Source organism: Pseudomonas sp. B2M1-30, from assembly GCF_025447575.1.
Lineage (GTDB): Bacteria > Pseudomonadota > Gammaproteobacteria > Pseudomonadales > Pseudomonadaceae > Aquipseudomonas > Aquipseudomonas botevensis.
This window is the reverse complement of the sequence record NZ_JAOEJT010000024.1, coordinates 1-46,863: the sequence shown is the minus strand read 5'-3', so window position 1 is coordinate 46,863 and position 46,863 is coordinate 1. Positions and strand designations below refer to the sequence as shown.

The 46,863-nt window shown below is 60.3% G+C and carries 40 protein-coding genes; 26 read left to right on the top strand and 14 right to left on the bottom strand.

Translation table 11 applies throughout. The features are described 5' to 3' along the window. Nucleotides 1-50 precede the first annotated feature (50 nt). The 6 genes from N8H74_RS28525 (at nt 51) to N8H74_RS28500 (ending at nt 7,858) form a co-directional block, all read left to right on the top strand. Nucleotides 51-794 carry a DUF4123 domain-containing protein gene (locus tag N8H74_RS28525; protein WP_262152023.1) on the top strand — a complete coding sequence of 248 codons (744 nt, stop codon included), beginning with the start codon at nt 51-53 and terminating at the stop codon, nt 792-794. Then, nucleotides 791-5,587: an RHS repeat protein gene (locus N8H74_RS28520; protein ID WP_262152021.1), complete on the top strand. Its 4,797-nt coding sequence runs from the start codon at nt 791-793 to the stop codon at nt 5,585-5,587. Before N8H74_RS28525 ends, N8H74_RS28520 begins: the two co-directional genes overlap by 4 nt. Further along, nucleotides 5,588-5,980, top strand: coding sequence for a hypothetical protein (locus N8H74_RS28515; protein WP_262152019.1), 393 nt, complete (start codon nt 5,588-5,590; stop codon nt 5,978-5,980). A 351-nt stretch (nt 5,981-6,331) separates the two neighbouring features. Next, a complete protein-coding gene (locus N8H74_RS28510) occupies nt 6,332-6,853 on the top strand; it encodes a DUF2247 family protein (protein ID WP_262152017.1) in 522 nt (173 codons plus the stop codon). A gap of 148 nt (nt 6,854-7,001) precedes the next feature. Next, nucleotides 7,002-7,370: a hypothetical protein gene (locus tag N8H74_RS28505; protein WP_262152015.1), complete on the top strand. Its 369-nt coding sequence runs from the start codon at nt 7,002-7,004 to the stop codon at nt 7,368-7,370. Between the two features lie 62 nt (nt 7,371-7,432). Further along, on the top strand, nt 7,433-7,858 hold the full coding sequence (locus N8H74_RS28500) for a HEAT repeat domain-containing protein (RefSeq protein ID WP_262152014.1): 426 nt from the start codon (nt 7,433-7,435) through the stop codon (nt 7,856-7,858). Between the two features lie 465 nt (nt 7,859-8,323). Here the strand turns inward: N8H74_RS28500 and N8H74_RS28495 are convergent, their stop codons facing one another. From N8H74_RS28495 to N8H74_RS28460, 8 genes are all read right to left on the bottom strand, one after another. After that, a complete protein-coding gene (locus tag N8H74_RS28495; RefSeq protein ID WP_262152012.1) occupies nt 8,324-9,148 on the bottom strand; it encodes a VanW family protein in 825 nt (274 codons plus the stop codon). A gap of 354 nt (nt 9,149-9,502) precedes the next feature. Continuing rightward, nucleotides 9,503-10,081 (bottom strand): hypothetical protein, encoded by a 579-nt coding sequence (locus N8H74_RS28490; protein ID WP_262152010.1) that lies wholly within the window; start codon nt 10,079-10,081, stop codon nt 9,503-9,505. Between the two features lie 81 nt (nt 10,082-10,162). Beyond that, entirely contained in the window at nt 10,163-10,336 is a 174-nt protein-coding gene (locus N8H74_RS28485) for a hypothetical protein (RefSeq protein ID WP_262152008.1), read from the bottom strand. A gap of 11 nt (nt 10,337-10,347) precedes the next feature. Continuing rightward, the gene (locus tag N8H74_RS28480; RefSeq protein ID WP_262152007.1) at nt 10,348-10,590 is read right to left on the bottom strand and encodes a hypothetical protein; all 243 of its coding nucleotides are present in this window, start codon (nt 10,588-10,590) and stop codon (nt 10,348-10,350) included. A gap of 64 nt (nt 10,591-10,654) precedes the next feature. Beyond that, nucleotides 10,655-11,725: a lipocalin-like domain-containing protein gene (locus N8H74_RS28475; protein ID WP_262152005.1), complete on the bottom strand. Its 1,071-nt coding sequence runs from the start codon at nt 11,723-11,725 to the stop codon at nt 10,655-10,657. After that, nucleotides 11,715-14,186 (bottom strand): FtsX-like permease family protein, encoded by a 2,472-nt coding sequence (locus N8H74_RS28470; RefSeq protein ID WP_262152003.1) that lies wholly within the window; start codon nt 14,184-14,186, stop codon nt 11,715-11,717. Before N8H74_RS28470 ends, N8H74_RS28475 begins: the two co-directional genes overlap by 11 nt. Further along, nucleotides 14,183-14,836: an ABC transporter ATP-binding protein gene (locus N8H74_RS28465; protein WP_217834470.1), complete on the bottom strand. Its 654-nt coding sequence runs from the start codon at nt 14,834-14,836 to the stop codon at nt 14,183-14,185. Before N8H74_RS28465 ends, N8H74_RS28470 begins: the two co-directional genes overlap by 4 nt. Before the next feature lie 133 nt (nt 14,837-14,969). Further along, nucleotides 14,970-16,682, bottom strand: a complete 1,713-nt coding sequence (locus N8H74_RS28460; RefSeq protein ID WP_262152001.1) for a sulfatase-like hydrolase/transferase — start codon at nt 16,680-16,682, stop codon at nt 14,970-14,972. A gap of 391 nt (nt 16,683-17,073) precedes the next feature. Between N8H74_RS28460 and N8H74_RS28455 the strand changes: the two genes are divergently transcribed. The 19 genes from N8H74_RS28455 to N8H74_RS28365 all read left to right on the top strand — a co-directional run bounded on the left by N8H74_RS28455 (nt 17,074) and on the right by N8H74_RS28365 (nt 36,602). Then, nucleotides 17,074-18,426: a UDP-glucose/GDP-mannose dehydrogenase family protein gene (locus N8H74_RS28455; RefSeq protein WP_262151999.1), complete on the top strand. Its 1,353-nt coding sequence runs from the start codon at nt 17,074-17,076 to the stop codon at nt 18,424-18,426. Next, nucleotides 18,423-19,460, top strand: a complete 1,038-nt coding sequence (locus tag N8H74_RS28450; protein WP_217834473.1) for an NAD-dependent epimerase — start codon at nt 18,423-18,425, stop codon at nt 19,458-19,460. Before N8H74_RS28455 ends, N8H74_RS28450 begins: the two co-directional genes overlap by 4 nt. 17 nt (nt 19,461-19,477) lie before the next feature. After that, entirely contained in the window at nt 19,478-20,224 is a 747-nt protein-coding gene (locus tag N8H74_RS28445; protein ID WP_217834474.1) for a sugar transferase, read from the top strand. Beyond that, nucleotides 20,224-20,871: a CpsD/CapB family tyrosine-protein kinase gene (locus tag N8H74_RS28440; RefSeq protein ID WP_262151997.1), complete on the top strand. Its 648-nt coding sequence runs from the start codon at nt 20,224-20,226 to the stop codon at nt 20,869-20,871. Before N8H74_RS28445 ends, N8H74_RS28440 begins: the two co-directional genes overlap by 1 nt. A gap of 21 nt (nt 20,872-20,892) precedes the next feature. Beyond that, entirely contained in the window at nt 20,893-21,918 is a 1,026-nt protein-coding gene (locus N8H74_RS28435) for a polysaccharide biosynthesis/export family protein (RefSeq protein WP_262151995.1), read from the top strand. A gap of 17 nt (nt 21,919-21,935) precedes the next feature. Next, on the top strand, nt 21,936-23,528 hold the full coding sequence (locus N8H74_RS28430; protein WP_262151993.1) for a Wzz/FepE/Etk N-terminal domain-containing protein: 1,593 nt from the start codon (nt 21,936-21,938) through the stop codon (nt 23,526-23,528). Then, entirely contained in the window at nt 23,525-24,616 is a 1,092-nt protein-coding gene (locus N8H74_RS28425) for a glycosyltransferase family 4 protein (protein WP_262151991.1), read from the top strand. The genes N8H74_RS28430 and N8H74_RS28425 overlap by 4 nt, the downstream gene beginning before the upstream one ends. Further along, entirely contained in the window at nt 24,613-25,983 is a 1,371-nt protein-coding gene (locus tag N8H74_RS28420) for an O-antigen ligase family protein (protein ID WP_262151989.1), read from the top strand. Before N8H74_RS28425 ends, N8H74_RS28420 begins: the two co-directional genes overlap by 4 nt. Next, nucleotides 25,980-26,948: a glycosyltransferase gene (locus tag N8H74_RS28415; protein ID WP_262151987.1), complete on the top strand. Its 969-nt coding sequence runs from the start codon at nt 25,980-25,982 to the stop codon at nt 26,946-26,948. The genes N8H74_RS28420 and N8H74_RS28415 overlap by 4 nt, the downstream gene beginning before the upstream one ends. Beyond that, nucleotides 26,941-28,077: a glycosyltransferase gene (locus N8H74_RS28410; protein ID WP_217834481.1), complete on the top strand. Its 1,137-nt coding sequence runs from the start codon at nt 26,941-26,943 to the stop codon at nt 28,075-28,077. Before N8H74_RS28415 ends, N8H74_RS28410 begins: the two co-directional genes overlap by 8 nt. A gap of 15 nt (nt 28,078-28,092) precedes the next feature. Next, on the top strand, nt 28,093-29,094 hold the full coding sequence (locus tag N8H74_RS28405) for a polysaccharide deacetylase family protein (RefSeq protein ID WP_262151985.1): 1,002 nt from the start codon (nt 28,093-28,095) through the stop codon (nt 29,092-29,094). After that, nucleotides 29,091-30,398: an oligosaccharide flippase family protein gene (locus N8H74_RS28400; protein ID WP_262151983.1), complete on the top strand. Its 1,308-nt coding sequence runs from the start codon at nt 29,091-29,093 to the stop codon at nt 30,396-30,398. Before N8H74_RS28405 ends, N8H74_RS28400 begins: the two co-directional genes overlap by 4 nt. Then, nucleotides 30,395-32,314 (top strand): hypothetical protein, encoded by a 1,920-nt coding sequence (locus N8H74_RS28395; protein WP_262151981.1) that lies wholly within the window; start codon nt 30,395-30,397, stop codon nt 32,312-32,314. The genes N8H74_RS28400 and N8H74_RS28395 overlap by 4 nt, the downstream gene beginning before the upstream one ends. Before the next feature lie 86 nt (nt 32,315-32,400). Then, the gene (locus N8H74_RS28390) at nt 32,401-33,090 is read left to right on the top strand and encodes an N-acetyltransferase (RefSeq protein WP_217834485.1); all 690 of its coding nucleotides are present in this window, start codon (nt 32,401-32,403) and stop codon (nt 33,088-33,090) included. Between the two features lie 4 nt (nt 33,091-33,094). Beyond that, nucleotides 33,095-34,285: a GNAT family N-acetyltransferase gene (locus N8H74_RS28385; protein ID WP_262151978.1), complete on the top strand. Its 1,191-nt coding sequence runs from the start codon at nt 33,095-33,097 to the stop codon at nt 34,283-34,285. Next, a complete protein-coding gene (locus N8H74_RS28380) occupies nt 34,257-35,048 on the top strand; it encodes a ChbG/HpnK family deacetylase (protein ID WP_217834487.1) in 792 nt (263 codons plus the stop codon). The genes N8H74_RS28385 and N8H74_RS28380 overlap by 29 nt, the downstream gene beginning before the upstream one ends. A gap of 113 nt (nt 35,049-35,161) precedes the next feature. After that, nucleotides 35,162-35,854, top strand: coding sequence for an N-acetyltransferase (locus N8H74_RS28375; protein WP_262151975.1), 693 nt, complete (start codon nt 35,162-35,164; stop codon nt 35,852-35,854). Between the two features lie 143 nt (nt 35,855-35,997). Then, the gene (locus N8H74_RS28370) at nt 35,998-36,291 is read left to right on the top strand and encodes a type II toxin-antitoxin system RelE/ParE family toxin (protein WP_217834489.1); all 294 of its coding nucleotides are present in this window, start codon (nt 35,998-36,000) and stop codon (nt 36,289-36,291) included. 2 nt (nt 36,292-36,293) lie between these two features. Further along, a complete protein-coding gene (locus tag N8H74_RS28365; protein ID WP_217834490.1) occupies nt 36,294-36,602 on the top strand; it encodes an addiction module antidote protein in 309 nt (102 codons plus the stop codon). Here the strand turns inward: N8H74_RS28365 and N8H74_RS28360 are convergent. Continuing rightward, nucleotides 36,583-37,404 (bottom strand): class I SAM-dependent methyltransferase, encoded by an 822-nt coding sequence (locus tag N8H74_RS28360; protein WP_262151973.1) that lies wholly within the window; start codon nt 37,402-37,404, stop codon nt 36,583-36,585. The genes N8H74_RS28365 and N8H74_RS28360 overlap by 20 nt on opposite strands. Nucleotides 37,405-37,567: 163 nt before the next feature. Between N8H74_RS28360 and N8H74_RS28355 the strand changes: the two genes are divergently transcribed. Beyond that, nucleotides 37,568-37,924: a hypothetical protein gene (locus N8H74_RS28355; protein ID WP_262151971.1), complete on the top strand. Its 357-nt coding sequence runs from the start codon at nt 37,568-37,570 to the stop codon at nt 37,922-37,924. A 13-nt stretch (nt 37,925-37,937) separates the two neighbouring features. Here N8H74_RS28355 and N8H74_RS28350 read toward each other — a convergent pair whose 3' ends face one another. The 5 genes from N8H74_RS28350 to N8H74_RS28330 all read right to left on the bottom strand — a co-directional run bounded on the left by N8H74_RS28350 (nt 37,938) and on the right by N8H74_RS28330 (nt 46,465). Then, nucleotides 37,938-39,365, bottom strand: coding sequence for a sigma-54 dependent transcriptional regulator (locus N8H74_RS28350; RefSeq protein WP_217834493.1), 1,428 nt, complete (start codon nt 39,363-39,365; stop codon nt 37,938-37,940). Next, on the bottom strand, nt 39,334-40,827 hold the full coding sequence (locus N8H74_RS28345) for an ATP-binding protein (protein ID WP_262151969.1): 1,494 nt from the start codon (nt 40,825-40,827) through the stop codon (nt 39,334-39,336). The genes N8H74_RS28350 and N8H74_RS28345 overlap by 32 nt, the downstream gene beginning before the upstream one ends. 105 nt (nt 40,828-40,932) lie before the next feature. After that, nucleotides 40,933-42,024 carry an SCO family protein gene (locus tag N8H74_RS28340; protein WP_225930209.1) on the bottom strand — a complete coding sequence of 364 codons (1,092 nt, stop codon included), beginning with the start codon at nt 42,022-42,024 and terminating at the stop codon, nt 40,933-40,935. Nucleotides 42,025-42,041: 17 nt separating this feature from the next. Further along, a complete protein-coding gene (locus N8H74_RS28335; RefSeq protein WP_262151966.1) occupies nt 42,042-44,849 on the bottom strand; it encodes a multicopper oxidase domain-containing protein in 2,808 nt (935 codons plus the stop codon). A gap of 167 nt (nt 44,850-45,016) precedes the next feature. Next, nucleotides 45,017-46,465: an ATP-binding protein gene (locus N8H74_RS28330; protein ID WP_262151964.1), complete on the bottom strand. Its 1,449-nt coding sequence runs from the start codon at nt 46,463-46,465 to the stop codon at nt 45,017-45,019. Nucleotides 46,466-46,863: the final 398 nt, after the last annotated feature.

Here is a 46,863-nt window from a genome sequence, read left to right as displayed (position 1 = left end):
ACGCAACGCGCCGTTCTGCGAAGAATGCGAGAAATGCAAGGCAGGTGCCTGTGCCATCTGATCGACTGACACCCCAGCAATGGTTGGCACAACAGCCGCTTCAAAGCGGCGAGCGGTTGTATCTGGTCATCAGTGCGGCGAGTGATGCCGACGCCCTGAAAACCCTGTACATGACCGAACCCACCACCCAGCTCATCCCGATCTGGGGCGATACGCCCTACGCCACCTGGCAACCGGTGATGCCCTACGTCACCGAACTCACGCCAAACTCGGCCTTCCTGCCCTGGATCGCCGAAACCGACGCCCTCGACTGGGGCTGGCTCGCCGTCTCGCGCTCAGAGCCAAACGAGGTGTTCGAACACTTGCGCAGCCTGACTCAGGTGAAAATGCCGGACGGCACGGAGGTGTTCTTCCGCTTCTGGGATGGGCGGCATATTCATCCGATTCTTGCAGGCCTTGGGGAAAAGGCCGGAGAACTGTTGCCGGTGTTTGATCGGTATCTGATCAATGGCCGCCGTCTGGACATCGGGCCGAGGGTTGTACCGAAAGTGAAGGACTGGCCGTGGTGGGAGGTGCCGAAGGCCTTGCTGGATGGCCTGATGGCGGAAAACCCGTCCACGGTGATCGGCAACATGATGCAGTGGCTGCTGGATGAGCATGCTGATCTGTACTTCGCGTTTCCCGAATCCAACCTGCAACAAAAAGTGGCGCGTTTTGTAAAGCGCACGCCACTCACGGAAGAAAATTTTACCGGGCTGTTGAAGGCCCATCTGGAGAATGAGGTGGCGGTATGAGCATTTTGATGGGTGAGATTGTTGGCAACCTCACGGCAAAACAGCCTGATGCTCAGGCCATCATCAACGACTTCAAAAAGTGCCTGAAGGATTACCGTGAACATGCCGAAGCCTGGTATGGCGGCATATTGGATGCCGAACAGCAGTTCAAGGTCGGCGACGAAGTCGGTACGCAGGACAAGGACAGCAAGAAGGAAAACACCCTTTATGCCAACTGCCCGGCCAATGGCAAGCTCACGCTGATACACAGCTTCGAGTCCGCGCGCTTTGTTCCGATCGGCAATACGCCCGTGCGCCTGGTGCCCGTGGTGGATGGCCGGTTCATTGGCAAGAATGAAGTCGGTCCGGAAATCAACAAGACCATCGACTCGACCGGGATTCTGGAGGTCTCCGGGCTCAAGCCTAATCAGCAATACAAGATCACGTTCTTCCCTAACCCTACCCCTGCGCAGATCGACAGCCTGTTCAACTCCTATCAGGGTGTCATCGGCGAGCTGGGCGGCTGGCTGCAAACCGAGTGGAGCACCAGTTTTCTGCCGCTCTGGCAGGCACATACTGACGCTTCGCTGGGCGGTCGCGCGCTGCAGGAACTGGAGGCGGCGTGGGAAGGTTTTCTGAAAGCGATCATGGGGCTGTGGGGCGATATCAAGAGCCTCTACAACCTGGTTGCCCACCCTCGTGAAAACTACGAGAAGCTGAAAAACTTCTTCACCGAAGAGCAGATCAAGAAAATTTACGACGCCTCCGCCGAGGCCATTCACACCGCATTATTGATCGCCAGCGATGAACCACTGATGTGGATCTACGTGGCCGCGATCATGGCCTGGGTGAAGATGCTGCCACCGCAGACCTGCACCGAAGTCCTGGCCCAAATGACCACCGAGTTCCTGCTGAACATTCTGGTGGGTATCGTCCTGACCGGCGGCCTCGGTCTGGCCGTGCGTATTGGCACGAAGGTCATCAAAGGTGTGCAAAGCAGCGGCAAAGTCGTGAAATTGATTGAAGACTTTACCGCTATGTTGATGAAGGTCAGCAAGACCAAGGCCACTCCACATACCGAGGCGGCAAGACCTTTGCTGCTCAATGGCAATTCGGGGTTCAATCCTGCCCGAAAAGCCAACGTCGAGATCGCCCCGCCGAAACCCGCCGAAACCGCTAGCGCACCGAAGACGAAACCCTCCACTTCCGGCGGAAAACTGGAAACTGACGCACAGGTTCAGGCGCGTGGAAAAACGGAAGCCGCTTCGCGGGTCGAACAGGTTGAACCGGTTGACAAGGCTCCCAAGCAATCGAAGAACCCGGCCGACGAACCCAGCGAATGCGCAGCCAACACCTGCAAGAACGGCGACCCGGTGTCCATGGTCACCGGCGAGGAACTGCTGACACTGACTGATGGCGAGCTGGCTGGACTGCTGCCTTTCGAGTGGACACGCCTGTACCGCAGCAGTGCGGTAGAAATCGATGGTCGGCTCGGACACGGGTGGAGTCACTCCCTGTCCCATCACTTGCAACTCGACGATGAGGGCGTGCTGTGGACGGATAACGAAAACCGCCAGACCCGCTTCCCGATGCCGACCGAGCAACGTCCGGCCATCACCAACAGTCTGGCGCAAGCCGCGATTTTCCTGGGTGATGCACCCGGCGAGCTGATTCTCACCCAGGCTGGATCAAAGGCACGTTTCTATCATTTCCGTGCCGGACGCTTGATCACCATCAGCGACGCCTACGACAACCGGTTGCACATCAGCTACGACCTGGTTGATCGCATCCAGCGCATCGACAACGGTGCCGGTCGCTCCCTTCTGCTGCGTTATGACAACCGGCACATCGTCGCGGTGGATTATCAGCAGCAACGCTCCGAGTACAACGACCGTGGCGAACGCCAGGATCCCTGGCTGACCATTCAGACACTCGTCACCTATTGCTACAACGCACAAAACCAACTCGTCTCATCGACCAACGCAGTCGGCGAAACCGAGCATTACCGCTACAACCAACAGCACGTCATTCTGGAGCGGCAACTGGCCGGTGGCGCCAGCTTTTTCTGGGAATGGGAGCGTGAAGGCAAACACTCCCGCTGCGTACGCCATTGGGCGAGTTACTCAGAACTGGAGACACGCTACGAGTGGGACGATAAAGGCTCGGTCACGGTCTTCAACCCCGATGGCAGCGAGCAGATCTATGTGCATGACGAAAATGCACGTCTGGTCAGCGAAACCGCGCCTGACGGTGGGGAAACGCAGAAAGCCTATGACGATGAGGGTCGACTGGTCGCAGTCAAGGATCCGATGGGCGCCATCACTGAGTACCAATACAGTGCAGCCGGCCGCTTGATGGCGGTGATTCCTCCCGAAGATGCGCCGACTCGTTACAACTATTTCAATGGCCAACTCATCGATGTCCAGCGGGGCAAGGCGCGCTGGCAGTACGACCGCAACCGTCAGGGCGATATCACCCGGCAAACCGATCCTCAAGGCCACGAAACCCACTACAGCTACGACCAACAGGGCCGCCTGCTGGAAATCCAGCACCCTGATGGCAGTCGCCACCAACTGGGCTGGAACAACCTCGGCCAGTTGCTGGAAGAACGTCTGCCCGACGGCGGCCAGCGCAAATATCGTTACGACGCACTCGGCCGACAGATCACCCGTCAGGACGAAACCGGGGCGATCACTCAGTACCAATGGGATGCAGTCGACCGCCTGATCCAGATCACCTTGCCCGGTGGTGCCACCCGCGCGTTCACCTACAACCCGTATGGCCGCGTGACCGCTGAACGCGACGAACTCGGCCGTGTCACCCGCTACGAATACGCCGACAACCTGCACCTCGTCAGCCGCCGCATCAATCCCGACGGCAGCCAGTTGCGCTACCGCTATGACAACGCCGGGTTGCTACTCACCGGCATCGAAAACGAACGCGGCGAACACTACAAACTCGACTACTACGCCAACGGCCTGATCCAGCAGGAAACCGGCTTCGACGGTCGCCGTACCGCTTACGAGTACGACCTCAACGGCCAATTGCTGAAGAAGACCGAATTCGGCGACGACGGCAGCGAGCTGGTGACCGAATACCAGCGCGATGCCTCCGGCCGTCTGCTGGTGAAGACCCTGGCTGACGGTGAGGAAATCCATTACAGCTATGACGCGCTGGGGCGACTGGTCAACGTCGACGACGGGCACTGGCCGCTGGCCTACGAATACGACGTACAGAACCGCCTGATCACCGAGCACCAAGGCTGGGGCACCACCCGTTATGAATACGACAACGTCGGCCAACTGAGCCACTGCCGCCTCCCCGACGGCAGCAAACTCGACTACCGCCACCAGTCCGGCGGTCGCTTGAACAGCATCGATCTCAACGGCTCGCGCCTGACCACTCACCAGTTCAGCGCCGGTCGCGAGCACAAGCGCCAGCAGGGCCTGCTGCTCAGTCAATACGAGTACGACGAACAAGGACGTCTGCAAGCGCACAACGTGGATCAGCGCGACAAGAACCTGTTCCAGCGTCGCTACGCCTACGATGCCAACGGCAACCTCGCCGGCATCGATGACAGCCGCAAGGGCAACCGCAGCTTCCACTACGACCCGTTGGACCGTCTGATCAGCGTCCGTGGTGCCACCCCGGAAAGTTTCGCCCACGACCCGGCCGGCAACCTGCTCGGCCAGAACGACCTGCCCGTCGCCAACCTCGCGAACGTCAAAGGCAACCGCCTGCTGATGCAAGGCGACCGCCACTACGACTACGACGCCTACGGCAACCTGACCTGCGAACGTCGTGGCGCCGGGCAGAAACTCGTCACCGAATACCGCTACGACTGCCAGCACCGCCTGATCGGCGTCAGCCTGCCGGGCGGCAGCACCGCCACCTACAAATACGACGCCTTCGGCCGCCGCATCGAAAAAACCGTCGACGGCCACACCACCGAATTTCTGTGGCAAGGCGAACGCCTGATCGCCGAAAGCGCCGACAACCGCTATCGCAGCTACATCTACGAACCCGGAAGCTTCCGCCCGTTGGCGATGCTAGACGGCGAAGGCCCACGCAAGGCCACCCCGTTCTACTACCAACTCGACCACCTCGGCACCCCGCAGGAACTCACCGACTACAGCGGCGAAATCATGTGGTCGGCCAACTACCGAGCCTATGGCAACCTCGCAGCACTCGACGTCAACGAAATCGACAACCCGCTGCGATTCCAGGGTCAGTATTTCGATACGGAGACAGGGTTACATTACAACCGGCACCGCTACTACAATCCGGGGACTGGACGGTTCCTGACGCCGGACCCGATCAAGCTGGCGGGTGGATTGAATAGCTACCAGTATGTGCCTAACCCTACGGGGTGGGTGGATCCGCTAGGCCTTAGCAGTAATTGCCCTGATTCTGAAAATCATGCACCGCGAGGCAATAAACCAGACGCGACATCAGGCAGTGAGGTTAAGGGGGCAGGACCATCTGCTCCACCAACTCCACAGCCACCTCCTGGACAGGGCTATCACAATGAGGTTTATGGAAGCAAGCCAGTCAAACCACAAGACGCAACGAAGAGATGGGAAGATTTCTTAGGCGAGGGGCCCTACACAAATACTCATCCAAGAACAGGCCTTCCAGATAACGATAGAATCGTATCGGCAGATGGAAAGCGCAGTATTCGTTACGGCGCCCATGAAATGAACAGCAAACCGAACAAACATCATTATCATGAGGAAACGTGGACGCTTGACTTAATAAACAATGTCATGAACGTAGACAACACAGTAATACGAGTCCCTTTAGGAACCAAATAAATGAACATCACGATAATTAGATTAATTAAAAACCTTTCTAACAGAGCGCATGTCGAATTTTCGACACCATATGGAAATGGTTTCTCAAATTTTATTGGGTCGCAACCCAAAGAAAATCAATCTTACGATATAGAAATCGATATTAATGATGATTTTTATTGGAATAAAAATATTTTTGTTTCAGATAAAAAAACGCCTTCAATAGAATTCAAGGGCGATGCACTCTACATCACAGCGGAACTCATAAACATTGCCGAAGATGGCTGTGCCGCGCTAAAACTTGGAAATTCTCTTTTGCTAATTTCAATAAGCGACGAACATAGAGATAAAAAATTGCCGTTCTTCGTTGATATAACAGCTAAAGACACCGCCATTTACACAACAAATATATAATTCCATGGCCAGTTAAAAATTCCAGCAACCACCCACCACCCATAGTTACTATAAATATAAATACAAAACTCAGTTCATCATTATGCAAAAGTGCCTTTCTTAATTAACCATCTAACCAAGCAAAACTCAGACATTAATTATACATGCAGCCATAAAGGTGTATTCATCCACTACATAGTGGTATTTTCACTTCGAGGTGAGAACCCAAATACGGACTCAACGAATGGAAGATTCGGAACACTCAAATGGTTTTTAACTAAAAAATGGAGTTAACATATAAAAATCTTATCAAATTAAACAATTACTACCCTCCCAAAAAAACAGACTCCTTATAAATCTCCGAAATAAAAAATGCCTCTATTACCACTTGACGGAAACTACGCTTTCTCCAAAGCCCCATGGTTAACGTGGAAAGAGCTTCTATTCGGACTTAACAGGGGATACATCGACGAAGAGGGTGTATCAAAATACGTTTGCAACACATTAACAGAGTCTTCATCAGAAAAAGCATATGAACTAGCATCCCTAGAACCAGAGGAGCTATCATCAGCATATGATCTCCTTGACTTTTTAGCCGATAAAAATGAAGCTGAAGAAACTGAAATTACCAAACCTTGGATATTTCTTCTGCTTTCCCATTATTTAGACAACAAACATCTGTTAAAAGACCCGCTCGAAACAATTGAAGATCTATATGCGGAATTTGACTACCCAGAAGAAATCTCTTCAATAGTAAGATATATGCCGCCTCCCGAAGGAGTGGACGGATCTGAAGTTCGAATATATGAAAACTGGAAAAACATAATTTCCAATCATAATGCTATCTTAGCAATCAACGAGATCACAGAAAAGATTAAATTAGACAGGCATTAAATCATTCAATAATAGACATATACATTACCCAACCAACCCCCCAATAGATCAACTAAATAACTCCATAAAAATCGGTTAAAACAGATGCAATTGGGCCGAACCCGCATCTTGACTGGAAATATACACCCCCTTAAAAAAGGAGTGAAACATGCTAGTCAAAAATATCACTTGGACATCACCGAACGATGAGGAAGCGGAAGTAGATATAACTGACGGTTATTTCACTTGCAAAGCATTTTCTTATCCCTGTAACGCCAAGATCGGTGATTCCCTATCAGAACCGCTACACATATTCTCTTTAAAGCACGCAAAACCATGTAATAAAAATTCAAATGAAGGGATAAGGGATACTAAAAGCAATGGACTATCAAAAAAAATAATTGCAAAAGTAGTAGACATTACAACCCAGACCATAAACATTGGTAGAATTTCGTTCATAGTTGATGACCATTTACCAGAAGGCATAACAAACGGAGACATCATAGAACTCGAATGCGCAAGAGTTGACCTATGGTAAAGCCAGCCATTATTGAGGACTAATGACGTTATTACCTCTTCTTATCCTACAGGGGGAACCCCATGAAAGATTCTGAAAAAGACGAAATTTATGAAACCCTCTGCTCTCTAATTGGTGATTCCGAAAGTTCAAACTGGACGGAGTACACTACAGAAATTGTTGCAAAAACCGTTCTTGCAGATTTCAAGGACGATCAATGGCATCGACTTGAGAAAGAAATACTCTCAAAACCTGAATTTTGGCAGCAACGTTGCGCAGCTGCGATGGGAGAGGATCGAACAGAACATTCAATAAGAATACTAAAACTTTTACTTTCCAACTCAATTTATATTGACGTGAAGATCATATCAATACACGAGCTAGACTGGGCGGAGGTTAATATAGAAAAAAAATACGCTCCCCTTATAAGAGAAGTCATGAAAAAAATACCTTCTGACGAAATCGAACCAGAACTAACAAGATTGCTTGCCAAGGCAGAGTCCGCTTAAAAATGTACTTATTCACTACCATCAAAACATATGAACATATAAACATAATCGAAAGCCAGACCAAAAAAAACACAAACTCAATAAAAACATTCACCTACAAAAAACCAACCAACCCTAATACCAAATCTATAAAATGAATACGAAAATATAAAAAAACCCAGGTGGAAATATAGTCTTTGACGACATTTTTCATTTAGATCGCACCCTCTCCACCTCACTAATAGCAAATCAATTAAAGGAAGATCCACTCCAGGCAAGTCCCCCCAACAACCGAATTCTAGATATCGGCTGGCACCCGGAATTCGACGAAAAAATGCTGTTTTAGAGTTTCACTAATCTCAAACTTCGATCGGGAGCAACCTCTATTCTCCGAAACAGCAAAAAACTGGATCGAACTCGACAACGTCCTGCAAAACGCTATGACGATACCTCAGAGCTCAGCCCCGTGATTGCAAGTCACACGAATCAGCAATGACGCTCCTGAACCACGCCCTCCATAACCTCATACTTAACCACCACCCGATTCCGATAAAGCATCCCCCGCTCCACCACTTCACCCACCTGCCCCTTGTTCCGCACCTCCCGCCAAATCTCGTTCTCCCGATACACCCGCTCCCCTTCCCGCACAAACCGGTGCTCCAACTGAAACACGTGATAACGAAACTCCCGCTCCCGATCACACAGCAACTCTCCTTCCAACTGCTGTTCCCCGACCTTCAACTTCAACTGGAAACTCCGATCCGTCGGGTTGTGCAGTACCAGATCGACATAGTTGTAAAAGATCGCCGCGCCGGAGCCGAATGGCAGTACGCGGCCGTCATCTGGAAAGGGATCGAAGCTATGGTTCGAGCGTTCGACCACAACCAGGGGTGAGTGAATGGCCATCCAGTGAATCAGGTTGCTGAGTTGGCAGACTCCTCCGCCAATGCCTCGTCTGGCTTCGCCAAAGGACAGTTCCATGCCTTCGACGTAGCCGCGTTTGCGGCTGGGGCGGCCGACGAGGCGGCAGAAGGAGAAGTATTCGCCGGGGGCGATGGTGACGCCGTCGATGGCGGCGACGGCGAGTTTTAAGTTGATGACTTTGTTGTGCTGCAGCGTGAGGTCAGAATCGCCGAGTTTGCGGATGAGTTTCGAGGTGTGTTTGAGGTAGCGGAACGGCAGGCGTTCAGCCATGGCAACGGGTTGTGCGTAGCGCTTGCGAGTGCAGTGCCAGGCGAGTTGGCGGAACAGTCTTTTTTGCCACACGCGCATCCAGTAAAGGATCGGGTGATAGAGGGAAAGTGGTTTCATCCGTGATGAAACGGCGATGGCCGTTATCGTCCTTGCGTTGAAAAAGGGCGGCGCATCCTAACGTGTTACTGAGGGGAAGTGCTTGATGCACTCCGGAGATGGTGTCCGCCCAGTGTAATGGCCTGGCAATCCATGCACCGGTAAAGAGCCCTGACACTGGGCGAACGGGGTGGATTTTAATGGAAGTTGGCGGATATGTCCTCATTCACATGGATGAAAATTTATGTACGAAAAAGTTAACGGATATTCATCGACAAACTTTGTTAAAACTCACCGCCTCGGACATTTAATATGATTGTTCTCATACAACAAGCTGTACAAGAACAATCCCTTTGTAGAGTTAAAACTCCAGTCTTAATGTGTGGTAGTCACTTTTAACGTATCGGTATAAGTGACGACGACGTTTTGCCCGACTTTCAGATTTTTCAGTTTCGCTTGAATTTCAGGCGTTTCGACGTCGAGTACTTTCGATTGACCGGAGGGGTTCTTCAAGGTGACCTGATTCTTCGCCAAATCAATTTTGGTGATCTCCAGTTGTACCTGAATCTGCCGGTAGGCTTCGCCGCCCGGATTGCTGCTGCCCGGCGCGTTGCGTAATTCCCCGGTTCGCTCGACGGTGCCGGGCAAACCTTTACCCACTTCGGTATCCAGAACAGAGACGAATGAGCGGGTGACTTCGATGTTTACCTGATCCCCGACCTTGAGGTTGGCCAGGTTTTTTGCCTTGTCCGTGAGCTGAACGTGGACTTGCTGGCCTTGCTGCCCCTCCAGAACCACTTGATGACTGGCCGGATCGACCGCCAGCACCTTGGCGCTGACCCGATTGGCCTCCAGAACACCCGACAGCGGAATTTCAGCAGCCAGCGCCGTGACGCTGGTGGCAGACAGCAGGGTTGCGAGGGTAATGGCGTGCGTCAGTGCTTTGAGCTTCATAAGCGTTACTCTCCCTGAGATGGAATGACACCCGGCACTTGACCGCTTCGGTGCCGGGGTGCCAAGGAGCATAGACGCAGATCAGCCCTGCTTCGCGGTTTCCTGCGCGGTGGACTCACCGCTGGGCGTGCCTTTGCCGCTGTCTTTGCGCCGGCTCGGGTCGGTGGGTCGCAGGGCGTCATTGTCGCGTTCGGTCTCGCCCGGCGGACGGGGTTCGTCGGGGTGCTGCGTCGTATCGGCGGGATCATGGTTCATGGTGGTTGTCCTCAGGCTTCGGGGTCGTCGAGTTCCCGGGCGACGTTCGCGCCGGGTGCGTCCTTGTGCAGGTCGTCAGCCTTGGCCCGGAGGATCTGCCACTGCTCCAGATCAATGGCGCCCTGCCCCAGCATGTCATCAGCGATGCGTTGCAGGTCGAAGTAGTGAGCGTCGGGCGACTGCTGCCAGTAGGTTTCGTCATCGAACAGACGTTGCCAGGTGGTGAGGTCGGGAGGCTGGAGATCGTCGCTCATGATGGAATCCTCGACTGGGTTCTCCCGGTAGAGGTTCACAGAGCCGACAGAGTTCAGAAGGGATTCAGTACCCGGTCATTTCGAGGTAACCCTGCCCGCCCTGGCTGCCGCTGATGCGCACCGGGCCTTCCCAGTAAGGAATGCGCAGGTTCATCCAGGCCTGCGGGTTCAGCGCATCGATGCGGATGTCGAGGTGTTTTTCCGGGATGGCGATCGACCAACGCACCGGCATCGAGCGACCGGCGACGCTGGCGGTGTCTTGTGGGACGAGCTGGATTTGCCCGGCGTGCAGGGTCTGGGTCTGGCCGTCGGCGGCGATCCAGGTGCCGGTGAGGTACGGCGCGCCGTCCTTCTGGCGCATGCGGTAGAGCATGACGTGCTCGCCGCTGTCCAGGTGCAGGGAGAACCAGTCCCAACCGGTCTGGTTGGCGGTCAGCGGTTGGCTGCTCCATTCGCGGTCTAGCCAGGCCGGGCCGCTGACGGTGTAGGTCTGGCCGTCGATCTGCAGGGTGCCGTTGGCCTGGAAAAACGGCTGGCTGTAGTAGTACGACGCCTGGCCCTGTTCGGATTTCTGGCTGAAGCCCTTGTCGCCTTGCAACACCAGCGGGCGGCTGGAGGTCAGGCGCAGTTGGTAGCTGAAGTTCTTGTCACGGGCGCTGAGTTGCAGATCGCTCAGCGGATCGCTGGCCTGACTGACGAAACGCCAATCGTCGATCCACGCGTCGAAGGGCGTGAGTTGCACGCCGGCCTGACCCACACCACCGCGAGCATAGCGTTCGGCGGCGTGGTGGACGCTGGCCGAAGTCACTGCCGCATGGCCGAGCCAGACCGTCTGGTTGGCCCAGCCGGGTTGCTGTGGATTGGCGTTCAGGGCGCTGCGAAACAGCGTCCATTGCACGCCGAAGTCGTTGCCGTTCTGATCCTTGAGATTGGCCGTGACGTACCACCACTCGATGCGAAAACCGTCATGGGCGCCGTGATCCGCCGGGAAACTGAACACCCGCCCCGGCACCACCGGGGTAAAGGCCTGCGCCTGATTGCCCATGCCGGCGAACCCCTTCTGCTCCGGTGCCGGTGGTTGGTCGCAGCCCGCCAGCAGCAACGCGAACAGCAGCGCAATCGCGTTAATCCTCATGGGCAAACGTCCTCAAAAGATCCGCCGGTTGCGTGCGGTACAACGAATACAGCGGCCACGCCGACGCCAGCAAGGTCGCCAGCAACGCCAGTCCCAGCAATTGCAGCAACTGCCACGGGAACACCCGCAACGGCAGGCGCCAACCGAACGCCTGAACGTTGATCACTGCATCCAGGCACCACGCCAGGGCAATCCCCAACGGCAGCGCCAACATCAGAGTCAGTACCGCCAGCAACCAGGTCTGGCCGAGGTTGAGCAGCATCAATTGGCGGCGGGTCACACCTAGCGCCCACAGCGGCGCGAGTTGGCCGAGACGGCTCTGGCTCTGGGTCAGCAGGCTGATGAACAGCGCCACGCCGGCGACCGCCAGGGTCAGGCTGTTGAGCGCAGCCGTCGCGGCAAAGGTGCGCTCGAAGACCTGAACCGACCAGCCCTTGAGTTGCGCCTGCTCGACAATGCGACTGTCATCGAGCTGAAAGCGCGCCTGCAAGGCACTGAGCAACGGCGGGATGTTCGCCGGATCGATACGCAGATTGAAACGGTTCGGCGTCAGTTGCGGCCAGACCCGCAACAGATGAGTGCTGTTGACCAGCACATGACCCCGGGGGTTGCCGTAATCGGCGTAGACCCCGACGATGCGCGGCGACCACGGCCCGCTCGGGGTCGGAATCGTCAAGTGATCGCCCGGCCCCACCTTCAGGCGGCGGGCCAGTTGTTCGCTGAGCATCACCGCATCATCCGCAGCCAGCGACGCCCACGGGTTTTCACCCCGCGCGTCGAGCAACGGCCAGTGCTGGCGATAGTGCGGGTGATCGATCACTCCGAATACATCCGCCGGCCAGCCTTGCAGGGTCACCGACACCTGCCAGTTGGGCAGCACCGCCACCACGTTCGGCTGCTGTTTGAGCCAGCTGTACATCTCGCGGGACTGCGCCGGGTTGCTCGGGTTGAGGTACAGCTCGGCCGTCAGGCGTTGTTCGAGCCAGTCGTTGAATGTCTGGCGGAAACCGGAGGTCATGCTGCCGGCGCCGATGTTCGCCGCCATCGCCAGGAGCAGCGCCATCAGCGCCAGACTCAATGCCGGCAACTGTTGTCGGCAATCGGCGAGAAACCATTGCCCGAGCACCGAGCGGCTGCGCCCGAGCAACCCGTTCAGGCCGACGCTGAGCAACACCGGCAACGCCAGCGCGGCGCCGAGCAACAGCCCGGCCATCAGCACAAAGCCACTGCCCAGGCTGTCGCCCCAGAGCAACGCCACCAGGGCGATCGCGACGAACACGCCGGCCACCCAACCCTGACGCCGCAACCAGCGTGCATGTTGCTGATGCCAGGCCTGGGGATCGGCCACCGCCAGCAACGGCAGACGCGCCGCCCGCACCAGGCTGTTGGCGCCTGCAAGCAACGCACCGAGCAAGCTCAAACCGATGCCGCTGAACCACCACCAGGGACTCAGGCGCAATTGCCCCGCCACTTCCGCGCCGTACAGACCACGCAGGCTGGCGGCGACGTCCGGCAATAACACGCTCGCCAGCCAATAGCCGCTGATGACGCCAAGCATTCCTCCGAGCAACGCCAGCACGCCAAGTTCGAGGATCAGGCAAGCGATCAGCATCCGCGCGCTGACGCCGCAGGCTCTCAGGGTGCGCAGCAACCCTCGACGTTGTTCCAGCGCCAGGCCGATCGCCGCGTGGACGATGAACAGGCCGACGATGAATGAGAGAAATCCCAGGGCATCGAGGTTGAGGTGAAAACTTTCGGTCAGCCGCGCCAGGTTGTTTTCTTCACCACTGCTCTTGAGCTGCAGCAAGCCTTTGAACGCCGCCGGCAACTCATCGTGAAAGTCCTTGGGCAGCAACAGCCGCGACAGTTGCCCGGGCTGATCGAGTACGCGCTGGGCAACGCCGATGTCCACCAGCAACACACCGGGGGCCATGTCCTGTTGTGCCAGCAAGGGCGGTAACGGTTGGCCGCTTTCAGTCTGTGGCGTGGCACCTTCGGAGAGATTCAGCGCGTGCAGGGTTTCCGGGGAAATCCAGGTGCTGCCCGACCCACTGAAGAACTCGACGACGCGCTCGATCGGCATCGCCTGCCCGGCCACCGCGCTGTCGCCGGGCAACGACACAGGTTCAATGCCCATCAGTTGCAGACGCTGGTTGTCATGACCCTTGAGAATCAGCCGACCTTGCAGCACCGGCGACACCGGCCAGCCCTGGCGGCGCAGGTCGATAAACCATTGCTGGGTGAAGGTTGCGCCATTCGGCGTGCTCAGGCTCGCCTGGGGCTGGCCGCCGATCAACTGGCTGGCCCGGGCATAGCTGTCCCGCGCCTGACTGTTCAGTGCTTCGACCCCGGTCAGCAGACTGGTGGCCAGCCACAGCCCGGTCAGCACACTGAAGAACTGCACCGGATGCCGACGCCAATGGCTGAGCAGCGCGATCAGGGTCTGACGCAGGACGTTCACGTCAAGCGTCCGCTGGACAGCACCGCGCGTTCTGCCAGCCGCGCCGCCACCCGTTGACTGTGGGTCACCATCAGCAGAGTGGTCGGGGTGTCGTCGAGCAGTTCCAGCAACAGGCGCAGCACCTCATCACTGGTGGCCTCGTCGAGGCTGCCGGTGGGTTCGTCGGCCAGCAGCAGTTTCGGCTGCGACGCCAGCGCCCGGCCGAGCGCCACCCGTTGCTGCTGGCCCCCGGACAGTTGCTCGGGATAGCGTTTGAGCAACTCGCCCAGACCGAGGCGCTGCACCAGATGATTCTGCCAGCGCGGATCGTGACGTCCGGCCAGACGCGCCTGAAACGCCAGATTGTCCTCGACACGCAGACTGCCGATCAGGTTGAACTGCTGGAACACCAGGCCGATTTCCGTGCGGCGCCAGTTCGCCAGTTGGGTTTCGTTCATGGCATCGAGGCGATGTTCAGCGCTGTGAATGCTGCCGCTGTCAACCTTGTCGAGCCCGGCGATCAGGTGCAACAACGTGCTTTTGCCACTGCCGGACTCGCCCATCAGCGCCAGGCTGCTGCCGGGTTTGAGCGTCAGGTCGACCCCTTGCAGCACGGGCAACGGGCCTTGGGGGGTGAGGTAACTCTTGAAGACGTTTTCAACGCGAAGCATGCCGCCACCTGATCGGTCAGTGTCGGGCAAGGATAGCGGATGAGTGGGGTGAAATGCGCTTTGTAATCGGGTCTGGATGGTGTCTGGCTGGGGATCTTACCCCCTCATCCCGGCCCTCGCCCTCCGGACAGGGCTAGGGTGAGGGTTGAGCCTGTCCAATCGCTACATTGGTCGCGGACTCACCCGGCGTCACAACACTCCCCAAATCAATATGCTTCCACTCAGGCTTGGCCCCCAGCCGCGCATTGAACCGATAGTTGAAGGTGAAGTCATCCGCCGTCGGCACTGTCAGCGGCTTGCCATACACCGCCTCGATCCCCGCCAGGTCGTAGCCCATCAACTGCAGCAGCGTCGGGAAAATGTTGTAGTGGCTGGAGCGATCCTTGTTGCCGGCCAGTTGCGCCGACCAGTCGAGCGTGTGCAGTTGATCGCCCTGAATCACCACCAGCGGCACCAGCCCTTCCTCCTCCACCGGGTCCCCGCCGCAATGGGTGTTGAGCCCCGGATTGCCGCGCTCATGCAAATCCTGCCCGTGATCGGAGGTGTAGATCAGCAGCGCATTGTTCAGATTGGCCTGGGCAAACACCCGGGCGAAAAACTCGCCGACGTTCCACAGCACGGTGTTCTTGTAGGCGTTGCGGTACAGCACCCAGTCATCCGGTTGCCCATTGAAGCCGTCGCGCTTGCCGGTGTCGGCCACTTCGGTGAACTGCCCGCGTGGCAGGGTCGGACGGTAGGCCATGAAGGCGTCCGGGTATTTGTCGTGGACCGGGAAATGCGCGCCGACCTTGTTGATCAGCACCAGCTCCGGCTTGTCGTCGTTGAGCAGTTCGATCAGCTTGGCGGCCGCTGCCATGTCGCGATCGCGCACGCTGGTCTGGTCGAATTGCACGAACTCGTCGATGTCCTTTTTCTCGGCGTCGGTCATCAGGTTCTGCAGGTTGCCGCCGGTGCGCTGGGCGTCGATGTACACCGTGCGCATGCCGGCCTTTTTCGCGTACTGCCAGATCGACGGCAAGGTGCTGTTGATGCGCATGTAGTCGGCGCGGGTGCCGCCGTAGCGCAGGGTGACGTTGGTGTCGGCGCTGCAATTGGCGATGGAGGCGGCGTAGCCGTAATTGAAGATGTCGACGCCTTCGTGCGGCTGCTTGAGGTTGCTGCGTACACCGAACGGCGCGTTGATGTCCAGGTAGTTGCCGGAAATGCTCTCGTCGATGATCAGCACGATGTCATGGCTGATCGCCTGACCGTTGCGCGCCAGGGTCACCGACTCGCGCGGCCCGACAGTGTTGTGCAACGCTTCGTAGCCGAACAGATTGAGATAGGCCAGCGGCGTGTACATGACCGGCAAGCCCCGCGCGCCCTCCCCGGCGCGCACGAACAGCACCGCACTGAGCAGCAGCACCGCGCAAACCGGTGCCGCCACCCGTAACGCATTCGGCAACGGCATCCCGTGCCGGGGCTTGAGAGCGATGCCAAACAGAAGCAGCAGCCCGTTGAGCACGGCGTGAAGGATCGCCTCGCGGTACTGATACGCCGCCTCCTGGATGAACCCGCCGGAGTACACCAGCGAGACGAAGCTGCTGTAGGTCAGGTAATCAGCGGTGACTCTCGTATAAACATCGAAGAACACCGCCGATAAAAACATCGCCAATGCGAACAAGTGGCGAATGAAACTCTGCCTTATATAGGCGGTTAGTAGTAATGCGAAAGTCAGCGCCAAAAACATCGCGCCAAAAAGCAGTACTGAAAAACCGCCCCCGATAGTATTTAACCGATCAAGGTAATAATCGGAATAAAGCAGCAGATAGATAATTAAAAGCAGTTCTTTCAAATATCGAAACATGGCGATTCCGGGCGTGACCGACGGCAGCTGGTCAATGATTTGTCGGTCAAAACCTGACACTAGCACCGAGCCATCAAAGCGCAAGAAGTGTCGGACTATTCGAAAAAGCGTCAAAAAAAAGTTGACTCAAATCTGACACACCTGACTCGCTACAAGCCCCGTATTTCGAGGCCTACGACCGTTTATCGATTTCTTTTAAATGTGAAAAACATGTCAAGAACGGGACAAACCCAGCTACAGCAAGCACTTGATGGCCAATCGCCCCCAAAATTGGGGCTGTTATACACCTGCAACATGTCATTTTGCTGACACGCTTTTCAAACCCTGCGCTATACCCCTTTTGACAGTTCCAATTCGATCATCTTTCCAGAACCTTACGAGGCACGCCGATATGGACGTGAGCGTATTTGGTACGGGCTATGTTGGCCTTATACAAGCTGCAGCACTTGCCGATGTCGGACATCGAGTTATGTGCGTTGATATTGATCCGAACAAGATCAAGCAATTACAACAAGCAGTTCCGCCAATTAGTGAGCCTGGTTTATCGGCAACTTTGGAAGAGAACATCAAGGCCGGCCGTCTGCTGTTCAGCACCCAGGCCAGCGATGCCGTTGAACATGCCGAAATGATCTTCATCGCCGTCGGTACGCCGGCCGATGAGGACGGTTCCGCCGACCTCAGCCACGTACTCAACGTCGCTCGCCAGATCGCCAGTTTCATGGAAGCCGACCGCACGCTGATCATCAAGTCCACGGTGCCGGTGGGCACGGCGGACCAGGTGTTGAGCACCGCCCGCGACGAGTTGCAGCGGCGCGGCAAAAGCGAGTTCACCGTGCGGGTGGTCTCCAATCCTGAGTTTCTCAAGGAAGGCAGCGCCCTCGCCGACTGCATGCGTCCGGACCGGATCATCGTCGGCACCCGCGATGACGAAGCCCGCGAGCAGATGAGCCAGCTCTACGCACCGTTCTGCCGCAACCACGAAAAACTGATGTTCATGGACAACCGCAGCGCCGAGCTGACCAAGTACGCGGCCAATGCGATGCTCGCCACCCGCATCAGCTTCATGAACGAGCTGGCCAACCTCACCGAACTGCTCGGCGCCGACATCGAAGCGGTGCGCAAGGGCATCGGTTCCGACCCGCGCATCGGCTACCACTTCATCTACCCCGGTTGCGGCTTCGGCGGTTCGTGCTTCCCCAAGGATCTGCGCGCCCTGCTGCACACCGCCGAACACAACGGCATGCCGTTGAAACTGCTGCGCAGCGTCACCGACGTCAATGACAGTCAGCGGCACATCCTGTTCAACAAGCTCAAGGCGCAGTTTCCCCAGGGACTGGCCGGCAAATCCATCGCGATCTGGGGCCTGGCGTTCAAACCGAACACCGATGACATGCGTGAAGCCCCCAGCCGTTACCTGATGGACGCGTTGTGGGCCGAAGGGGCCAGCGTCCAGGCCTACGATCCGGAAGCCATGTCCGAATGCCGGCGCCTCTACGGCTACCGCGACGACCTGCACCTGTGCGCCACCCGCGATGACACCCTGGAAGACGCCGACGCGCTGGTGATCTGCACCGAATGGAAAAACTTTCGCGTGGTGGATTTCGAGTTGCTGGCCGACAAGCTGCGCTCGAAGGTGATCGTCGACGGCCGCAACCTCTACAGCCCGGAACAAGTGGCCGCCGCCGGCCTGCACTACAGCGGCATCGGCCTGCGCCACATCAGTCCCGAAGGGCTGCGGCCATGAAAGTCCTCGTCACCGGCGCCGCCGGGTTCATTGGCGCTCATTGTGTGTTGCGACTGTTGCGCGACGGCCATCAAGTGCTGGGCCTGGACAATTTCAACGGCTACTACGACCCGCAGCTCAAGCATGATCGGGTGCGCTGGGTACGCGGACAGGCCGGGGATTTCCAGCTCGACACGGTGGACCTGGCCGACGCACCGGCGATCAAGGCGCTGTTCGTCCGCGAACGCCCGCAAGTGGTGGTCCACCTCGCGGCGCAGGCCGGGGTGCGTTATTCGCTGGAAAATCCCCGGGCCTATCTGGACAGCAACCTCAACGGTTTCCTCAACATCCTCGAAGGCTGCCGCCATCACCCGGTCGAGCATTTGATCTACGCCTCGTCGAGTTCGGTATACGGCGCCAACCAGCACACGCCGTACTCGGTGAAGGATGGGGTCAACCACCCGCTGTCGCTGTACGCCGCGACCAAAAAAGCCAATGAGCTGATGGCCCACAGCTACAGCCACCTGTTCGGCATTCCCAGCACCGGTCTGCGTTTTTTCACGGTGTACGGGCCTTGGGGCCGGCCGGACATGTCGCCGATCCAGTTCGCCCGGGCGATCAGTGAGGGGCAGCCGCTGAAGTTGTTCAACTACGGCGAGCACCAGCGTGATTTCACTTACATCGACGACATCGTCGAAAGCATCGCGCGGTTGGTGCAACTGCCGCCGCTGGCCCACCCGGAATGGGACCGCGAACAGCCCGACCCAGCCAGCAGCATGGCGCCGTGGCGGCTGTTCAACATCGGCGGGCAACACCCCGTCGCACTGAAAACCTACCTGGCCCTGATGGAAAAACACCTCGGCCAGAAAGCCATTGTCGAGCTGCTGCCCCTGCAACCGGGCGACGTGCTCAACACCTGCGCCGAAGCGGCCGATCTGGCCCAGGCCACCGGGTTCCAGCCCCGGGTAGAGCTGGATGAAGGGCTGGGGCGTTTCATCGCCTGGTTCCGCGATTACTACCCCACTGCCTGTCGCCCACGAGCCGTTCACGGCTGATTTCAGCAGAGGACTTTATGACTGGACATGAAAAAGGTGTGCCGCTCCAGCAGTTGCAGCGTGACAAGCGTATGGATCCCGAGCAACGAATGCGCCTCGATGCCGCGATCCACCGTCAGGGTCGCGGCTGGGTTACCGGGCGCGATGGCGGCCGGCCCTGGACGCTGTCGCGTACCAACCGGGTCATGGCGTGTCTCGGCGCACTGATGATTCTGCTGCTGATTTCCCCGCTGCTGCTGGGCCTGGCGCTGGCCATCAAGTTCACCAGTTCGGGGCCGGTGATGTTCGTGCAGAAACGCACCGGTTATCGCGGGCGCAAGTTCGGCATGTTCAAGTTTCGCACCATGGTCGCCAATGCCGAAGAGTTGAAAGAGTCGCTGCGCCACCTGAACAAGCACGGTGTCGACGCCATCGACTTCAAGATCGACAAGGACCCGCGAATCACCGGCATCGGCAGTTTTCTGCGGCGCACCAGCCTCGACGAACTGCCCAACCTGATCAACGTGGTGACCGGTGACATGCGCCTGGTCGGCCCTCGCCCGACCTCGTTCAATGCCTACCGCTACAAGGACAGTCACCTCGCCCGCCTGGCGATCTACCCCGGCATGACCGGCCTGTGGCAGATCTCCGGACGCAGCAACATCGACTTCGACCAGCGCGTTGAGTTGGACCTCAGCTACATCGCCGAGCAGAGCCTTTTGCTTGATCTGAAGATCCTGTTGAAAACCCCCTTCAAAGTATTCAGCGGCCACGGAGCAAGCTAATGGACGGTTCAACCAACAAAAGCCTGAGCATTGCCAGCCCCAGCGAGTCGAACCTGACCTCGACCGTGCTGGATCTGGATCTGCGGATCCTGTTCCTGACCGCCGCCAACCCCGGCGCCGGCACCACCACCAGCGCCCTGGCGCTGGCCAGCCAACTGGCGCAGATGAGCAGCGGCCTGATACTGCTGGTCGACGCCAGCCAGTCGGCGAACAACCTCACCCAGCAACTGAACCTGAGCAAGGAGCGCGGCCTGCGCGACCTGCTGTTCAACCCGGACAACCCGCCGCTGTTGCAGGACTGCGTGGTGCAGGTCTCGAGCCTGCCGTTCCATGTGCTGCCCAACGGCCGGCCGATCCGCACCATGGAACACCTGACGGCCGAGCGCCTGAGCCCGCTGCTCGACCAGTTGGGCAGCCAGTATCGCTTTGTGGTGATCGACGGCGACGCGGTGTACTCCGCCGCCGACACGCTGGTCATCAGCACCCAGGTGGACGGCGTGGTGTTCGTGGTACGCGCCGAGGACACCCGCTGGGAAGTCGCGCAAGCGGCGGTGCAACGGTTGACCCAGGCCGGGGCGAAAGTCGTCGGCAGCGTGTTCAACCGACGCAAGTACTACATGCCCAAATGGCTCTACAAAAACCTGTAAGCGAACGCGAAGGATGACGCCATGAACGCCAAAATGCTTGTCCTGCTGTTGCTGCCGCTCGCAGGTTGCTCCAGCACTTCCGAAACCCAGACCATGCCGGTGAATATCCTCACCGCCGCCCCGGCCAACGCCCAGGCCACCGACATGCCGATGGTCGAGCAGACCCTGCGCCCGCAGGATGTGCTGGACGTGATCTTTCACATCAGCACCAGCGGTTCGGACGCCTACCGCGTGCAGTCGGGTGACCAGATCGGCCTGAACTTCACCGCCGCCAGCCAGCTCAATGGCAATCAACTGGTGCTGCCCGACGGCACCATCGAACTGCCGGGCGCCAACACCTCAGTGAAAATCGCCGGGCTGACCAGCGATGAAGCGCGCCAGGAAATCCAGCGTGCCTACCAGCGCAAGCAACTGTTCCAGCCCAACCGCAACCAGTTGACGGTGCAGATCATCAGCCCGCTGACCAACGAGCAGAATCTGAAAAGCGCCCTCAACCACCCGGCCACCGGCATGAGCCGGGAGATCACCGTGGGCACCGACGGCTACGCGAGCTTCCCGGAAATCGGTTCGGTGCCGCTGCAAGGCATGACCATCAATCAACTGGAAACCTTCCTCAACCAGAAGTACGCGCAACTGCCGGGACGGATGAGCGTGGACGTGCTGCTCAAGTCCACCGCCGGCAACGAGATCTATGTACTGGGTGAAGTCGGCCAGCCCGGTTCCTACCCGATCCGCCGGCCGGTCTCGGTACTGGAAGCGCTGACCCTGGCGCGCGGCACCAACGTCAAGGCGCGGCTCGACTCGGTGGTGATCATGCGCCGCAACGGCAATCAGGTGCAGGCCGTGCATTACGACGTCGAGAAGGCGCTGTCGGGCGAGGCGCCGCAAATCGCCTACCTGCAACCGAACGACATGCTCTACGTGCCGAAAACCAAACTGGCCAGCGCCGGCGAACTCGCCCGGCAACTGGCCGACGTGGTGCTGTTCCAGGGCGTGGGCTTCAGCTTCGGCTATCGCGTCGACAACAAAGACAGCAACAACAACTGACTCTCAGGTGACCGATCATGAATCCAAAGGAAAACTACCTGCATGAGTTCTTCAGGATCTTCTTCGCCAACAAGCAACTGGTGAAACGGGTCTTCCTGATCTTTGCAGTGATCGCGCTGGTACTGCCGCTGTTGCTCAAACAGAGCTTCGATATCACCGCCCAAGTGATCGTGCAGTCGAAAAAGCTCTCTCAGGGCGATGCGACCACCTCCCTGACAGTGGACAACGCCACGTTCATTCCGCCGTCGCTGGCGGACATGGAAACCGAAAGCAACATCCTGCGTTCGCCGGCATTGATCCGCCAGACCATCAGCGAACTACGCGACAAGGGCGAATACACCCCCTCGCCGGGCATGTTCAGCAAACTGGTGAGCGAACCGTTCAAGCGCTACGTCACCTCGCCGCTGCGTCAGCATGTGATCAACCCGCTGCGCAATGCCCTGGGGCTGGAAACCGATCCGGTGCGTGACACCGCGCTCGACGCCCTGACCCAGCAAGCCGTCGACAGCCTGAAGATCGAAACCCTGCCGGGTTCCAACGTGATCTCCATCGACTACAGCTTCAATGATCCGAAACAAGGCACCGCGTTCGTCGCCGCGCTGTTGCAGAACTATCTGGTGAGCCGCCAGGCGCTGCAATCGATCGACCTGCCGCAGTCCTTCTACGAAACCAAGAAGCATCTGTATCAGGTGCGCCTCGATGGCCTGGAAGGCAACCGGCAGGCGCTGCTGGAAAGCGTCGGCTCGTCTGATCCGAAAGAGGAAATCACCTTCCGTCTCAACGCGATCAACACCGAAGAGCAAGCGCTCAGCCTGTATCAGGATCGTCTGCTGCAAAGCCAGCGCTGGCTCGAATACCTGAAAACCGCCCTGGCCGCCGCCAGCAACAACAAGCTCAACGACTACACCTTCCCCTTCACCTTCACCACCACCGTGGACAACGTCGCGTTCGAAGACCGTGAGGTGAAACAGCTCGGCGAGCAACTCACCACCCAGGTCAGCCGTTACATGAACGATCTGGCGGTGTTCCAGCCCGGCAGTGAGCCGATGCTGCTGACCCGCGAGCAGATCGCCCGCACCCGCCAGCAGTTCCTCAAAGTGGTGAGCAACCGCATCCAGGAACGCACCACTGACCTGGCGGTGGTCAAGCAAGTGATCGATCAGAAAACCGCACGCATCGCCGAGTTCAAGGAGCGCATCCACCAGTTGCAGCAGACCCAGAGCAAGCTGCGGCAGATGGACACCGAGATCAACGCCTTGCACGCCGCGTTCTCGACCTACGCCCAGCGCTTTGCCGAGAGCAGCACCAACGGCTTGCTCAACGACGATCTGTCCAACGCCCGGGTGTTGAGCCCGCCGTACGAACCGACCGAAGCGGCGTTCCCCAAACCGATGCTGATCATTCCGTTCGGCCTGTTCACCGGTCTGCTGCTGGCGATGGCCCTGGTGTATGTGCGTGAGTTCTTCGATCACCGCTTCAAACACCCGGCGCAAATCAGCCACGAACTCGGCTTGCCGGTGCTGCTGGTGCTCAACGACGAGAACACTCAGCCGGGCAATCCGCACAAGAACTGGACCGTGCCAAGCTTTGTCCACTGGGTGCGCAATTGAATACGCCAGCCACCCCGACCGCCGCCCTGCCGATCATTCATTTGCTCAGCAGCGGTGGCTTCTACGGGGCCGAGCGGATGTTGCTGGATCATTGCCTGGCGACGCCGGGGCAGCATCAGGTGCTGTTCCTCGATGCGCCACCCGCGTTGATCGAGCGCTTCCGCCAGGCCGGAGTCGCCGCGCAGGGTTGCGCGGGGCTCGGTGGCTTGTTGCGGCACCTGCGTCAGCGCCGGGCCGAGCGTCCGCTGATCAACACCCACAACTTCAAAGGGCTGTTGTTCGGCTGGGTCGGCGCCAGCCTGTTGCGCCTGCCGCTGGTGATTACCCAGCACGGTTTCACCCCGCGCAGCCGCAAGCAGAAGTTCTACACCTGGCTGAGCCTGCAACTGTGCCGCACCGCGTCGGTGGATCGGGTGGTGTGCGTGGCCGAAAGCATTGCAAAGCTGCACCGCCAGGCCAGCGTGCGCGCGGACAAGCTGCAAGTGATCCCCAACGGTTTGCCGGCCGGCGCCGCTCTGACGCCAGACACCAACCGGCAGCGCTGGCTCGCCGGTTACGTCGGGCGACTGAGCAGCGAGAAAGGCCCGGATCTGTTTCTCGACGCGCTGATCCCGCTGTGCCTGCAACACCCGTCCCTCGATGCAGTGATGCTCGGCGACGGCCCGGAACGCGAGGCGTTGCAAGCGCGGATCGACAGCGCCGGACTGGCGCAACGCATCCACCTGCCGGGTTATCAGACTGATATGCAAGCCTGGTGGCAACGCCTCGATGCGCTGGTCATCAGCTCGCGCACCGAGGGCACGCCGATGATTCTGCTGGAGGCGATGCAGGCCTGCGTGCCGGTGGTGGCGTTCGCTGTCGGCGGAATTCCCGATGTGCTGGAGGATCGGCATAACGGTCTGCTGGCAACGCCCACCGACACCACCGCCCTCGCCCGCCAGCTCGACGCGCTGCTGAGCGAGCCCGGTCTGACCCGCCAACTGCGGGACAATGCACGACGCACGCAACAGGATCGCTACGACCTCAAGGCCCTGGCCGAACGCTGGTCGCAGCTGTACATCCGCACGGCACGGGAGGCACGCGCATGATTTTCCCGCTCTCGATCGTCAGTCTGCTCGGTCTGGCCTGCATCGCTTTGCTGGCCAGCCCTTATCCGTATCTGGCGCCCGGCGCGGTGCTGGGCCTGGTGGGTTTCGCGGTGCTGTTTCGCAAGCCGACCTGGGGCCTGCTCGGCATCGCCGCGCTGGTGCCGTTCGAGGGCTTCTTCAAGGACAACGCGCTGTCGGGCAGCAAACTGCTCGGCGCTTCGCTGGCGGTGATCCTGATGCTGCAACTGGCGCTGCACCAGATCCCCGCCGAACGCCTGCGCAGCAACATCTGGCGTTACCTGCTGGCGTTCATGGCGCTGTACTTTCTGAGCACCCTGACCACCGATGACCTGGGCATGTCCCTGGGGCATCTGCGCGAGCTCAGCGTCGGTCTGATTCTGTTCGTCATCACCTTGCTGATCGGTCGTGAATTGAACCTCGACCTGTTCGCCCGACTGGTGACCCTGGCCGTCAGCGCCACCTGCGCCATGGCGATGTTCTCCAGCAAGTTCCAGGATCAGGGCCGCGCCGCCGGCCTGCTCGAAGACCCCAACGCGTTTGCCCTGTTGATCGCGTTTGCCGTGCCGCTGGCGCTGCTGCTGGTGATTCGCGCGCCGAACTGGTTGCAGCGTCTGGTCTGGGGCGGTTGCTTCCTGCTGCTGCTCGGCGGCATGACCAAGACCGAATCCCGCTCCGGGCTGGTGGTACTGGCGCTGAGCCTGATCATCGGTTGCTGGCACTACCGCACCCAACTGGCACGCATCCGCCCCCGGCACCTGGGTTTCGCCATGCTTGGCGCGGTCATCCTCATTCCTCTGGCGATCGCCGTGATGCCCGCCGGTTACATCGCCCGCATCCAGTCATTGAGCGTATTAAGCGCTGGCGCCAGCGGTCACCACGACGAATCCCTCGGCCGGCGCGCCTCGTACATCGTGGTCGGCAGCCAGATCATCCGCGAGAATCCGCTGCTCGGTTCCGGCCCCGGCACCTTCCCGCTGCACTACGCGACCACCGGTTACGCCAAGGCGTTTTCCGCCAACCGCAAGATCGGCGACCTGTACCGCCGGGCGCACAACACCTACCTGGAAATCTTCAGCGAGCTGGGGATTCCCGCCGGCCTGCTGTTCGTCGGCATGCTCGGCCTGGGCCTGTACAACCTGCTGCGGGCGCGCAAGGCGTGGATGCAGCGACGCAACGCCGAGCAGGCAGACATGATGACGCACCTGGGCATGAGTTTCCTGTCGCTGACGCTGTTCCTGATGTTCCTCAGCGCGCCGAACCAGAAATACCTGTGGATCATGCTCGCGCTGACCAGCGTCCTGCGCCTGAAAGCCGAGCAGGCACCGTTGGCGGAGGCCAGGACATGAGCCGGATCAGCATCGTCATCCCGATGTTCAACGAGGCGCGGCACATCGGCCGTACACTGCTGGCCGCGCAAAAAGCCGCACACGCGGCGAATGTCGAGTGCGAGCTGATCGTGGTCGACAACGGCTCCAGCGATGACGGGCCGCAGATCGCCCGGCAGTTCGGCGCCCGGGTGCTGAGCATGCCGGGACTGACCATCGGCGCCCTGCGCAATCGCGGCACGGCCATCGCCAGCGGTGAATGGCTGGCGTTCATCGACGCCGACATCGAGATGCCCGAAGACTGGCTGACCTCGCTGTTCAAGCTGGAGGGCGATGGCATGGCCAACGTGTTCAGCCTGGATCTGCACACCCCTGCCGCCGCCCCGTGGTACGCCACTGCCTGGCAACGCCGCACCCTGCGTCCGGTGACCCAGGCCACTCACATCGTCGGCTGGCTGCCCAGCGCCAACTTGTTGATGCGCCGGCGCTGGTTCGAAAAGGTCGGCGGTTTCAACGAAACCCTGCGCACCGGCGAAGACAAGGAGTTCACCCTGCGTCTGCGCGAGCACGGCGCACGCTTGCTCTCGGCCAACAAGAGCGTGGCCCTGCACTGGGGTTACGAAATGAACTGGCGCGAATGGATGGGCAAGGAAATGTGGCGCCAGGGCAGTCATCTGCAACTGCTGCGCAGCCACGGTTTCAGTCTGCGGCTGCTGCGTTTTCCACTGTTGTCGCTGGCGGCGTGGGTGCTGGATCTGCTGGCGATATCCGCACTGCTCAACGGTTTTCCCCATCACGCGGCGATCATGGTCGCAATGACGCTGCTGCCAGCCCTGGTATTGAGCGTGCGTCAGAGCCGCCGGCAACACAGTCTCGGCCTGACCCTACAACTGTGGGGCCTGCATTGGGTGCGTCTGCACCTGGCCGGCGCCGCGTTCATTCTCAGTCTGTGTCATCGCAACGCCAGGAGGCCTGCCCGTGGCTGAATTCATTTTTTGGCTGTGCCTGCTGCTGCCGGTCTACGCCTACCTCGGTTACCCACTGCTGCTGAGCCTGCTGGCGCCGCTGTTCCCAGCCTCGCGCCACACCCAGGCCGCGCCGCTGAACATCAGCATCGTGATCGCCGCGCACAACGAGGCGCGGCATATCGAGCTCAAGCTGCGCACGTTGCTGGCCCAGGATTACCAACCCGCCAGCCTGCAAATCATTCTGGCCAGCGACGGCAGCACCGACGACACCGTGGCCTGTGCCCGCACAGTCGTCGACCCGCGAATCACCGTGCTCGACCTGCCGCGCCAGGGCAAGGCCGCCACCCTGAATGCCGGCGTGGCACTCAGCAGCGGCGACATCCTGGTGTTCACCGATGCCGATAACCAATGGTCACGCGACACCCTCGGCCACTTGCTCGCGCCGCTGAGCGATCCACGGGTCGGCGCCTGCGCCGGGCATATGGTGATTCCCGTCACCGGCGGCGGCTTGAGCGTCGGCGACAGCCTGTATCGGCATTACGAAGGCTGGTTGCGTCGGGTCGAGAATCGCACCGGCTGCATGGTGTCCGCCGATGGCGCATTGCTTGCCCTGCGCCGCGAGTTGTTCGAGAACGTGCCGGCAGAGGTCAACGACGATTTCTTCATCAGTACCTGCGCACCGGCGAAGTTCAAACGGATCGTCTACGTGCCCGATGCCCAAGTGATTGATCACGGCGTCGATGACGCGGACAAGCAATTCCGTCGTCGTCAGCGGGTCACCGTCGGCGGCCTGCAAAGCCTGGCCCAGCGCCGCGAACTGCTCAATCCGCTGAAGCATGGCCTGTATTCCATCGCCCTGATCAGCCACAAACTGATCCGCCGCCTCGCGCCGGTGCTGTTGCTGCCGCTGTTGCTGAGCAACTTCTGGCTGTGGGATGACCACGGTTTTTATCGCCTGAGCCTGATCGCGCAACTGCTCGGTTACGCCATCGCGATTGTTGGTCTGCTGGATTCGCAACACCGCTTACCCAAACCGTTCCGCCTCGCGGCATTCCTGCTGGTGACCCTGGCAGGCATGAGCATCGGCCTGTGGCAATTCCTGCGCGGCCAGCGTTACGCCCAGTGGAACCCTGAACAGAACCGTTGAGAGAGGGACAGCGCCATGGCGATCAAACAACTGATAAAACGCACCAGTGGCTGGCTCTATCTCAACTCGTCCGTGGGGCGAAACCAGTTGCACGGCGCCGGGGTGATCCTGATGCTCCACCGCGTGCTGTCCAACGACCGCGCCGCCGACCTGCCGCACCGCAACGAACTGTGCGTCGGGCCGAAAGCCTTCGAGCATTTGCTGGTGTGGTTGCGCCGGCATTTCGATTGCGTGCCGCTGATGGAAATCCTCCAGCCCAACGCCCTGCGCACCGAACGCCCGCAAGTGGCACTGACCTTCGACGACGGCTGGCGCGACAACGCGGTCAACGCCTTCCCGCTGCTGCAAAAGCACCAGGTACCGGCGAGCATTTTTCTCTCCACCGATTTCATCGGCAGCCGCCAGCGCTTCTGGTGGGAAAGCCTGGGTGAAACCCTGTGGGGTAGCCACGGCGAAAAACCGCGCATGCACCTGATCGAGTGCCTGCACGCGATCCACCATCCGCTGCCGGTGCTGCTCGACGACATCGATGTCGACCGGCGCAGCCTGGCCCTGCTGCATTACCTGCAAAGCCTGAAAAGTCTCGAACCGCAGATGCTCGAACGCCTGACCGATGAATGCCCCCAGGACTCGCTGCCACAGGCGCTGGACTGGCATCAGGTGCGGGCGATGGAAGCGTCGGGACTGGTGCGTTTCGGGCCGCATGGCGCCAGTCATGCGATCCTCACCGGCCTCGATGACGTGCGCCTGAACGAAGAAATCAGCCGCAGCCGTGATGCCCTGCACAACAGCTGCAACCGGCCGCTGCCGGTGTATTGCTACCCCAACGGCGACAACGACGCGCGGGTACGCGAGCAGGTCGCCAATCATGATTATCCGTTCGCGCTCGGCACCGGCAGCGGCATCTATCGCGGTGGCGGCGATCCGTTGAACCTGCCGCGTTTCGGAGTCAGCCAGTACGCTGCACGCAGCCCGCAACTGCTGTCATGGCGGATATTTCGCGGAGCGCGGCCATGAGCCGAGGCAACTACCTCAGGCACCTGGCCCTGAGCATGGGCACCAAACTGGCGATGATCGCCCTGCGCCTGCTGCGCAACGTGTTGCTGGCGCGGATCCTCGGCCCCAGCGAACGCGGTCTGTTTGCCCTGCTCAGCACCTTGCCGGACCTGATCAGCGCCGCCACCAGTGGCGGCCTGAACACGGCCGTCGGTTATCAGGCCGCCAAGCAGCGGCCGATGGGGCTGCTGCTCAGTCAGGTGCTGGTGTTCGGTTGCCTGCTGGCGGGGCTGTTGACATTGCTGGTGGTGGCCCTGGTGCGTGAGTTCGGCACGGAGCTGGACGTGACGATGCAACTCGGCCTGCTCGCCTGGCTGTTGCTGCTGGCGGTGCCGCTGACCGTGCTCAAGAGTGGTTTGCTGACCTTGCACAACGCCTCCGGTGGCGTGGTCGCCTTCAACGCCTTGCGCCTGGTGGAATCCCTGGCGCCGCTGCTGCTGTTTCTGGCGTTGTTCTGGATGTGGAAAGAGGCCGCGCTGGAAGCCGCACTCATCAGTTGGCTGGCCGGCATCAGCCTGGTGGTGCTCGCCGGTTGGGTATGGCTCAAGCGGGCGCAGCCGTTGCAACTGCAATGGGATCGCGCCAGCCAGAACGAATTGCTGCGCTACAGCGCCCGCAGCCATCCGGATCTGCTGTTCCAGCAAGTGATTCTGCGCTCCGATTACCTGTTCATCGGCGCCCTGCTCGGCAGCACCGCCCTGGGTCACTACGCGATGGCCAGCGCCGCCGCCGAACTGCTGCTGATCGTCCCGGAAGCGGTGACCACGCCGCTGATGAAACGCCTGCTGCAACAGGACTCCGGCATGGACAAACTCACGCCGCTGGCCCTGCGCCTGACCGCCACGGTGATGCTCGGCGCCTGCCTGGGCATGGCGCTGATCGGCGAATGGCTGATCGTCACCCTGTTCGGCGTCGCCTACCAACCGGCCTATCCGGCCTTGCTCGCGCTGCTGCCGGGGCTCTTGGGCCTGTGCTACGCGAGCATCCTGCGCCTGGACTTGCTGGGCAAGAATCGCCCCGGCACGGTGTCGCTGTTGATGGGCCTCTCGGCCCTGCTCAACCTCGCCCTGAATGTCGTGCTGATCCCGAACTACGGCATCGTCGGCGCGGCGGCGGCCTCGTCGATTGCCTACCTGGCGGTGACCCTGGCGATGCTGGTGCTGTATTGCCGGTTGAGCGGTGTACCGTTCTGGCAGACCCTGATCATCCTGCCCAGTGACATCGCGCCGATGTGGCTGATGCTGCAACGCCGGAAGGCCGCATGAAACGCCTGGCCCTGCTGTTCAGTCTCAGCCTGACGCTGGACGCCTTCGCGGCGTCGATGCGCTGGGGCGACATCCGTGACGGCAGCCTGTACCTGCAAGCCGATCGTCCCGATACCGTGACCGTACGCTGGGCGCCGGCGTGGCAGGCCGATGCCAACGAAGAGCATCTGTACCTGCTTGACGGCCAGGGCAAGTTGCAGGGCGAGCGGTTGATCAAAGCCAGCGAAACCCGTGGCAGCCAGAGCTGGCCGCTGGTGCCGGGCGCGGCGAGCTATCGGCTGGAGATTCCCGGCTACAGCTTTCGCAATTACCGCATCGAACACGACGCTGACACCGTCGCGCTGTTCGCCCCGGCCAAGGTGCATTTCAGCGCCGAAACCCGTAACGGCGACGAGTTGTATTTCAAGATCGCGGCGGGAGAACACGCGGTGCTGGCGGGCAAGTTCCACGGCGGCGTCAGCGCCCTGCAAGCACAGCGGGTCGGTGATGGACAACAACTGTCACTGGCGCTGACCCCCTATCGTGCCTATTGGCAGTTCGATCGGCTGGCCTTGCCGGTCAGTGAGAAAGAACAAGTCTGGCGCCTGCGCCTGCAAGGCAGCGGCAAGGCTGCGTTCTGGCTCGACGGCACGGCCAACCTGTTCGCGCAGACCGCGCAACAGCTCAAACCGCTGCGCGAAGACGACGGCCAGACCCACCTGACCCTGCACAAGGACATCCTCGGCCCGACGCCGAACCTCGGCGTCGCCCTGCCCTATGTGATGCCGCCGCCCTCAAGCTTTGCGGTACTGGATGCGCTCAAGGCACGGGCGGCCAGTTACTACAGTTTCGTCGACATCACCCAGCGCAAACCGCATTACGAAGACGCGTTCCGGCAGCTCTATCAGGAGCGCTTCGGCATCACCCAGGACATCACCCTGCTCGCCGGCAGTCAGCGCCAGGCCGACTTGCGCGCCGACAGCACCAGCAACAGCGGCCTCGACGCCTGGCTCGCCAGCACCCGCGCCCTGGGTGGCAAAGGCATTCACTACATCGGTTTCGCCGACGAACCGAATCTCAACTACCCCGACTATGCCAATTACCAAAGCCTGTTCACCAGCATGGCCCGTCAGGTGCGCAGCGATCCGGCCAATGCCAGAGCCGGCGTGCGCATCGCCATGCCTGCCAGTTCACGGCTGATCAACGGCCCGTTCGCCAGCAACGCGGCGGACAAGCGCGGCATCGATTGGGCCAGGCGCCTGCTGGCGGAATCCGGCGAACAGATCGACGCCCTGGCGTGGCACGAATGGATGATTCGCGATCTGTTGGCAACCCGGGTCTACCGCGACAGCGTGCAGCGCGCCGCCAATCTCGTCGGGCTGGACGCCAACGGCCGCCCACGCAAGGCGTTGCTGCTGGACCAGACCAACATGTCCAGCGGCTCGAGCCTGAGCCCTTACGATCAGGAAACCCATTTCGCCTCGCTGTGGTGGGCCTCGGTAGCGATCAATTCGGCCCAGGACGGCTTGCTGGACATGCTCAACTGGTTCCAGGCGGCGGACGAACCGAATTACCCCAAGGGCATGTTCAAGGTGCTCGATGACGAGCATTTCGAACTGAAACCGGTGGGCATGGCCCAGCAGTTCATCCAACAGCATTGGCTGCACAGCGTCATGCGCCTGGAGAACGATGCGTTCGAAGTCGACGTCCTGGCCATGGCCACCGACGAGCAACGCGGCTTGCTGGGTGTCAACAAAGGCACACGCCTGCAACGGGTCGACCTGAGCGGAGTCCACTGCCCGTTGCTCAAGGGTTCGTTGCGCTACTTCGGCGCCGACAACCGCAGTCGCGACGCACCGTTCACATGCCAGGACGGTCGCGTCAGCTTCGATTTGCCAGGGGAAACCCTGTTCGCCCTGAGCTGGATCGCCTCATGACCGTCCGCCCCATGCAGTGCCGCGCCGGCATGTCGCCGCGCGTTGCATCACTCCACTCACGGCCGATGCCGTCAGGAGTCACCGACATGAGCGTCTTGAGCAAACTCAGCGAACACATTCATCAAAAAGGCCTGCGCGCCACCCTCGGCAAGGTGTGGCGGCATTACGTGTATTCCCACGAAGAATTGCTGTGGATGGAACGCGACCTGGTCAGCCCGGTGCCACCGCACAAACTGCGGCCCTACGAGCCGCTGCGGATGGAAACCATCACCGCGCAGAACGCCGTGGCCTTCAGCAAACACTTCGGTGACCGGGTCGGGACCATGGCCGAACTGGCCAACGAAGGTCATACCGGACACATGTACCTGAACGAGGATGGCGACGCTGTGGCTTTCATCTGGGGCAGCAAACGCGACTACCACGACCGTCATTACTACGGCTGCTGGTTCCCGGTGAAACCCGGCGAGTTCTTCGAGTTCGGCGGCGAACAGATACGCGCCTACTGGGGTTCCACGTTGTCCGTCGACTTCCAGCTGAACCTGTGGAAAGCCATGGCGGACCAGGGTTGCAACAAGGTGGTGGACGTCTGCGAGTTCCACAACATCGCGGCGCTGAAGCTGCATATCCGTATGGGTTACCACGAGCAGGGGCGGATCATGAACGTCTACCATCTGTTCGGGCACTGGCGCTTCTATCGCGAAACCCGCTACAGCGGCTCACGCCTGGACGCGCTGCGCAAACCCTCCCCTGCACCTGTCACGGCAACGGCGGCCTGAGCCTATGGCGCGATTCGAATGGCGCACGTCCCTGTGCGCACCCGACTTCCCGGCAGCGGCCTTTGAAGCGCTGCGCCTGCGGGTGACGGACCACACGCCGTTCAACAGCCTCGGCTGGTTGCACGCGGCAGAGCAGGCGCTGGACAGCCATCAGCGCCTGCACATCCTGCTGGGCTGGGAAGCGGACGAATTGCGCCTGTGCCTGCCCCTTGTCGTGAGCCGCGAACCGTTTTTCGGGATCCGCTTCAGGGTGGTCCGTCACCTGGGCTACCCTCTCGCCGATCGGCTGGCGCTGCTGTCGCAATTGAACGCGCGCGACCTGCGCCAGGCGCTGGTGTTTATCCGCCAGCGGATACCCCACGCCCTGCTGCAACTCAACGAACTCTGCGAACCTGCCAACGAACACGGCGGCCTCAACGAGTGGATGCTTCTCAGCTCGACCGGTGAGCGGCGTTTGAGTTGTCGGGCGCCGGTACACCTGCTCAGCGAGGACGACCGTCAGGAAGTGTCCGGTGATCCGCGCTACAAGCTGCGGCGCGCGCGCAAACGGATCGCCGCGTGTGGCGCTCAGGTACGACGGATCATTCCCGACGCGCACAGCATGGGGCCGTTGCTGCAGGCCATCAGCGAAGTCGAAGCGGTGAGCTGGAAAGGTGACGAAGGGGTCGGCATTTTTGCCACGCCGCGCAGCCGCCAATGGATCGAAAACGCCTTCGCCGCCCTCGCCGCCCATGGCCTGGTGCGCGTGGTCACACTGGAACTCGACGGCCGGTGCATCAGCTACCGGCTCGGCCTGCTCGAACAGGGTCGCCTCTACGATTACAACCTGGCGTTCCTGCCGCAATACGCCGATCTGGGCAGCGGCCGGGTGTTGCTCGAAGAATGGATTCGCTGGGGCCTGGACGATCACTGGCGCTGGATCGATGCCTCGCGGGTCAGCCTGGAAAACTCCAGCCATCAACTGCACGAACGCATGACCGGCCAACTGGAACACTGGCGCTGGAGCTTCTACTCCTGGCGCCCGAGCGGCCTGCTGCTGGGGCTGGCGCTGCGCCTCTGGCAGCGCCTGAAACCGGCGTGGCAGCAATGGCGGGCCAAGCGCGCGGCAGCCCCCACGGCGGCTATCACCAAACCGCTTCCCGGCACCATCACCACGGAGGGCGAACATGCCCCGCCAAGTCATAGTCAACGCTGACGATTTCGGCCTCAGCCCGAGTGAAAACGCGGTGATCTTCAGCGCGTTCCAGGCCGGGGTCATCAGTTCCGCCACCGCCATGGCCAACATGCCGGCCTTCGAAGCGGCCTGCGCCATGGCCCGTCATCCGCTGCTCGAAGGGCGGATCGGCCTGCACTTCAACCTGACGTATGGTCGCCCCCTGAGCCAGGCGATTCTCGCTCGCCGCACCTTCTGCGACAGCCACGGCGTGTTCGACCTCAACCTGCCGCGCCACAGCCTGTGGCTCGGCCGCGAGGATCGCGAGGCGGTGCAGCAGGAATTGCAGGCGCAGTGGCAGCGTTGCGTCGATCATGGCGTGCGCCCCAGCCATCTGGATTCGCACCAGCATGTCCACAACATCTGGCCGATCGGCGAGATCGTCGCACGCTTCGCCGCCCATCAAGGCGTACCGGTGCGCCTGGCGCGCAATCTGGGGCAAAACCTCAGTCTGCCCAAGCGCGTGTTCAAGGGTTTGCTCAATCAGCGTCTGCAAGGATTGGCGGGGGCGACGGCGGATTACGTCTGCACCCCGGTCGACCTGCGCAACGCCCCTGCGCCGACCGACGGCGTACTGGAAATCGTTGCTCATCCAAACCAGCTCGGGGCTGATTTCGGTGATGCCTACCTCGAACCCGGAGAGTCCCTGAGCCGCGTGCTAGAGCAGCGGCTGCCGGGGGTTCCACGGGTTTCCTATGCCGATCTGAACAGGGAATTTCTGCGCGGTGCTGCCGCACTCGAGTGAGTTACACAACTTGCAATACTTTCAAAGCTGGCGCTTTGACATGAACTTGCAGGCTTGATCTATACCCACAAAAGCGTCATCCACAACACCGGGCTTCGGCCACGGAGGGCATCATGAGCATCATTGAAAAGTTGAGCGAGCGCATCAGACAAAAAGGCCTCGGGCGCACCTTCGGCACGTTGTGGAAACGTTATGTGTTCTTCCATTGGGAGCTGTTGTGGATGGAGCGCGACCTGATCACCCCGGTCCCGCCGCACACGCTGCGCCCCTACGATGGCCTGCGCAAAGTCGACATCACGCCGCAGAATGCCGAGGCTTTCGGCAAGCACTTCGGCGACCGGGTCGGGACCATGGCGGAACTGGCCGCCGAAGGCCACACCGGGCACATGTACCTGGATGCCGACGGCCACGCGGTGGCGTTCATCTGGGGCAGTCTGCGCGACTACCACGACCGCCACTATTACGGCTGCACGTTCCCGGTCAAACCCGGCGAGTTCTTCGAGTTCGGCGGCGAAATGACCCGCGCCTATTTCGGCAGCAGCCTGTCGGTGGACGTCCAGGTCGCCCTCTGGCAAGCCATGGCCGCCCAGGGCTGCCACAAAGTGGTGGACGTCTGCGAAACCCACAACATTCCCGCGCTGAAACTGCACATCCGCATGGGCTACCACGAACAGGGCCGCGTCACCCACGTCTACGGCCTGTTCGGCCGCTGGCGCTTCTTCCGCGAAACCCGCTACGACGGTTCACGCCTGGAACCACTGCGCAAACCGGGGCGGGCGGGGGTTACGGCGGCTGCGCGGGCCTGACAGCCTATATCCAACTGTAGGAGCAGCCTTCGGCAGCTCCTACAAAACCAACGACCTTTGCCTACAGACTCCGACGACACATCCAAAGTTGATGAGCGAAGTGGCTGACTGCCTGGCTGTATCCATACAGATACAGTTTCCGGATGAATTATCTCATCCAACAAACAGCAGTTTTCGCAGCATGGCACTCGTCTGTCAGGGATATACGCGCCAAGGTAGCTATTGCCCGTCGCATTGATCGCGCGTCAGCAGGTAATCTAGGCGACATCAAACCAGTCGGTGATGGTGTGTCCGAGATGCGCGTGGATGTTGGTGCGGGGTATCGGGTCTACTTCACGATGCGTAACGGTGCAATCGTTGTTCTGCTGGCCGGAGGTGATAAATCCTCCCAAAGTGCAGATATCCGACGCGCAAAAAAAATGGCAAAGGAGGTTTAACAGTGAGCCAGACTTTGACAACTTTTGACATGGCGACACTGCTGGACAGTGACGAGGCCATTAGCGAGTACCTCTCCCAGGTATTGGCAGACGGCGACAACGAAGAGTTTCTTCGGGCAATCGGTTATGTGGTAAAGGCCCGTGGGATGACTCAAATAGCCAAGGATTCGGGTATGGGCCGCGAAAGCCTGTACAAGGCTTTCGCGCCGGGTGCAAAACCCCGTTTTGATACGGTTCTAAAAGTCATTCACGCCCTTGGCATTGACCTTTGTGCTCAGCCAGGACATTCAATCAATCACTCGACGCGCTGATTTTCTGCACGACGAGGGTAAAACACATCGGCAGCTGCGCCTCCTGATTCAGGTAGCAGTCATACGCCTCCTCCCGGTTCGAGTGCGGGTATTCCTTGAAATGCGCGATGTTCAGTCCGGCGTCGATGGCCGCGCTGAAGATGGCGCCAAGGGTATGTACGAACCAGTAGGACGCGGCGGCCGGTTGCTCGACCTTGCCGACGTAGACGATCGGTTCCTCCTGCACAAACGGCTCCTGGCGGAAATACGACGTCGCCAGGCGGAAGGGATCTGACGCCGCAGGATCGACCATCTCCAGAAACGGGTGGGTTTCGTAGATCACCAGGCGTCCGCCGGGCTTGAGGGTCGAGGCGACGTGACGGAAGAACTCGGCGATATCGGGCATCCAGTTGAGGACGCCGATGGTGATCAGGGCAACATCGAACCGCGCCAGCAGCGACGGCGGCAGATGATGGATGTCGGCTTCGATGAATTGGGCGTTGTGCGGGGACCGGGCGTTCAGTTCCCGGGCCTGTTCGAGAAACGCCATCGACTGATCGACACCCACTACCTGCCGTGCGCCGAGGCTGAACAGCGAGAGGCTTTCACGACCGTTGTTGCAACCCAGTTGCACGACGTCCTTGCCCTCGATACCGACCTGTTCCAGCACGCCGCGCAAGGTGTCGTCGAGGCAGGAAAAGCCAAGGTGCGTGACCTCGCCGAGCAAGGCCTGCCAGTCGGGCGAGTCCTGGTGATGGCGGGCAGAATCGTTCCACGCCTGACGATTGCTCTCGATCGCGGCTTTATTGTTTGGCACTTCCATGGCGCACTCCGGGCGATGCTCTGTATTGAGCGGCCCGAGTCTAGATCAGCCCGGCGTTGCCGGTTGTTATGAACTTGTAAGCCGACATCCCGGGCAACAGTGAATCCTGCACACGCAGCTATAGTTAATAGCCTTGGGGAAACACGCACTCGCAGGTGCCGCCATGCAAACGCGCAACCGGCTGTTGTTGACTGGCTGTCTGCTCATCGCCACCCAGGCGCAAGCGCTGGACAGCAATTTCAATTATTACGGGCCGGACCAGCCCTTCGCCCACCCTGCTCCGCCGTCACTCAATGCGCCACCGCCGCGCGCCTACGAAGACGAGGCGCCGCAGGACTTCATCGTCATCCCTGATCGCCACGTGTTCCACGACTCGCAACTGCCGACCGTAGCCGATGCCACCGTGCGGGTGTTCGTGCGTAGCTACGATCCTGAGCGCGGGATCTACGTCAATGACGAAGTGCTCGATCCGACGTGCCTGCTGGAGTGTCTGGCCCGGCCCGTCCAGATCACCCACTGACCATGCGGCACGCTCACCACTGGCGCTTGTCCGGCCGGGCCAGGCCGAGTTTTTCGATGCGATAGCGCAACATGTCGCGGCTCAGGCCCAGCAGACGGGCCGACTTGGTGACATTCCAGTCGGTCTTGTCGAGCATCTTGCGCACCATGTCGCGCTCGACTTCCGGCAGGTTCATCGATTCGTTGTTGCTGGCCGGGCGTGGTTCGAAGTGCGGGACTTCATGCTGGTGCAGCGGCGGCTCGTCGACCAGGCTCATGCACACGTTCAATTGGTGCGCGGCAATGGTGTCGCTCGGTGCCAGCAACACGGTCTGTTCAAGCATGTTGCGCAGTTCACGCACGTTGCCCGGCCAGGTGTAACTGAGCAGCAGTTCTTCGGCCTGCTGGCTGAAATGCAGGTTCGGTTTGCCGTAGCGTTTGCCGTGGCTGGCGAGAAAATGCCGGGCCAGCAGCAGAATGTCGTCGCCCCGGGCGTACAGGCGCGGCACTTTGATCGAGATGATGCGCAGACGGAAAAACAGGTCGCGGCGGAATTTGCCCTGCTGAACCATCTGTTCAAGGTTGCAGTTGGTGGCGCTGATCACCCGCAGGTTGACCTTGCGCTCCTTCACCGAGCCGACCCGGCGAATCGTGCGGTCCTCCAGCAGCTTGAGCAGCTTGGCCTGCAACAGCAGGTCCATTTCGCCGATCTCATCGAGAAACAGCGTGCCGCCGTCCGCCGCCTCCACCAGCCCGACCCGGCGATCCTTGGCGTCGGTGAACGCGCCCTTCTCGTGGCCGAACAGTTCCGATTCCACCAGATTGGACGGAATCGACGCGCAGTTGAATTCAATGAACGGCCCTTTACTGCGCGCGCCGTCGAAATGCAGGGCGCGGGCCACCAGTTCCTTGCCGGTGCCGGTCTCGCCTTCGACCAGCACCGGCGGCAGATCGGAGTTGGCCATGCGCCGCTCGGCGTCGAGCAATTGGCCGATGGTGTTCTTCAGGTACTGCATCGGCGACGACTCGCCGATCAGCGCCTGGACCCCGGATTTCTGCGCCTCGCGCTCCTGATAGAACGACAGCGTGCGCTCCATCCGCTCGGTGGCCAGGGCCTTGTCCAGCAGCAGCTTCAGTTCCGGCAGCGCCACCGGTTTGGTGACGTAATGAAAGGCGCCCTCCTTCATGGCCACCACCGCGTCTTCGACGTTGCCGTAACCGGTCATCATGATCACTTTCAGATCCGGCGCGCTGACGCGCAGCTTCTGGATCAGGTCGTGCCCGCTCATGCCCGGCAGCGAGTTGTCGGTCAGCACCACGTCCGGCATGAAGCGGCCCAATTGCTCCAGCGCGTCCTCGGCGCTATGGCAGACAGTCACCTCGAAGTCCTTGCGCTCCAGGTAGGTCTGAATATTTTCCGCCAACAGCTCGTCATCCTCGACCAGCAGAATGCTGTGTTCCATATTCCCCTCCCGATGCCACTTTAAAGTTAAGGCTGACTCGAGTTCCTTCCTGTTCGCGGCTGGTCAATACGACCGAGCCCTGAAACCGCTCCATGATTCTTTTGACCAACGCCAGGCCAACCCCGAGGCCGCCCTGCTTGGTGGTGAAAAACGGCTTGAACACCAGTTGCAGTTGCTGCGCGCTCATGCCTTTACCGGTGTCGCCCAGCGTCAGGCGCACCTGGCCGGCATGCGGCGTTTCAATCTCGACAGTCAGCACACCGCCCTTGGGCATCGCCTCCAGGGCATTGGCAAACAGGCTATTGAGAATTTGCGTCAACAGCACCTTTTGGCTGACGACCGGCGAGCAATGCTGCGGGATGAATCGCACTTCGACGCCGTTACGCCGGATCAACGCATCAAAGGCACCCAGGGTGTCCTCGACGGCCGGCAGCAGGTCCACCGCTTCACCGTCATCGCTCATGGGCCGCAACGACACCAGCAGTTCGCGGACCCAGCGCGACATGCGGTCGACCTGACTGATGATGTCGCCAATGTTGCGCTGAGCACTCTGGCTCGCCACTTCCTGGGCCAGTTCGGCGCTGGAACGGATGGTTGCCAACGGGTTGCGCAAACTGTGCGCCACCGCCGAAGACATCTCGCCGAGGGCGACAAAGGTTTCGTTGCTGATCAGTTGCTGTTGCTGGCTTTGCAGCAGGCTCGAGGCGCGCCGCACGATCCAGAACAGCCCCAGATAAATCGCCGCGCCACCGAGGATCGTCGCCGCCCAGATCGACGCGAAGCCGCGATCGATGCGCTCCACCAGATCCTCCGGCTCCTTGTAAATCTCGACCATCGCAACCACTTTGCTCCGGTCGGCGTTGAACATCGGAATGTAGTTTTCGATGAACAGGTATTTGGGCTCGCGGGACAACTGCTGCTCGGGTTTTTCTTCGTCGATCTGGTGGTAGCTGGAAGACACCGGCACCTTCATCTCGAACGACTCATCCAGTTCATCATCGTCCTCGAAGCGCACGCCGATCAGTTCGGGGTTGGTCGACCAGATCACCGTGCGGTCCAGGGCATACACCGTCGCCAGCAAAATGTCCGGCAAGTGCTCGACGTGATCGAGAAACTCGCTGCGCGCCGCGTTATGCGCCGCCGGATCAACATCGGGATAGTGCGAGTCTTCGCGCGGATCGAGCATTTCGCCCATGGTGCGTTGCGGGTTGATACCGGCGTGACGGATTTCCGCCTCACCAATGGACTGCACGAATTGCGCCGTGAGCAATGAGTCGCGTTCGACGCTTTCGGTGACCACAAACCGGGTGGAGATGTAACCCAGGCCCAACGCCACCGCCGCGATGATGAAAAAGCTGGCCAGGGAAAACCAGCGCAGCAGATTGAACTGCCCGCCCCAGACCTTGATGGCCGCCAATGCTGCGTTCGGCGCAGCCGCTTTTTGTTCTTCCAGTCGTTGCATGGGGGTGCCCTGGCGTTTTTTGTGTCAGGTCGGTTACCGCCGCCGTCACGAATGAGTGTAGGTGGCAATAACCGTCACACACGGTTCACTGATGCTATTTCGCCGCTATTGCATACGACTCACCGTTTCGCTCGCCGTACTGGCTGTTTCTGGCGTCAACGCCCCGTCGGCCAAGGGTTGCACGGACGGATGCTGGCGCTCGGTTTCGTTGTTCAGAAACTCGATGATCGACTGCGCCGACTGCTCGTCCAGACGTAGATTGGGCATCGGGATGCGCTCGTATTTCTCGAACAGTTGCAGCGCAATCGGGTCTTTTTCCGCCAGCACCTTGTCCGGTTCGCGGATCCAGCGATTGAGCCAGGCCGGATCGCGCTGGCGGGTCACGCCGATCAGGTCGGGGCCGATGTTGCGCATACCGATGCCTTCGCCATCCTGCGGGCCGAGGCTGTGGCAGGAGGCGCAACGGGTGCGGAACAATTCTTCGCCGTTGCTGGGCGGGCGGATCTGCGGGGCGTCGGCGTAGTTCTGTTCGGCGCTCGGCTGTTTCCAGTTCTGCAAGGTATTGGCCAGTTGATCGGCGAGGATCCACGGATTCTCGAACGGCGAAGCCTTCATCCAGCGCCCGGTGCTCTGGTTGCCGACGATCAGGCTCAGGTTGTGATCCTTGCTGCGGCCGTTGTCGACGCCTTCGATGAACAGCCCGAGTTTCTTGCGCAGGTCGGTGACGTCTTCGAATTCGCCGGTGAGGAATTTCCAGCCGGGGCCGACCTTGAAACGCTGCGAGTACGCCTTGAGCACTGCCGGCGTGTCACTCAACGGATCAATGCTGATCGAGTAGAAAAAGATGTCCTGCCCGACCCGGTCCCCCAGCAGTTTCTGCACCTGGCGCAAGCGCGCGGTTTCCAGCGGGCAGGAGTCGCTGCAGGAGGTGAAGATGAAATTGATCACCACCACCTTGTCTTTGATCAGGTCGTCGAAAAACCGCACCTGCCGACCGTCCTGGTCGGTCAGCAGGGTGTTGGGGAAATAGTCGCCACCCCAGGGGGTGGCGGATTCGGTCGCAGCGGCAGGCGCCGGTGCGCTGGCCTCGGGTTGCATCTGGTGCGCCACCAGCGCCCGGCTGCCAAGCAGACAGGTCACCAGTACCAGCACCAGATGCATGCCCAGGGCCTGGGAGCGCGGCGAACGTTGTGGCATGACGGCTCCCTCCCTTTTCATTTCTTCACGTTCACTTGCGGGCCGAAGCCATCGCCAGTGCGGAAGGTTGGCAGCGCGGCGGAGTTGACGTAGCGCACACCATCCCAGCTCGGCAGCGGTGTCGGCATCAACTGCAGTTGCCCGGGTTTCTCCAGGTCCCAACGCAGCAGCATCGAGTTGTCCTCATGCTGAGTGTTGTGGCAGTGCTCCATGTAGGTCCCGGCAAACTCGCGGAAGTTGATTGCCATCTCGACGCTGTCCAGACCATCGTTCTCCGAACCGATCCGATAGACGTCCTTGCGCGCCCATTTTTCCCACTCTGGCGGAGCCTTGCCGCCCCGACTGAGGATGATCCCCTCCTCGAAGTGGACGTGTACCGGATGGCTCCAGCCCTTGCCGCCCAACTTGATGTTCCACACCTCGAGGGTGCCGAACCCGGCGACGCCGGCATCGGTCGGACCACTGGCCAGTTTGGTCGCCGTATTCAAGCGACGCGGATCCATGTGGAAGCCAAATCCGCCATCGGTCTTGACCGTCCACGGCGCCTCATCGGTGCCGTCGGAACGGCCGAAGGTGAAGGTGCGGTGACGAGCGTTGGCCAGCAGCGCCTTGTCGGCAGCATTGTCGCGGTGGATCTTCAGCGGGATCATCACCATGCCTTCAGCCTTGCCCGGCTTGGCCGGTTCGTAGGCTGCCGGATCCATCGCCAGATCCTGACCGGTGTAGGCCTTGACGTTGAGCTGCAGGACCTTGCCCACCGCCGGATCGCCCTTGTCCCACTGCGGGCCTTTGCTGGTCTGCTTGATCACCGCCAGGTACTTCTCGGAGAGCACGTCGGCCAGCGAAATCACGTCTTTGGGGCCTTTGCCGTCGTCATGGGACTGCAAGTTGACGAAGAACAGCTTGTCGCCGGGTTTGATCCCGTTCTTGGCGAAGTTGACGATGATGTCGAAGCGCTCGGCGATGCCCTGGGTCGGCAGAATCGCGTTGTGGTTCTGTTTATCGCCATCGGCGTCCAGGTCCATGCTGCCGTCGAACGGTACGCTGTGCTCCATGATGTTGCCGTCGTTGGCAATCATGTGGAACGGCACGCGGCTGTACGACACGCCGGAGTTTTTCGGCCCCTGGAACTCACCGCTGGTGCCTTTGACTTCCCGTACCAGCGCGAGCTTGAAGTAGCGCGACACCGAACCGTTGAGAATGCGGAAGCGATAACTGCGTGCCCGCACATCGAGGGTCGGTTTCCACTGCCAGTTGACCAGCACCTGATCGCCGAGGAAGCCGTCGGTGTTGAACGGGTTGAACCACAACTGCCCTTGCTGATCCCAGGCCTTGTCGGCGAACAGCAGGTTGACGTCATAGTCGCGGTTACCCCACGGCAAGGCGCTGCCGCTGGGCAAGCGCAGGTTGACGCCGTCGTTCACCGACTCGTTACCACGATCCAGGGCGCTGTAGTAGTTCATCATCGCCGCGTTGCCCTTGTAGACGTTCTGCGCGGTGAAATCGAGCATGTGGTCGTGGAACCAGTGGGTGCTCATGGTTTCGCGCCAGTCGCCGCGAATCTTGATCGTGCCGTGGTCGCAGGTTTTCTTGCTCGGTTGCAGGTCGTTGACCCACAGGGTCTCGCCCGGCGCGCAAGGGAATGCGGCGCGCGGATCTTCGGCCTTGGTGTTGATGCTGTCGTAACCGGCGAGCTGGATCGGCCAGCGATAGTCGTAATACTGGCCGGGGAAGAAAAACGCGTTGGCATAACCGTCGCTTTCCGCCGGCGCGTGGCCGTTGTGCTCGTGGGTGGTGATGGTGTGCAGGCCGAAGCCCCGGTTGGCCGCCGGATCGATCGGCAAGCCGTTGTAGTGACGCATCATCACCGGCTGACCGTAGCGCACCATCAACAGTTTGGGCGGCAACGTGCCGTCGAAGGTCCACACCGAGTTGTGATCCTGCACCGGCATGTTCGGGTGGAAACGCGGATCGACGCCCTTGGCGGTGCCATCGGTCAGCGGTACACCGGCGGTGTTGTGGTACAGGCCACCGGGGCCGAACTCGCCGACCGCGTAGCCGTGCATCTGCCGACTGTCACGCAGGCCACCGTTGACCCGCGCACCGGTCTGCACGGTCTTGTACGCGGCTTGCGGGTAGAACTCGTTCCAGCGCTGGTGCGCCCAGCCCTTTCCTGGCGGACGTCCTTCGGCGGACGAGCCGATATGGCGGTTGAGGAACAGTTCGATCTGCGATTGCCACGGGTTGCGGTCGACCACGTTGGAGAACTGGCTCGGGAACGGCGTCAGCCCCGGTTGCCGCAGGAACGCATCCAGTGCGGTGCCGGGTGGCGCGCTGCGAGCGACGTTGTTGGGGTCCTGCGCCGGTGCCGGGCCAATCGCGGCAGGCGGAAAGCCCAGCGGCGCGGCCGGGGTGGTCGGGTCGAGTTTTTCCGGGCCGAACTCTTCGAACAGCACCAGTTGCTGGGTAAACGGCAGGGCACCGTACAGCGGGCTCGGCTTGCCGTTGGTGGGGTAATTGAAACTGGTCTGCACCGACGGCGGCAGAACGTTTTCCGCGCGGGTCGTGTTGCGGGTGCCTTTGACGCCGTCAGGCAGATCGAACGAATCTTCGTTGGCCTCCGGCATCGTCAGGATGGCGTTGAGTGCCGTTGCTTCATCGGCCGGCTCGTCGTAGTACGCCGAAGGGTCGGACGTCTCCGGCTGCCCTTCATCGTCAATCGGGCTCGCTCGGACCACGGTCATGGTGCCCAGGGTCAATGCCAGAAAGACACTCAAGGGTGTCAGCAGGAACAGCTTGTTGGGGTAACGCGTTGCTCTGTCCATCACCAGCCGCCTCATCTAAGGAAGGGGTGATGGTGTTTTGCAATTACCTCGCCAATAAATTATTTCTAGTTGTAACAAGGGTTTGGCCGCGCTGTTGAATTCCCCACTCCCCGGTGACCGGGGCATGACACCCACTGCTGGGGGAAGTTCAGATTATTTTCGGTTATTCATTGAATCAGTTGAAACGCCAGACGAACGGTCGTGCCCTCGCCTTCGCGGCTGTCCAGCGTTACCCCACCGCCGAAGCGTTCCATGATCCGTTTGACCAGCACCAGCCCGACCCCCAGACCACCCTGCTTGGTGGTGAAAAACGGCCGGAACGCCATGCTGCGCTGTTCTTCACTCATGCCTTTGCCGGTGTCGCTGAGCATCACGCTGACGCCACGGCTGTCGGTCGGCTCCAGGCTGATGGTCAACGTACCGCCCTTGTCCATGGCCTCCAGGGCATTGGCCAGCAGGCTGTTGAGAATCTGCGTGAGCTGCACCGGCTGGCTCAGCACCATCGGCGTGTGCTGCGGATGAAACACCACCTGCACCCCGGCCCTGGCGATCTGCTGCTCGAACGCAACCAGACTTTCATGCAGCGCCGCCACCAGATTTACCGGCTCCGGCTCGTCATTGAGCGGACGCAAGGATTGCAGCAACTCGCGCACCCACTTCGACATGCGGTCGACCTGGCCGATGATGTCCTTGATGTTTTTCTGCGCCGGCCCGGCATCGAACTCCAGCGCCAGCTCGGCGCTGGAACGAATGGTCGCCAGCGGATTACGCAGACTGTGGGCCACCGCCGAGGACATCTCGCCCAGGGCGACAAAGGTTTCATTGGCGATCAGCTGCTTCTGCTGCACCGCCAGCAAAATCGCCGCCCGCCGCACGATCCAGTACAACCCCAGATAAATCAGCCCGCCACCGAGCGCGGTCGCCACCCAGATCAGAACCAGTCCACGCTCCATGCGAGAGATCAGGTCCTTGGGTTCCTTGTAGATCTCGACCATCGCCGTGACGTTCTTGCCCTCGGCATCGAACAGCGGGATGTAGTTCTCCAGAAAGATGTATTCCGGCGGCACCACGAACTTCTGTTCTTCGCGCGCCTTGTCCACGTCGTGATAACTGGCGGACACCGGGATTTTTTCATTGAAGGCCCGATCCAGATCCTCGTCGGCATGAATCCGCGTACCGATCAGCGCCGGGTTGGTCGACCAGACCACCTGTCGATCGGGGGCATAGATATTGGCGAGGATCACATCCGGCAAGTGTGCAATGTGATCGAGAAACTCCGACCGCGCATTGGCCCTCGCCGCCGGATCGACATCGGGAAAATCGTTGTCCTGGCGCGGGTCGATCAACTCGCCCATGGTGCGGATATTGGGAATCGACACATGACGCACCTCCGCCGACGCAATGGCCTGAATGAACTGCGCGGTCAGCAACGCATCACGCTGCACACTCTCCTCCACCACAAACCGCGTCGACACCGTCCCCAGCGCCACCGCCACCGTGCCGATCACCGCCATGCTGATCAACGAAAACCAGCGCAACAGATTGAACGGCTGCTTGCGCGAACCCAAGCGCAGACTGCCCTCCTCGACCGGTAGCGATTTTGACTGCACGTTCATGGCGGCGACTTCCCGATACGTCCCTATAGGGTTATAGCCCACGGTTGGGGGTTTGCCCGGTAGCGGGGGGTGAACGGCCCCATGGTTGTGGTTGTGGGCGTGAGATGTTTTTTGGGCAAGCTTGAGATCGCAGCCCTCACCCTAGCCCTCCCGAAACGTCGGACCGCCCGGAGGGAGAGGGGACTGACCACAGCGGCAGTAAAGAAAATATGTACCCCCACCAAAACCAGGTCGGCCCGAAGGCCGCCTCCACGGGCAAGCCCACTCCCACAAAAGCAAGAGCAAGAGCAAGAGCAGCCTACGAAGCCCGCACCCGCTTCCCACCACTCAACACAATGAGCGTTAGCTCGAGTACCGCTCTTGATCTTGCCGTGCCGGCCCCTTCGGCAGGCTGAGTG

What these genes read in the sequence shown, in the direction of transcription:
- N8H74_RS28360 (WP_262151973.1), bottom strand. Translation starts at nt 37,404, where the DNA reads ATGGAAGTGCCAAACAATAAAGCCGCGATCGAGAGCAATCGTCAGGCG.
- N8H74_RS28485 (WP_262152008.1), bottom strand. Translation starts at nt 10,336, where the DNA reads ATGAACCATGATCCCGCCGATACGACGCAGCACCCCGACGAACCCCGT.
- N8H74_RS28420 (WP_262151989.1), top strand. Translation starts at nt 24,613, where the DNA reads ATGATTTTCCCGCTCTCGATCGTCAGTCTGCTCGGTCTGGCCTGCATC.
- N8H74_RS28395 (WP_262151981.1), top strand. Translation starts at nt 30,395, where the DNA reads ATGAAACGCCTGGCCCTGCTGTTCAGTCTCAGCCTGACGCTGGACGCC.
- N8H74_RS28520 (WP_262152021.1), top strand. Translation starts at nt 791, where the DNA reads ATGAGCATTTTGATGGGTGAGATTGTTGGCAACCTCACGGCAAAACAG.
- N8H74_RS28475 (WP_262152005.1), bottom strand. Translation starts at nt 11,725, where the DNA reads ATGAGGATTAACGCGATTGCGCTGCTGTTCGCGTTGCTGCTGGCGGGC.
- N8H74_RS28435 (WP_262151995.1), top strand. Translation starts at nt 20,893, where the DNA reads ATGAACGCCAAAATGCTTGTCCTGCTGTTGCTGCCGCTCGCAGGTTGC.
- N8H74_RS28465 (WP_217834470.1), bottom strand. Translation starts at nt 14,836, where the DNA reads ATGCTTCGCGTTGAAAACGTCTTCAAGAGTTACCTCACCCCCCAAGGC.
- N8H74_RS28350 (WP_217834493.1), bottom strand. Translation starts at nt 39,365, where the DNA reads ATGGAACACAGCATTCTGCTGGTCGAGGATGACGAGCTGTTGGCGGAA.
- N8H74_RS28495 (WP_262152012.1), bottom strand. Translation starts at nt 9,148, where the DNA reads ATGAAACCACTTTCCCTCTATCACCCGATCCTTTACTGGATGCGCGTG.
- N8H74_RS28505 (WP_262152015.1), top strand. Translation starts at nt 7,002, where the DNA reads ATGCTAGTCAAAAATATCACTTGGACATCACCGAACGATGAGGAAGCG.
- N8H74_RS28445 (WP_217834474.1), top strand. Translation starts at nt 19,478, where the DNA reads ATGACTGGACATGAAAAAGGTGTGCCGCTCCAGCAGTTGCAGCGTGAC.
- N8H74_RS28370 (WP_217834489.1), top strand. Translation starts at nt 35,998, where the DNA reads ATGAATTATCTCATCCAACAAACAGCAGTTTTCGCAGCATGGCACTCG.
- N8H74_RS28385 (WP_262151978.1), top strand. Translation starts at nt 33,095, where the DNA reads ATGGCGCGATTCGAATGGCGCACGTCCCTGTGCGCACCCGACTTCCCG.
- N8H74_RS28515 (WP_262152019.1), top strand. Translation starts at nt 5,588, where the DNA reads ATGAACATCACGATAATTAGATTAATTAAAAACCTTTCTAACAGAGCG.
- N8H74_RS28355 (WP_262151971.1), top strand. Translation starts at nt 37,568, where the DNA reads ATGCAAACGCGCAACCGGCTGTTGTTGACTGGCTGTCTGCTCATCGCC.
- N8H74_RS28460 (WP_262152001.1), bottom strand. Translation starts at nt 16,682, where the DNA reads ATGTTTCGATATTTGAAAGAACTGCTTTTAATTATCTATCTGCTGCTT.
- N8H74_RS28335 (WP_262151966.1), bottom strand. Translation starts at nt 44,849, where the DNA reads ATGGACAGAGCAACGCGTTACCCCAACAAGCTGTTCCTGCTGACACCC.
- N8H74_RS28340 (WP_225930209.1), bottom strand. Translation starts at nt 42,024, where the DNA reads ATGCCACAACGTTCGCCGCGCTCCCAGGCCCTGGGCATGCATCTGGTG.
- N8H74_RS28375 (WP_262151975.1), top strand. Translation starts at nt 35,162, where the DNA reads ATGAGCATCATTGAAAAGTTGAGCGAGCGCATCAGACAAAAAGGCCTC.
- N8H74_RS28450 (WP_217834473.1), top strand. Translation starts at nt 18,423, where the DNA reads ATGAAAGTCCTCGTCACCGGCGCCGCCGGGTTCATTGGCGCTCATTGT.
- N8H74_RS28415 (WP_262151987.1), top strand. Translation starts at nt 25,980, where the DNA reads ATGAGCCGGATCAGCATCGTCATCCCGATGTTCAACGAGGCGCGGCAC.
- N8H74_RS28400 (WP_262151983.1), top strand. Translation starts at nt 29,091, where the DNA reads ATGAGCCGAGGCAACTACCTCAGGCACCTGGCCCTGAGCATGGGCACC.
- N8H74_RS28390 (WP_217834485.1), top strand. Translation starts at nt 32,401, where the DNA reads ATGAGCGTCTTGAGCAAACTCAGCGAACACATTCATCAAAAAGGCCTG.
- N8H74_RS28490 (WP_262152010.1), bottom strand. Translation starts at nt 10,081, where the DNA reads ATGAAGCTCAAAGCACTGACGCACGCCATTACCCTCGCAACCCTGCTG.
- N8H74_RS28500 (WP_262152014.1), top strand. Translation starts at nt 7,433, where the DNA reads ATGAAAGATTCTGAAAAAGACGAAATTTATGAAACCCTCTGCTCTCTA.
- N8H74_RS28455 (WP_262151999.1), top strand. Translation starts at nt 17,074, where the DNA reads ATGGACGTGAGCGTATTTGGTACGGGCTATGTTGGCCTTATACAAGCT.
- N8H74_RS28430 (WP_262151993.1), top strand. Translation starts at nt 21,936, where the DNA reads ATGAATCCAAAGGAAAACTACCTGCATGAGTTCTTCAGGATCTTCTTC.
- N8H74_RS28480 (WP_262152007.1), bottom strand. Translation starts at nt 10,590, where the DNA reads ATGAGCGACGATCTCCAGCCTCCCGACCTCACCACCTGGCAACGTCTG.
- N8H74_RS28440 (WP_262151997.1), top strand. Translation starts at nt 20,224, where the DNA reads ATGGACGGTTCAACCAACAAAAGCCTGAGCATTGCCAGCCCCAGCGAG.
- N8H74_RS28345 (WP_262151969.1), bottom strand. Translation starts at nt 40,827, where the DNA reads ATGCAACGACTGGAAGAACAAAAAGCGGCTGCGCCGAACGCAGCATTG.
- N8H74_RS28380 (WP_217834487.1), top strand. Translation starts at nt 34,257, where the DNA reads ATGCCCCGCCAAGTCATAGTCAACGCTGACGATTTCGGCCTCAGCCCG.
- N8H74_RS28510 (WP_262152017.1), top strand. Translation starts at nt 6,332, where the DNA reads ATGCCTCTATTACCACTTGACGGAAACTACGCTTTCTCCAAAGCCCCA.
- N8H74_RS28405 (WP_262151985.1), top strand. Translation starts at nt 28,093, where the DNA reads ATGGCGATCAAACAACTGATAAAACGCACCAGTGGCTGGCTCTATCTC.
- N8H74_RS28330 (WP_262151964.1), bottom strand. Translation starts at nt 46,465, where the DNA reads ATGAACGTGCAGTCAAAATCGCTACCGGTCGAGGAGGGCAGTCTGCGC.